The organism is Cedecea davisae, assembly GCF_044095835.1.
In the GTDB taxonomy this organism is placed as follows: Bacteria; Pseudomonadota; Gammaproteobacteria; order Enterobacterales; family Enterobacteriaceae; genus Cedecea; species Cedecea davisae.
Map to the genome: position 1 here is coordinate 1,132,964 of NZ_CP172054.1, position 57,671 is coordinate 1,190,634.

Sequence of the window (57,671 nt, forward strand, 5' to 3'; positions counted from 1 at the left end):
CGACCTTCTGTTTTCCCTCAACCGCGATTTCTCCACCACGCTGATCCTCGTCACTCACGATGAGCAGCTTGCGGCTCGCTGTGACCGCCGCCTGCGGCTGCGCGAAGGCAAGCTGTGGGAGGAAGCATGATAGCCCGCTGGTTCTGGCGCGAGTGGCGCTCTCCCTCGCTGCTGATTGTCTGGCTGGCGCTTAGCCTCGCGGTGGCGTGCGTGCTGGCGCTCGGCAGCATCAGCGACAGAATGGAAAAAGGGCTAAGCCAGCAGAGCCGCGAATATATGGCCGGTGACCGTACTCTGCGGGCCGCCCGCGCCGTACCGGCTGAGTGGCTGGAGCAGGCTAAGGCCGACGGCCTTAAGGTGGGCGAACAGCTAAGCTTTGCCACCATGACCTTTGCCGGTGACACGCCGCAACTGGCTGATGTAAAAGCGGTAGACGGCGTTTACCCGATGTACGGCGAGCTGGAAACGGACCCGCCGGGCCTGAAGCCAGAACCCGGGACGGCTTTACTTGCGCCGCGCCTGCTGGCCCTGCTTAACCTGAAGGTAGGCGACAATATTGACGTCGGCGACGCCACGCTGCGTATTGCCGGGCAGGTTATTCAGGAGCCGGACGCCGGGTTTAACCCGTTCCAGATTGCGCCCCGCCTGATGATGAACCTTGCCGACGTTGAGAAAACCGGAGCGGTTCAGCCCGGAAGCCGCATTAGCTGGCGCTACAAGTTTGGCGGAGCCGCGCAGCAGCTACAGAGTTATGAGAACTACCTGCTACCGAAGCTGAAGCCGGAACAGCGCTGGATTGGCATGGAGCAGGATGAAGGGGCGCTCGGCAAATCGCTGGAACGTTCTCAGCAGTTCCTTCTGCTTTCCGCCCTGCTGACGCTGCTGCTGGCGGTTGCCGCCGTCGCCGTGGCGATGAGCCACTACTGCCGCAGCCGCTATGACCTGGTGGCTATCCTGAAAACGCTGGGCGCGGGCAGGGCGGCGCTGCGCAAGTTAATCATCGGCCAGTGGCTGATGGTGCTGCTGCTGGCGGCCATAGCCGGAGGCGCTGCGGGGCTGGTATTTGAAGCCGCGCTGCTGCAACTGTTGAAACCGGTGCTGCCCGCCGCGCTGCCGCCTGCCAGCCTCTGGCCGTGGCTGTGGGCAATAGGCTCGATGGTAACCATCTCGCTGCTGGTAGGGCTGCGGCCTTATCGCCTGCTGCTGGCAACTCAGCCTTTGCGGGTACTGCGGCGAGATGCGGTGGCGAATGTCTGGCCGCTGAAAATTTATCTCCCGATGATTAGCTGCGTGGTGGTTGCGCTTCTCGCGCTATTGATGGGCGGAAGCTCGCTGCTGTGGGCGGTGCTGGCCGGTACGCTGGTGCTGGCGGCGCTGTGCGGCATTGTGGGATGGGGCGTACTGAAGCTGCTGAAAAAGCTCACGCTGAAAAATCTTGCCCTGCGCCTCGCGGTCAACCGCCTGCTGCGCCAGCCGTGGGCAACGCTCAGCCAGCTGGCCGCTTTCTCGCTTTCCTTTATGCTGCTTGCCCTGCTGCTGGTACTGCGCGGCGACCTGCTGGAAAGATGGCAGCAACAGCTGCCGCCGGAAAGCCCGAACTACTTCCTGGTGAACATTGCGCCCGAACAGGTTCAGCCGGTGAAAACCTTCCTCGCCGATCATCAGGTTATCCCCGAGTCGTTTTACCCCATCGTGCGGGCGCGCATGACGGCGATTAACGGCAAGACCACCGAGGGCAACCCGGATGAAGCTCTCAACCGCGAGCTGAATCTGACCTGGCAGAGCCAGAAGCCTGATCATAACCCGATCCTCGCGGGCAGCTGGCCGCCGAAGGCCGGGGAAGTGTCGATGGATGACGGGGTGGCGAAGCGGCTGAACATTAAACTCGGCGACAGCGTGACCTTTATGGGAGATACCCAGGACTTCAGCGCCAAAGTCACCAGCCTGCGTAAAGTGGACTGGGAAAGCCTGCGGCCAAACTTCTACTTTATCTTCCCACCGGGCGCGCTCGACGGGCAGCCTCAGAGCTGGCTCACGAGCTTCCGCTGGGAGGGAAGTAACGGCCTGCTGACCCAGCTTAACCGCGAATTCCCGACCGTCAGCCTGCTGGATATCGGGGCTATCCTGAAGCAGGTCGGCCAGGTGCTGGAGCAGGTAAGCCGGGCGCTGGAGGTGATGGTGGTGCTGGTGACCGCCTGCGGCCTGCTGCTGTTGCTGGCTCAGGTTCAGGTTGGTATGCGCCAGCGCCACCAGGAACTGGTGGTTTACCGCACGCTTGGCGCCGGTAAAAAGCTGCTGCGAACCACTTTGTGGTGCGAGTTTGCGGTGCTGGGGCTGGTTTCCGGCCTGGTAGCGGCCATCGGCGCGGAAACGGCGCTTGGCATGCTGCAAACCCGGGTATTCGACTTCCCGTGGCAGCCTGACTGGCGGCTGTGGGTCGTGCTGCCGCTTACCGGGGCGGTATTACTGTCGCTTTGCGGCGGCTGGCTGGGCGTTCGCCTGCTGAAAGGGAAAGCGCTGTTCCGCCAGTTTGTCGCCTGATAAGTGCCGGGCAGGGACGCCCGGCATCGTTATAAAATGATTTATATTTCGATGTTTTTTGCGTCAGAACATATTTAAGGCAAATTTATTTGTTTATTTAATATCTATTAAACAAATGCCCCCCGTTAACCGCACGAATCATTAAAAATTCCTAAGAAATCGAAATTAATAAGCGTTAGTATGCCCGCGCTTATAATAAATACGGTTACTAAGGATTCAAAATGACAGCAAAATTGCGCGCTTTACCATTACTGATTGGGGCTGGCCTGCTTGCAGGTATGGCGTCTTTCGCCGCTAACGCAGAAATCACCGTCCTGAAGCAAGATCCGCAGGCCGGTAACCCTCTTAGCCGCCTTAACTTCACCGTGGGCGGCAGTATTCGTCCGCAGTTCAACATGATGTCCGGCGACGGCGACAAAGGCTCTTACAAACGTAATGGCTTTGATGGCGGCACCCGTTTCCGCTTTGCGGCTGATTATTATCTGTTCGATGATATCAGCTGGGTAAGCTATTACGAGCTGGGCGTAAATATCCCTGCGGTATTCGAGTGGGATAACCACTATGCCGAAGGCGCAAATAACACCACCCGCCGCATGTTGTATACCGGCCTGAAAAGCAAAACCTGGGGTCAGTTGACCTACGGCCAGCAGAACAGCGTTTACTATGATGTGGTTGGCGCGAAAACCGATATCTGGGACTACGACATGATCGGCCAGGCTCCGGGTAACGGCATCAACGGCGACTACGACGGATCTTACCGTTCCCGTAACATGCTGAAGTACAAAAACACCTTCGGCGATGCGGACGTTTACGCTTCCTACCTGTTTGAAGATAACGACATCCGTGCGACCACCGGCATGCGTTACAAGCGTAAAGGCGGCGGCTCTCTGGGCGTGGATTACCACATCACCAAAGACCTGACCTGGGGTACCGCATGGAACTACACCCGTGCCGATATGCGTAACCCGAACGACGGCGATAGCAAGTCTTACAACCAGAATATCTACGGTACCGCGCTGAGCTGGAAACCGGACAACTGGACCTTCAGCTTCGGCGGCGGCTGGTATCAGAACTTCCTGACCACCAAACTGAAAGACGTAAACAACTACTTCTCCGGCGACGCGTGGGGCATCGAGTACTTTGCCGGTTACACCATCCCGGTTGGTCAGTATGCGCTTAAATCCGTGCAGCCATACTTCATGGGCGACCGTTTGCAGTACGTTACCGGCCGTAGCTACCAGCGCATCGACAACGGCGTTGGCGTAAGCTTCAAGCTGGATTACGGCTTCCAGGTGGACTACGAGCACGTATTCACCTCCAGCACCGACAACCTGGGCGACATGAACCTGGTTCGTCTGCGCTACGACTTCTAAGTCAGCGTTCTTTTAATAAGCAAAGCGGAAAATCCGCTTTGCTTTTTTGTTATTCGCAAAAGCCTCGTTTTCGCCCTCCGCGCCTTCTCCCGTGCGCAAGATGAAATATTTTCAATTACCTCTGTTAACAGAATGTGCAATCTTACTCTGTCCTGTTGGATCAATTACTTAGTGAGCGGCCCGTCAAAGAGGCTCGCCGCCAGGCATCACACATCATTCTGTTAGGGAGAATACTCATGGGAAATCGTCTCAGCTGGCGTGTTGCGACCGGCGCTTTACTTCTGGCCTGCGGCCTGAACGCTGCCCAGGCAAACAGCGACCCGCACACTATCGTCTTCGGCGTAGCGCCGGGGCCGTACGGCGACATGGTAAAACAGGCCATTGCGCCGTCGCTGAAAGAGAAAGGCTATAAAGTCGTGGTGCGCGAGTTTAGCGACTACGTGCAGCCGAACATGGCGCTGGCCAACGGCAGCATCGACGCCAACCTGTTCCAGCACTCGCTTTACTTCGATAAATTCACCGCTGACAAAAACCTCAAGCTGGCGAAGCTAATCACCGTCCCGACCGCCGGAATGGGCATCTATTCCCATAAAGTGAAGAGCCTGGACGAACTGAAAAAGGGCGATATCGTCACGCTCTCTAACGACCCGACCAACCTCGCTCGCGGCCTGCGCTTCTTGCAGTCGATGGAATTGATTACCATCAAAGAGAATATCGACCCGACTAAGGCCTCCGAGCGCGACATCGCCACCAACCCGAAAGGGCTGGTATTTAAAGCGCTGGAAGCCGCCCAGCTGCCGCGCACGCTCGACAGTGCCAGCGCAGCGCTGGTGAACGGCAATTTTGCTATTGCCGCCGGGTTGAAGCTCTCTACCGCGCTTAAGCAAGAACACCTTGATGAAAACCTCAAAAACATCATTGCGGTACGCGCCGAAGATGCCGATAAGCCTTTTGCGAAGGATATCGTCGAAACGGTGAAATCCCCGGCCTATGAAAAAGCCATCGACGACCCGCAAAATGTCTTTAACGCCTTCCAGAAGCCGGACTGGATGGTTGCCGCAGAGAAAAAGTAACTGTCTGAGCAGGGCAGGCGGGATGCCTGCTCTTTGTCGCTGATTTGAGGTTTTCATGATTGAGATAGAAAAAGTCTGCGTGGACTTTGCCACCGGGCGCAGCCAGACAAGCCGCGCGGTGAATAACGTCACGCTGCATATAGGGGCGGGCGAGGTTTTTGGCATCGTCGGCACCAGCGGCGCGGGGAAAAGCACATTACTGCGAACCCTGAACGCGCTCCAGCGCCCGAGCGAGGGCAGCGTAAAAATCGCCGGGACGGAAATCACCGCATTGCAGGGCACGGCGCTGCGTAAAGCTCGCCAGCGCATAGGCATGATCTTCCAGCACTTCAACCTGATGCATACCCGCACCGTCAGGCAAAACGTCGCTTTTAGCCTTAAGGCCGCGGGCTGGGAACGCAGTAACATTGGGCCTCGCGTGGCGGAAATTCTTGAGCTGGTGGGGCTGGCGGATAAAGCCAACCGTTACCCGGTGCAGTTGAGCGGCGGGCAGAAGCAGCGCGTCGGCATTGCTCGCGCCATTGCCAACCACCCGGACGTTTTGCTGTGCGATGAGCCGACTTCGGCGCTGGATCTCGAAACCTCAGCCACCATCCTGGCGTTGCTGAAAAAGATCAACCAGCAACTGGGGATAACCATCGTGCTTATCACCCACGAAATGAACGTGATCAAATCTATCTGCGATCGCGTGGCGGTGATGTCCGGTGGGGAAGTGGTGGAGTCCGGCGAAGTGTTCGACATCTTTGCCCATCCGCAACACGAGTTCACGCAGCAGCTGGTTTCCCATACGTTGAATTTAACGCTGCCGGTGCGTCTGCTGGACAATATGCGCGGCGCGCTGCTGAAAATCATGTTTATTGGCGACTCGGCGGAGCAGCCCGTGCTCTCCTTCGCGGCGGTAAAATACGGCGTGGCGGTGAATATCCTGCACGGCAAAATTGAATACATTAGCGATCGCGCTCTGGGCATTCTGGTGGTGGCGATCACCGCACCCGGCAATCCTGCGGCGGTAGGCGATGCTATCGACCATATCCGTAAAAATACGGCCTACGTGGAGGTACTGAATGGATGATTTAGTCGCGGACCTGACGCTCGCCTTCGGCGAAACCTTCCAGATGCTGGGTATTTCCACGCTGCTGGCAATTATCGGCGGCCTGCCGCTGGGCTTCCTGATCTTTGTGACCGACCGCAATCTGTTCTGGCAAAACCGCGGTCTCAATATCATCAGCTCGGTGGTGGTAAACATCGTGCGTTCGGTGCCGTTCGTGATCCTGCTGGTGCTTTTGCTGCCGCTCACGCAGTTCCTGCTCGGCAACACCATCGGGCCGGTTGCGGCTTCCGTGCCTTTATCCGTCGCGGCAATTGCGTTTTATGCCCGCCTGGTGGACGGCGCTTTACGGGAGGTGGATAAGGGCATTATTGAGGCCGCAGAGGCGTTCGGGGCAAGCCCGATGCGCATCATCTGCACCGTGCTGCTGCCAGAAGCCAGCGCCGGACTGCTGCGCGGGTTAACCATCACCCTGGTCAGCCTGATTGGCTACTCGGCAATGGCAGGGATTGTGGGCGGCGGCGGCGTAGGCGACCTTGCGATCCGCTTCGGCTATTACCGCTACGAAACCCAGGTCATGGTGGTCACGGTCGTGGCGCTGATTGTGCTGGTGCAGGTTGTACAGATGATTGGCGATTATCTGGCAAAACGCGCCGATAAGCGCGACAGGCATTAATTCTTTTACTGGCCGGAAATTTGTTCGGCCAGCTTTAGATTGAGTTGCCGGAGAGGTTTTGTTTCATGGCATCGGCGGATCAATCACAATAAGGGTTAGTGCTCCGGCCTTGTGGGAAGGCCGGAAATACGGTAGTTACCAGCGGAGTTCTGAAGTTGGGAGGAATGTTACTGCTTCAACCATCTCTGACATGTCGTATCGTATTTGCATTGTAATCGGCATATGAAAGTCTACGACTGTGAATCGTTCAATCCAGCCGATCTCGTGTTTCATGATGACTCTTGGCGAGATGCTTTTTTCTGGAGGGCCAAAGTTTTCATGCACCCACTTTCGAGACATTCTTTTCTGGAGTGGTGCAGGTAATATGTTCGGGAATGACCAGTTTTTTAACGTATCATGTTGAATACTCAATGTGATTTCTTTTAGTGTTCGACCGTTACGATTAAACGATAAAAAAACTCCCTCTTTCGCCATATCAAGGCTGATCGTTGGTGAACCAGATGCCCCTTTAGGCTCGCTTTTATAGGTTATCAAACCAGAGTCCACTAATTCTTTGTAGCTTTTACCCAAGCTACGAATTAGTGCTTCAACATTCACAGTCATTTGTACAATCCTTGCTCAGAGTTCAGTTTGTGCATCCTTGATCTTGCAGTTTCAAGCTGTTCCTCAGTAACACCATATTCTTTGAGTGCTGGTTTTATTGTGTCAAAGTTCATATCTAACGCACTCCTTAAGTTCTTGGCGTCCATTGATATTTGATCTGAATTATTGCGCCCACCGTAGGTTTGGCTAATTTTTTGGTGAATCTCTTTCGGAATTACATTTCTCCACTTGAAATTTGAAAATCCAAATTATCTTGAAAAAAGTATTTTCCTATAATTATCTCAATTGCTTTGACCTGCTGGCCGGTAAGATTCCATCCCCCAATCCCAGTAGTGAAATCATTATAGTATTCATCTGTCCAGGACATCATTTTTGCTATTTCTGGGAGTTTTTCTTTAGGTATGTTAACTTCAAAGACGAGTAATTCATCTACACGTTCAAAAGCATCAACAGTATAAATAATTGTCATTTCTCAACCCTTCTTGTCGGATCAGTTGTCTTAAAGCGTGGGAGTGTCGAAATATAAATGTAGCGACCTTAATAAAGGTCGCTTACTGGGGGTTACCAACGAAGTTCTGAGGTTGGTAGAAAAGTTAACTTCCTTGCATATTCACTCAGGTCATAGTCAATTTGTAATGAAACTGGGATATGAAAGTCAACTAACGAATATCTTTCCGTCCAGCCAATTTCTCTTCTCCCTCTTTTTCTTGGTGAGAGTGCCTTATCTGGTTCTCCAAATTCAATATGGATCCAGTGGCGAGTCATCTGAGAATGGAGAGGGGGGGGTAATATATTTGGAAATACCCAATTTTTCTTTTCTTGATCCTGCAATGTTAACGTAAATTCTTTGAACTGTTTTGTATCACGATGGAAGGCTAAAAACACACCCTCTTTAACCATATCTAACGTGACAACATCGGATCCAGAAAATCCCGTTGGTTTTGATTTGTATGGAATCAAATCAGCATCGACTAATTCCTTATAGGTTTTTCCAAGACTATGAATTAATGCTTCTACATTGACTGTCATTTTTTATATAACCCCATACTCTCGTTCAGTTCATGCATTTTACCTCTAACTGTTTCAAGCTTTTCCTCAGTGATACGGTTTCCTTTTAATGCAGGTTTTATAACGTCGAAGTTTCGATCAGCTGCAGCGCGAAGATTATGAGAATCACTCTCAACCTTATCAGGTTTATTACGACCACCATATGTTTCACTAACTTTTCTATGAACATCTTTTGGAATCACAATAGCTGCGACTTCGTTTGCCAACATTTCTAATTCCTTCTCATCAGCATCAGGATAAAGCCGTCGATAGTATGACCGAACAGCTGCTGCCGAGGGTATATGATCCGCCTCATACATTCCCTGGCGAGAGCGCCGAACAAAATCGCTGTACAGCTCAACCTCTAAAAACTCCACCGGTGGCTTACTCAGATAAACATAAATCGGCGGAATATTCGGCAACGGCAGGATAAGAATATAATCCGCAAAACTCTTATCTTCCGGGGCCGGGGTGGTCGTTGCCTCAATACGAGTATCTTCCGGCAGCGGATCAACCACAACCGGGTTCGGTATCCTGACCGGGTTCTGGTTGCCTGTATTCCACGGCTTATTTTCACCCGTGTTATCTGGTGTCCAGATAATCGTTATACCCGGCTCTTCTTCTGTGGTGAAGGTATACGCCTTTCGGGCGCTATCCCACTCCATTTTGCGCACCCGCACCATGTCTTTTCCCGGAGGGGTATGCCAGCCGTGAGGAACAGGATGGCCTTTATCGTCTTGCTCCCATGTATAACGCACCCGGCTTGGTGCTTCGCGCATTTGCTCCGCTCTCATACGGTCGATGAAATCCTGCTCACCGTCATTCAGCCTGCCGGGCATCATTCCCACCAGTACAGCTGCGACAGGGGCCCCGGGGCCACTGGTGGCGACCCTCCCAAGCCCGGTCGCCATTTCCCCCAGTTTTACCGCCCACGTCCCCGACGTAATCGCGCTTCCGCCAATCAGGCCAAGGACGCTGGCGCCTTCCACTGCCATTTGTGCGTTGGCGGCACTCGCGGCCGCGGCTTTTACGGCCTGATAATCCATTTCCTCATGGTTACCAAACCACCACTTATACAGAGCGCTTCGCTTTCTGGGCTCGGGAATATCGTCTACAGGTTTCTTTTTCCTGGCCGTTTGCGCATGCTGCGGGACATCATTATCGGATGCGGGATCGGCAGGAGGAATAGCTTGATAAAATGCCATCGAAGCAAAATTGGTGTGGGGTTCCCGCTCCTCTCCGGCATCATTACAGCCCTCACCACGCAGGCAGGATTTGGCAAAGACACGGTTGCTATCTCTTTCTTCCGCCAGACGTTTTTGTTCGGCTTCTTTTTCCGCTTTACGAACCAACAGCATTGCAGCATGTTTTTCCTGTGCTATTTGCACAGGAGAGGGCTCAGATCCCAGCCATTGCCCCAAAGGGGCTATTATCCGGTTGCTACCCCGCGGACAATCACACGTCACCTCACAGCGATCTACTGCAACCTGAACCCCCATAAAGGAGCGTTGGTATTGTTTGGCGCTTTCAACAACTTTTCCAACCTTCCCACACTTCGGGCAGGGGGTTGTTTTATCCCCAAGCCTGATAACACCAAACCCAAAAATACTGACCTGATTAAGGGGAAGCGATGTAATAAGGCGGGCGCCTGTAGTTGTCCTATCGCAGCTTAATGCCTGCCCCAGCCCGTCTATATCGGGACGATAGCCCATTATTTCCCCTCAACACTGCTCAGGAAATCCAATGGCATTGCAACGCCTTCCCGGCCTTTCAAAAAAGAGACATTTTGAGGTGTGCTGATTATCTCATCCCCGTTATCCAGCAAGCTGCCAACCAGCGCAATGCCCAGACCCTCAATGCTGTACTCACTTCCGGCACTGGTGATTATTTTTGCCGAACTGCCGTCCGGATAAATTACGCTGCAACCCTCAGTCAGCACACTGGCCCACTGACCATTTTCCAGACAAATTTTAAAACCTTCATTTGAAGCCGCATTATGCTCTTTGCCTGTACCGCTCCGGCGCGTTTTGCAACCCGCTACCGCTAAGCGATAAATAGAATTGACCGGATGTTTAAGACAAGAGACTTTTTGCTCTTCAATCAGAACACGCGTTCCCTCGTCCATCCCGGTCAGTTGTTCCGCAGTAAACGGGGGTTGATCCATGTTTGCCAGCAGTTCCGGGGTTATTTCATTGGTGTATTGACAGTTCATTCCATTTCCCTTGTCATTTGTATGGTTAAGAAGGCGCGATATTAGCCGATCCTTATTTTTAAATAAAATAATTTTATTATTACCTGTTCAGGTAACTATTTTTCGTTATCTATAAATTTTGGTTTTATTAGCGATGTGAATTTTATTTTTTAGCACCATTATAGACTCTTCATGATTGTTTTTATTGCTTTTAAATTCATAAGGTAAAGGATTGAATGCCATCTTCCAGATGAGCTGTATTCAGAAGTGTTAATTCTGTATTAAGGTGTATTGAGATATTTTAAAACACCATTGGTAAAGAGAAGAACCACGTATCCGTGATCAGATTTATTTGGCTGGCAGCATTGGTGGCAGCGATTTGACGATCTCCTCTTTATCATTCCCCAAAGCGTTTCCTTATTCCTGCGAGCCGCCTCGAAGTTTGCATTTTTGCCTGAAATTTAATCTATGCCACTGTGTGGCTATCCAGTATGATCGGAGGGAAGAGCAGTAGATGAATCCGGTCGAGGCCGGAAAAAGAAGCGCCCCCGAATGGTGGTGGAACACCAGACGGGGGCTAACCACAACGTAACTTCACGGAGTAACGCTATGGCTAACGCCGATAGTAACACACAGGCTCGCCCTGAAATCACCCCACATGACCCGGCATTTGCGGGCAATATCGCAACCCTGCTAGAAAAACCGCAGGGGGCAGCGATGGATCTCTTCCAGGTGCTCGATATTTGCGAGCAGTACGCAGGAGGTTTGATTGAAAACGAAAATCACACGGAAAGTATGGCGCTCTGTGGCCGCCTGCTCGCGGGGCTGGAAGTGCTGAAAAGCGTTTTAAAAGCCCCGATGCCGGGCTATCTGATAGAAAAGCTGACGATAAAAGAGAGCGAAACCGGCAGCTACGGTAACCCGATAGCAACGGACTCCGAAACGCTATGCGAATACTGCGCAGCGTTAACCATCGTTCTGCTGAACCACCAGGAATCCCCGGAGCAAAAAGAGCAGATGACCGGGCTGCTGTACGAATTGCTCGTTGCTCTGGTCGAAGATTTAAAAGCGCCGAGGTTTGTTCGTTCGGTGGACGGTGAGTTAAGAATGATTGAGGACGGGGCTTTGAATTTGGTTCATTAATGTTTTGTTGGGTTTGTAAATCCTTCTTCCCCCGATGGGGGAAGGGGGCTGCCGTGATCGAGAAGTGGAAGTTGACAATTTTCCGCGAACTCAAAAAATCACGACTGAAGTTGTAGCAATTCAACTGACTGTTTCTTTAGTCGGAGCTATGAGAAATCCCAGTTAATAACGATAGCGTTACAGTGTTTACAAATGAATTTATAAACACCCTGATCACCTCCGGGTGCATACCCAGTCATAAAGCTTTCCCAGTCTTTCCTGCTCTGGTCATATCTCTCCATCCAGGTGTGGATGGTTTTCTCATCTGCATCGATTATATCTTGAGCGGAAGCATCTCCATGAAATTCACAAGCATCATTACAATGCGTTGCCCACTCCTGGTCTTGCCAGGTAAAGAAACCTGGCGTGCGGTAACAAATCTCACTTGATACATTACCATCAACACATTCATGATCTATTTCATTAAAAAAACTGACTAAGCCGGATTCAACAGCCTTGCCAGTTTGAATGCATTGAGTACATAGCATGGCATCATTAGTAACCGAGGAATATTGGGGGCCAATATATTTTAAATCGCTAACTTTCCTACAGCAGTCACAAGTAAATGAACCCTCAGTAAATATTGTCGTTAAGTAATTGTCGCTCATATAGTTAAATCTGGACATATATAACCCTTATGTTACCAATGCACTTATTAACCTCTTTCCTCGAAAAAATAACACAAATAAAGATTTGTGACCTTCGAATGCGAAAGTATCTTCGAAATACATCTGTGCTGGCAGGTGTACGCGTATCAGTACAGGGGTGTTGTGACTCAATCTTTCCAGGGCACAGGTTCACCAATATAAGTATGTGTGCAGCAGCGGCAAGCCACCTTAACATCCTTTCCCGTAATCGAAGGATTTACCTGTTGCAGAATTCTATTCCCATCAACAAACAGTCCCGGATAAAAGCTACTTTCGCCAATGCAGATCAAATCCCTTCTCTGATGCTCATGCAGCGCAACTAACCAGAATACAGGCTCAGTGGTATCAAGGCGCCCACATACTTCGCTGAATATTTCATCCCACGGTTTTCCAATCTGTTTGATCAGAAAGTGAAATAATGGCGTATAGTCCCGGCCACGTTTTTGCCTGCCATGCATTGTCTCGCGCTTTGCCTGTAGCTCGTCTCCAACTTTTTTACGATTGCGTTCCCAGCGATACTCAGCACCTGGATTATTAGAATGATGTCGTGTAGTCGTGTTGACACTGCGATACAGTTTACGGGACTTATTTAGTTGATGAGTTCGCATAGCTTGAGCTCCTGCATCCTTTCTTTTGTGAGTCGATAACTCCTACCGGAGCCAGGACTAAATAAACAATAGCCACGTTTAAAGCGCTCTCATTCTGCAGAAATACTTTCCCACGGACAACTATCAAATGGCCTGAACTGGCTCCTCGCAGGAAAAACTATACAGAAGTAAACGTTAGGTCTTAAGCAAAGAAACCCGTAGGCGAGGCTATTCCACCTTTCTACTTTTCAACCATCCTACTCCTCACAGTTGCCCTTTCCCCAACGATTAGCTAGTATCCTTGCAGCTTCCAGTAAGTCGTAAACGTTAACGTTATCCAACGTACATATTCTCCCCGCATTCGGGGTAATTGTACTTGGGTAATATCATGGCACTGTTTACATCCCCCCTTATTGCGTACCGCAAGCCCCACATTCTGGGCTTTATCCTCTATTTCATCGTCGGCCTGGTCGACGGGGCGATTGTTCCCTTTTTCCCGCTGTGGGCGCAGCAGTCTGCCGCTATCCCGGTGGAGTTTATTGGCCTGCTTTTCGGCTGCTATGCCGGGGGCGAGCTGCTGGCCGCGCCGTTTATCGGCGGCATTGCCGACCGCGTGGGCAGAAGGCCCGTTTTGATTATTTCGGCTACCGGCGTCGGGGCGGGCTTTATTGCGCTGTTTTTTGCGCACGGCGTTTTTGCGGCAGCCGCAGTGCTGATCGTTATTGGCCTGTTTGAATCGGTGCTCCACCCGACTATCTACACCATTGTGGCCGACGCGACGCCAGCCGCAGAGCACCGCCGTCAGTTCAGCATTATGCGCGTATGCTCCGGCGCTGGCGCAATCGCCGGTCCGCTTCTGGGTACAGTGCTGGTGCAAGAGGGGCTGGGCTATGTCTTTCTGGCCGGAGGATCGCTGATGGTTGCTGGTGGCCTGATGCTGACGATTTGCCTGGCGGAAACGCGTTCATTAGCCGCTGATGAGGGCGATGAGGATGGCGATGAAGAAGGTTTTAGCGCGCTGCTGCCCGCGTTCCGGGACAGTCGTCTGGCCGTTCTGCTGATGTGGGTGCTGCTGCTGGGCGTGGCCGGGAGCTGGGTGGAGGCCGTTATGCCGCTGTACGCGAGCAATCAGATGGGAATGAGCGCCGCCAGCATCGGTTATCTGTTCGCGTTTGGCGCGGGGATTAACACGGTTGGTCAGCTCGCCTTAACGAAGCTGTTTGCCCGGCGTTCGCCGTTGTTTATCACCCTCAGCGCGGGTTCGGCGCTTATCACCGCATTTGGTCTGCTGCTGGCGTACCCGCACGTTGTTTCGTTGGTGATGGCGGTCTGCCTGTATTCATTATCCCAGATGATGACTGGCCCGCTGATCCCGACGGCGGTGAATAAGTTAGCCCCGGCGCGGTTACGAGCGACCTACATGGCGGCGCTTTCGGTAGTCAGCGATCTACAGGGATCGGTGGGGCCAGCTACCGGCACGGCATTATTCGCGCTTTCGTTTACGCTGCCGTGGGCAGTCGGCATTCCGCTGGTCCTGCTGGCGGTGACCGGGTTAGGGCTTGCGCTCACAGCAGGGGATAAACCGGCTAATCGTTAATGCTTTGCAGCCAGGATTCGACCTGCTGGTAATCTCCACGGAAGACGATTTGGTCGGCCTTCTGGCTGAGCTGATAGCGGTACATCGGGTCGTAATACTCTTTCAGCAGCGGCGACAGCCAGGCCAGATGGCCTTCGCAGGATCCGGTTTTCCTTTGGGTTATCAGCGCTTCGTCCAGCTTCGCGGTGAACTGCTGGAAGCGCTCCATGCCCAGACGGCGGCGGATGGCAAACAAGCCGTGGTGCAGGTACTCGGCGTAATTGCGCCACGCGCTTTCTTCATCGCTGACGGATAAAAATGCCTCGATCATCTGCCGGAAGTATTCGTTTTTGAGGCGCTCCAGCCGCAGTTCGAACGGATCGTCGATCGCCACAATTGGCGAGCGCAGCATCTGATCTCTGAAGGCTTCGGGGATATGACGGGAACCAATCATCCGGCCTTCATCTTCCACAACCAGCGTTGTGGGCTCGACAGGGCTGATTTTGAGCAGGGTGACGGCGAGGTTGTTTTCGAAGCTTGCCTGAGAAGGCTGCTCCACAATCGTGCGGCCAAATGACGAGCCGCGATGGTGTGCCAGGCCTTCAAGGTCGACGCCCGTCGGCAGCGAGCGGATAAGGATTGTTTTGCCGCAGCCGGTATTGCCGCTGACGATAACCATCGGCCACTGAGAACGGGTTTCTGTTACTTGCATAGCATGCTGGCGCAGGGCTTTGTAGCCGCCGGTGACCAGCGGATACTCCAGGCCGTTTTCCCGCAGCCACTGCTGCACGATATGGCTGCGCATTCCGCCGCGGGCGCAGCACAAATAGCCTTCAGGTTGCCTGCGGCAGCTTTCCAGCCAGCGTGCGATTCGGCTGGCTTTTAACTCCCCGCTGACCAGCCGGTGCCCCAGTTCGACAGCGGCCTGCTGGCCCTGCTGCTTATAGCATGTCCCGACCTGTGCACGTTCATCGTCCAGCATCAGCGGTAAATTATGCGCAGCGGGCATGGCTCCCTGAGCGAATTCTACCGGGGCGCGCACGTCGATAAGCGGGATGTCGTTGAGCAGCAGGCGGTCGTAGTCCTGCGCGTTTGGGCGTTTTTCCATGGCATAACCTTAGTCTGAAGCGGCGAAACGTTGGGGATTGTGCGCTTCTGGTCGGGCAAAGGAAAGGGCAGGGTGGGAAATTGGTCTGACCCTCCACAGAAATTAGAGGGTCAGAAGAGGTGCGGTTTTACTTCACCAGCTTGCTCTGAGCCCAGGCAATTCCGCTGGCGTACTCAGGCGGCAGCAGCGGTACTATCGCTTCGAGCGAGGCGCTCAGGCGGTCGGTGTCGCTGTCGTTCAGGTTGAGGTGGCCCACTTTACGGCCGGGGCGCACTTCTTTGTCGTACCAGTGCAGGTGCACCAGCGGCAGCTTCAGCCAGTCATAATTCAGGTCGGTGCCAATCAGGTTAACCATCACCGAAGGCGCATTGACCACCGGCTGCGGCAGCGGCAAATCAACAATGGCGCGCAGATGCAGCTCAAACTGGCTGATGGATGCGCCGTTTTGCGTCCAGTGGCCGCTGTTATGTACGCGCGGGGCAAGTTCGTTAATCAGCAGACCGGACGGAGTAATAAAGCATTCCATCGCCATCACGCCCACGTATTTCAGCTCGTGCATGATGGCGCTAAGCATGGTTTCTGCCTGGCGCTGCTGCTCCGCGTTAGCATGAGGGAAAGCAACGCTGGTGCGCAGAATGCCGTCCTGGTGCAGGTTATGGGTCAGCGGATAGAACACCGTGTTGCCGTCGTGCCCGCGTGCGCCAACCAGAGAAACTTCGCCGGAGAAGTTAATCCCCTGCTCGACGATACATTCCCCGTAGCACTCTTCCGGCAGTTGGTCGGTTTCATCCGCACGTAAGCGCCACTGGCCGCGGCCGTCATAACCGCCGACGCGGCGTTTTACGATGGCGAGTGAACCAAGCTTACCGAATACGTCGTTCCACTCGTCGCTATCTGAAAGCAACTGCCACGGCGCTGTTGCCAGCCCGAGCTTGTCGAACAGCTGTTTCTGCGTCAGGCGGTCGGCGATTATCGGGAAGACATCGCGGTTCACGAAGGCATTATGGCGAGCGAGTTCGCGGGTCAGCGCGGTCTCCGGCCAGCGTTCAATTTCTGCGGTAATAACGCTCTGCGCAAAGGGAACGGCTTCCGGTTCGGCGTCCAGCCCTACGGGGTAAACGGCGATGCCCAGCGGTTCACCTGCCTGGCGTAGCATACGGCCCAGCTGGCCGTTGCCTAATACGCAAACCTGCTTCATGCCTCACCCCGTGGGTCCGGGTTATCCAGCACTTCGTCGGTCTGGCTCTGGCGCCATATGGCCAGGCGCTGGCTCAGTTCGGCATCGTGTAAGGCAAGGATCTGGGCGGCCAGCAGGGCGGCGTTAGCGGCTCCCGCTTTGCCAATCGCCAGGGTGCCAACCGGAATACCGCGCGGCATCTGGACGATAGAGTAAAGGCTGTCCACGCCGCTCAATGCGGCGCTTTGTACCGGCACACCCAGTACTGGCACCAGAGTTTTTGCGGCCAGCATGCCCGGCAGATGCGCTGCACCACCGGCCCCGGCAATGATCACCTGGTAGCCATTGGCTTCGGCCTGCTCGGCAAAGCTGAACAGTTTATCCGGCGTGCGGTGGGCGGAGACGACTTCGACATGGTGAGGGACATTCAGGGCGGTAAGGATTTCAGCGGCGAACTGCATGGTGGCCCAGTCACTTTTGGAACCCATAACAATGGCGATACGCGCCGGGGTGTGCTCAGAAGACATGCGTCTCAAAACTCCTGTGGGTGTGCAGACATCGTCGAGCGTCGTGCGCTCGGTCAGAAGGGCTGAGAGAATAGCACGATCCTGAGGCAAGGAAAACGGTTGCGTGGTTAACAATGCGGCAAAAAAACAGTTTCAGGATCAGAACGGGAAGCGAATCAGCTCGACGTTTTCCGGCGTGACTTTCACCATCGAACCTTCCTCGTGCCACGCGCCTAATACGCAGCGAAACGCGGGTTTCCCGTTGGCGCTCAGCTCGTGAATGGCGGGGCGGTGGGTATGGCCGTGAATCAGCCACTGCACCTGTTGCCGGGTGAGGGTATCGATAACCGCCTGCGGATTAACGTCCATGATATCCATCGACTTGCTGCTGTTGGCCGCTTTGCTGCCTGCGCGCATGCGTGAGGCAATGCGTTTGCGGATAAACAACGGCAGCGCCAGAAACAGCGTTTGCAGCCAGGGTTGATGCACTTTACGACGAAATGCCTGGTAGCCTTCATCGTCGGTACAGAGCGTGTCGCCGTGCATGATTAGCACTTTGCGGCCATAAAGATCGAGCAGCTTTTCTTCCGGCAGCAGGGTCATGGCGCTGGCTTTGGCAAAACGCTTGCCGACCAGGAAGTCACGATTGCCGTGAATGAAGTAGCAGGGCACGCCTGAATCAACCAGCGCTTTAATGGCGGCGGCGATTTGCCCGTGCAGCGGTTCCGGGTCGTCATCGCCAATCCAGGCTTCGAACAGGTCGCCCAGGATGTAGAGCGAGTCGGCTTTACGCGCTTCACCGGCTAAAAAACGCAGAAAACCGGCGGTAATCGCCGGTTCTTCTGAGCAGAGGTGTAAATCTGCAATAAACAGCGTCGACATTATTCGGCTACGGTTACGCTTTCGATAATAACGTCTTCTTTCGGTACATCCTGGTGCATACCGCTGCGGCCGGTGGAAACGCCTTTGATTTTCTCAACAACGTCCATTCCTTCAACCACTTCTGCGAATACGCAGTAGCCCCAACCCTGCATGCTTTCGCCGCTGAAGTTCAGGAAGTCGTTGTCGGCAACGTTAATGAAGAACTGTGCGGTTGCAGAGTGCGGAGCCTGGGTACGAGCCATCGCCAGCGTACCGCGGGTGTTTTTCAGGCCGTTATTCGCTTCGTTCTGAATAGTGTCTTTGGTCGCTTTCTGCTTCATACCCGGTTCGAAACCGCCGCCCTGGATCATAAAGCCGTTGATCACACGGTGGAAAATGGTGTTGTTGTAGAAGCCTTCGCGGCAGTAATCCAGGAAGTTTTTAACGGTAATCGGCGCTTTATCATCAAAAGTTTTGATGACGATATCGCCGTGATTAGTGTGAAAAGTAACCATGCTTGCATCCTATGAGTGTCAGAGAGTACGACGGCAAACGGTGCTGTCGTACCAGCACGCTGTTATAGCATAACGCTACATCATAGTCAGTAATGCAAAGCAGACTGCCGCCGGGGAAAATTATCGGGTAAGATAACCGGAGTATTCTTCCACACGCTTACATGGAATCCCCTGATGTTAAAAATATTTAATACCCTGACTCGCCAAAAAGAGGAATTCAAACCTATTCATGCCGGAAAGGTAGGCATGTACGTGTGTGGTATCACCGTTTACGATTTGTGTCATATCGGCCATGGCCGTACTTTTGTCGCGTTTGACGTGGTTGCCCGCTACCTGCGTTCTCTCGGCTATGAGCTGAACTACGTGCGTAACATCACCGACATCGACGATAAAATCATCAAGCGCGCGCAGGAAAACGGCGAAGATTTTGTCGCCCTGGTTGACCGCATGGTGGTTGAAATGCACAAAGACTTTGATGCCTTGAACATTTCCCGCCCGAACAGCGAGCCGCGAGCCACCCAGCATATTCCCGAAATCATCGAAATTGTTGAACAGCTTCTGGCGCGCGATCACGCCTATGTGGCTGAGAATGGCGACGTGATGTTCTCGGTGGTTACTGACCCGAATTACGGTTTGCTGTCTCGCCAGGATCTGGATCAGCTCCAGGCCGGCGCGCGCGTTGATGTGGTTGACGTGAAGCGCAACCCGATGGACTTCGTGCTGTGGAAAATGTCCAAGCCGGGCGAGCCGAGCTGGACTTCTCCGTGGGGCGAAGGTCGCCCGGGCTGGCATATCGAATGTTCGGCAATGAACTGCAAAGAGCTGGGCAACCATTTTGATATCCACGGCGGCGGTTCCGACCTGATGTTCCCGCATCACGAAAACGAAATCGCGCAGTCTACCTGTGCCCATGACGGCGAGTACGTCAACACCTGGATGCACTCCGGGATGGTGATGGTTGACCGCGAGAAAATGTCCAAATCGCTGGGCAACTTCTTCACCGTGCGCGACGTGCTGAAATATTACGATGCGGAAACCGTGCGTTACTTCCTGATGTCCGGCCACTACCGCAGCCAGCTTAACTACAGCGAAGAGAACCTGAAACAGGCTCGCAGCGCCCTGGAGCGCCTGTATACCTCGCTGCGCGGGACCGACAGCAGCGTTGCGCCGGCAGGGGGGGAAGCCTTTGAAGCCCGCTTCCGTGAGGCGATGAATGATGACTTCAACACCCCGGAAGCCTATTCCGTGCTGTTTGATATGGCGCGTGAAGTGAACCGCCTGAAAACCGAAGACATTCATGCGGCTAACGGCCTGGCTTCGGCGCTGCGCAAGCTGTCTGCCATTCTGGGACTGCTGGAGCAGGATCCGGAGCAGTTCCTGCAAGGTGGCGCTCAGGCGGACGACGGCGAAGTGGCGGAAATCGAAGCGCTTATCAAACAGCGTAATGATGCACGTAAGTCTAAGGACTGGGCGCTGGCGGACCAGGCGCGTGACCGTCTGAATGAGATGGGCATCGTGCTGGAAGACGGCGCGGGTGGGACAACGTGGCGTCGTAAGTAAGTTTTCAAATGTGAAAAAGCGGCTCAATGAGCCGCTTTTGTTGATAACAAAGAGGGAAAAAGCGTGGTTTTTCCCTCTTTGTGGTTATCAGCCGAAAATCAATCAATTGATTTTCCTTATTTACTGAAATTAAATCCTATGACAATCATTCTGTTGTCTGGGATCTCTCGACACGATGAAGCGGCTCAATGAGCCGCTTTTTTTATGCCTGGCCGCTGTGGCGCGGCCTTATTTGCAGGTGCTTTATTCTGGCGCTGAGGTGCGAATCAGGTAATCAAACGCGCTCAGGGAGGCTTTAGCGCCTTCGCCGGTCGCGATGATTATTTGCTTATAAGGCACGGTGGTGCAGTCGCCCGCGGCGAAGACGCCCTTCACGGTGGTTTCGCATTTCGCGTCGATGATAATTTCGCCCATGCGGTTGCGCTCCACGCTGCCTTCCAGCCAGGTCGTGTTCGGCAGCAGGCCGATTTGCACGAAGATGCCGGACAGGACAACGTCGTGGACGCTTTCGGTTACGCGGTCTTTATATTGCAGACCTGTCACTTTGCTGCCGTCGCCTTTCACTTCCAGCGTTTGCGCATTCAGGATGATGTCTACGTTCTTCAGGCTGCGAACTTTATTTTGCAGAACCTGGTCAGCTTTCATTTCCGGGGCGAATTCCAGCAGGGTGACGTGTTCGACGATGCCTGCCAGGTCGATAGCCGCTTCCACGCCGGAGTTACCGCCGCCGATAACCGCTACGCGCTTGCCTTTAAACAGCGGGCCGTCGCAGTGCGGGCAGTAGGTCACGCCCTTGGTGCGGTACTGATCTTCGCCAGGCACGTTCATATTGCGCCACTTCGCGCCGGTCGCGATGATAATGCTGCGGGCCTTCAGGGTTGCGCCGGAAGCCGTTTCAATCTGGTGCAGTCCGCCTTCCGCTTCTGCCGGGATAAGCTTGCTGGCGCTTTGGGTATCAATAACGTCCACGTCGTAATCATCGACGTGGGCTTTGAGCGCCCCGGCCAGCTTCTGGCCTTCGGTTTTCGGCACCGAAATGTAGTTTTCGATATCAACGGTATCCAGCACCTGGCCGCCGAAACGTTCGCCCATCAGGCCGGTACGAATGCCTTTACGTGCCGCATACACTGCCGCCGCCGCGCCCGCAGGGCCGCTTCCGACAATCAGCACGTCGTAAGCATCACGTTTATTTAGCGCTTCTGCCGCGCGTTTTTCCGCGCCGGTGTCAATTTTGCCGACGATTTCGGCAAGCGTCATGCGGCCCTGGCCGAACTCTTTGCCGTTAAGGAATACCGCCGGAACGCCCATCACGTTGCGTTCCTGAATCTCATTCTGGTAAACGCCGCCGTCAATCGCAGTATGGCTGATGCGCGGGTTGAGCACGCTCATCAGGTTCAGCGCCTGCACAACGTCCGGGCAGTTGTGGCAGGAGAGCGAATAATAAGTTTCAAAGTGGAAGTCACCGTCTATCTCGCGGATTTGCGCCAGCAGATCCTGAGACTCTTTGGACGGGTGGCCGCCGGTCTGGAGCAGCGCCAGCACCAGAGAGGTAAATTCGTGACCCAGTGGGGAACCGGCAAAGCGCGGACCCTGATTCGAGCCTGGGTTGGTAATCAAAAATGACGGTTTGCGCACCGGCAGGTCGTTATTAATGGTGAAAGTAACTTTGTCTGATAAGTCAGCTATCTCTGCCAGCAGCTCTTTTATTTCTGATGATTTTGCGCCGTCGTCCAGCGTGGCAATCAACTCAACAGGCTTAGTTAGTTTCTCAAGGTAGGCTTTGAGTTGGGTTTTCATATTTGTGTCGAGCATGATAAGTCTCCCTGGTGGCGAGAAAAAACGGCTACCAAAAGGAGTAGCCGTAAAATAAAAGAGGGTAACGCGGGTAAAACTTAGATTTTGCCGACCAGGTCCAGAGATGGAGCCAGAGTCGCTTCGCCTTCTTTCCATTTAGCCGGGCAAACTTCACCTGGGTGAGAAGCAACATACTGAGCGGCTTTCACTTTACGCAGCAGGTCAGAAGCGTCACGGCCGATGCCTTCTGCGGTCACTTCGATAGCCTGGATGATACCCTGTGGGTCAACAACGAAGGTTGCGCGGTCTGCCAGACCTTCGTCTTCACGCATGTTTTCGAAGTTACGGGTCAGCGCTCCGGTTGGGTCGCCGATCATCGCGTATTTGATTTTAGCGATGGTTTCAGAGCTGCCGTGCCACGCTTTGTGGGTGAAATGGGTGTCGGTAGAGACGGAATAAACGTCCACGCCCAGTTTCTGCAGTTCTTCGTAATGGTCAGCCACGTCGCCCAGTTCGGTAGGGCATACAAAGGTAAAATCAGCCGGATAGAAGAAGAACACGCTCCAGCGTCCTTCGGTGTCTTTTTCCGTGACTTCTACGAATTCGCCGTTTTTAAAAGCCTGGTTTTTGAAAGGTTTAATTTTAGTATTGATTAAAGACATCTGAACTTCCTCCGTTTTGCGATGGGGCTAAGGTAACGAAGTTTTGGTTCAGGCTCTAATGGGTAGGTTTTATCGAATCAAGAGGTGTTACCTAACAAGATGATATTGTGCAGGTGGATTGACGAGGAATTCCCGAACCACTCTCCTGTACCGGCTGATACAGGAGAGTGTGATATCAAGTGTGCGGTATTAGCCCGCGGCAGAGGTTTTTTTGGTGAACAGCGCGTAAATGTCACGCACCAGAAGTGCAATGCTATCGGCATTATTGAGCATAACAGTAGCTAAATAGCCTGGATCGTTTCTGAGAAGGTAATCCAGCGCCTGGTTGTCGGCCAGCTCCTGCATTAAAGGCTTATAAACTGCGATACTTTTAAAATAATTAAGATTTAATTTCTCAAAATTAAGCCTTTCGTCTCTCTTTATCTCTCCATTTTTTATTTTATCTATCATGTGGCTGATTGATTTCGATGCTTCTAAATACTGCCCTTGATGCAACGGGTTGTAGCTTATATCCAGTGTCATGCCGCCAAAGTGCGAAGCTTCATGCACAAGGATGTTAACCAAATCAGGAGCGTGTTTGCCCTCCTCAACATAATGATAAGTTTCATGGTCCCCGTTCATGTAATACAGTTTGTCGGAGTTTATGACAAAGTTTCTGCTGCCATCGGTAGGCGTGAATGCAATCGTACCGGTTAAACAGTCTGCATAATTTAAGATCGGCGGCCCATATGGATCCTCTTTGGGTAAGAGCTGTTTAAAGGTTTTTGATGGGGTTTTATTGATGTAAGATAATATTATTTTGTCTGATTTTAAATTCTCTCTGATAAATTCAATGCGCTGGGCGAGGGCTGCGGAGAAGCTATGAACAAACAATGTGCTGTCTGTTTTGAATGTGCTGGAGATATAATCGGTTACTTTTTTGTCAGATACCTCAAGCCTGTTTATAACGAGTTCAAACACGTTGTTTTTAATATGATTAATGATGCTTGATACTTTCCATTTTGCAGCGTAAAGATATGAAAAAGAATTCTCATTTATTTCTGAGAGTGAAATTGATTGGATAATGTTCTCCATTGCTTGTGAATATCTTTTGGGATATAGCTCTGCTCTGATAATATCCGGTGAAAGAGTTATCTTGGGTGTAATACGGAGCTCTATATCGGGGATGTTATATACGCCAGATTTTAAAACAGCTTCGACAGCAGTATGAATTTTATTTGCATGGCCGAGTGAAACAAGATCTTCATTTTCGAAATAGTTATCTATCGATGCTCGAGGAACATTTACGGTGCTTGCCAGATACTCCTCAGGAAGGGTAAGAATGACCTCGGTATCTTTGTCATTTTTTTTCTCTATCAATGTCACGATGGCTAGTTTATCTTTTTTCTCAGACAGCAATGGACTTTTATAAAGCTTAAGGGCTTCTTTATTTGTTGGGTTTTTTTTATTTGAGGCAGCTATCCATTCAGCATTAAAGAAATGCCCTTCATGCAGGAAGTAATATTTTCCATTTTGCTGATTGCGATAGATGTTTGGGTACTTCTCATCAGGAAGAGGATGCATGTCTTTAGTTAATATAGTTTTGCTGCTGGTATTTCTGTTTTTGATTTCTTTTTTTAATAGTTGGTCAAGAGATGACGTCATTTTTAATTGACGGCATCTTGATTTTTGTGTGGGTGATTTCTTCTCGGCACATACAGTTAGCGGAATAGTGGAGAGGAATTCATCGTTATTCTTTTCTCTAATTAGCAGGTATTTGTCATTGTGAGGATAGAGTTTTGTTACGGACTTTTCACTCTTTTTAAGATTCTCTATTTCAACCGTGCCCTCACTATCAATGTGTAGGATGTTGAAATTATTATCACCTGTAGAAAATATCATATTAAAGTTATTATCAATGAAAACCCCTTGTCCTACATTAATTTTGGGATGGGATTGGCTGGGTTTTCCATTTTTCATCAGATATTGATATGCTTCATCCTCAATAAAATAATTCTCATTAAAGTTAGGTATTCTGGCTTTATGAAAACTATAGAAGTTAATATTTTTGCTGGTCAATGGATCGGAAAGAGGAGAAGAGAGAGCGTTCGTTTCCTTGAGTAGAATTTTTTCTGATTCTTTAAGATTTACCATTGTTAAGAGTTCATCGTCATCAGCCAGTAAAACTCGTACCCTGTTAATGAATGCGTAACCCAGGAGTTCTTCTGCCTCCAGCATTTCGCTGAGCAAACTCATGCATAATATGTTAATAGCATTATCACGCAGTTTTTTGTACTCGGATATTTTCTCCTGGTAGCTGTCGGCATTCAGAGCTCGTACAAGGTTAAAAGCAAATGAAATAAATGGTGTGACAGGGTTGGGGATCAAATTTAAATCATAGAGTAAATTTTCCCATAGTCCAGTCTGATAATGTTTTGGAGCTTGAGATATTACTGAAAGGTCTGATTTTATTTTTTTTAATATTCTATCATGATATTCATAGAAGAATTTGTTCTTATTTATTGGTTTTCCTCTTGCAATTACATTTCCGTAGTTGTTGTTTTTTTCAAAATACATTAGCCAACTGTCAATGCCATCATAAAAATTACCATCCTGGCGGATGAGTAAGCTGAAGTGTGATGCTAATTGCTCCCTTTCGTTTCTTGTTTTGCAAAAATTCATTACCCAATGCTCCATTGCTGAGTCGTTCGGTAGGCCGATAAATTTAACGATATTGTTAGGGAAGTAAAGTGTTATGCGGCCATTTTTGTGATTCTTGAATATAAAAGCATTTGAAGCTTCATAACTGTTGATGGCGAATGGTGATAGGGTAACATCTTTTCCCGGTAACTTGCCTATCCCCTCTAATACATCTTTAACAAAGTTGTTATCGATCATGCTATTTTCCAGACCGACAACAAAGTCAATGAAACGTCTTTTGATAAATGCTTCTTTGTTTTCTAATGAAGGGAGCAGCTGATTCTGGGCAAAAGATGAAATGTCAAAGTCAGAAAAAATAGTGACGACATCGGATGCCAGGATATTTAATTCGTCTTTCTTAATAAAATGTCTTTGGTTTATTTTGCTAATGTTATAGATTCCGCAATCTATATCTATACGAGATTCTTCCCAGTCAAATGGGTTGTCTTTTGAGTTAAGTAGCCAGTTGGTAAGGGTGGTGTTTATTTTGGCTGGAGCTAATTTAACGGCGTATTGATCAGCTGTTTTACCCAGGAAAGGCCTTCGCGGAAATAATTTATCCTCTACAAGTATATAGTCCCCGTTGAGGCACAGCAGGTAAGTTGTCGTTGGATCTATATTTATGTTTTTAAATTTAGGGATTGTTTTTTTTATGTGTTTTGAAACAAGATTTTTGATTCTGTTTTTTGTCGATGAGGTATCTTCATAGTATTGAGATATTTTTTTGTCCCCACTGCTGATGAAATCGTCATGAATGTCGATAATGTTTTCGGTTATATTGTCAAATAGGTCAGGTAGACTCTGCTGGGCAGCTGATGGGGTAACAGAGTCTGCGTTAGCCATCGGGAATTTTAAAATATCGTAGGGGGTAATATAATCGGTTATCTGTTGTATTCCATTGGTCATTTTATTCCATATTCCCGGAGGCCGGGAAGGGATATCCAGGATTGGTTTTTGTGGGGGGGAGTAGTTTATGGATGGTGGCGGGTTAACCTTATTTTCTGGCACCAAAAAAACCTTGTTCACTTCTGGTCGGCTTTGGGGGGGATTGGTATGACGCGTACGGTTTTCTCTCGAAATATCTTCCGCCCTCGCAGGTGTTACGGCTGGCCCGATATGATGATTTCGCACCGTACTCAGTACCGCAAGGAGATTAACCATCGCATGAGCAGTATTTTGTCTGTTGTGATTACCCGAATGTAAACCTGGCCGGCACGCCAGTTTTTTGATTCTTTCATCCTGAGACTGTTGAGTAGGCTGGTATTTATCTTGTTGTCTGGTGTGGCTTCCCGTAGCCCGGCGATGCTGTTGATAAGGGATTGATATATTTGGCATGGCTATATTCCCGAAAATAATGAAAGAGTTGCCCTGAAGATAAATTGATTTTTTATTTCAGAGGTCAGCAGATTATTTGTATGGGACGAGTCTTTCTTGCAGGAAACGCTTAATGATAACTAGCGAAGAGGTGAGGAAGAAAATGATTTCAATGAATTGTTATTTTTGGTGATTATTGGGCAATAACTTCTGGATGTTGTAATTGATAGGGCGAGATGGTTTTTTATTGGCCCCCTTCGTTGCGGGAAGGGGGCCGGCGTTGCGCGTTACAATTCCACTTTAAAAAATTATAACAGCGGTGAAATTACAGCATCTAACGGCTAAACAGGTCAATTCCCCGCTCCGTTGTAGTGGCGATGATTGTAATAGCTGGAAACTATTAAAGGGTTTTTGTCTTAAAATGCACATAAGTGGCGAGAAATCCAAAGCGATGCACAATTTGATTACGGGGGAATTGCAGCGGCGTTGCAACGACGCTAAATTGGCGGGCTCTTATCTTCCTGAGTCATGAAACCGCGCCGCACGGCGGGGTTTTTGAGGTACTGGCGTTGTCGGAATTGCTTTCTGTTGGGCTATTTATAGCGGCGATTGCCGTGTACGCGGCGAAGGCCGGGCGAAACATCTGGTGGCTGACGGCCATTCTGGTGATGCTCGGTCTGTTTATCGTGCTTAACGTTACGCTGCTGGCGAGTAACTATTTTACCGGCGAAGGCATTAACGATGCGGTGCTCTATACCCTGACCAGCAGCATGACCGGGGCAGGCGTTGGCAAATATGTTCTGCCCGGGCTTGGCATTGCCGCCGCGCTGGTGGCGATGTTTGGTGGCCTGACGTGGGTTCTGCGGCGTAAAAATCGGCCTCATCATCTCGGCTATAGCGTGCTGGCGCTGGTACTGGCTCTGCTCTCGATTAAAACCACACCGGCTTACCAGCAGGTAGTTTCGCTGATTAAATCCCAGACCCGCAGCGGGGATTCCGATTTTGTCGCGTGGTACAAAGTGCCGGAAGGCAACATCAAAAATCCGAAGCTGAACCTGGTTTATATCTACGGCGAAAGCCTTGAGCGTACTTATTTTGACGAGCAACAGTTTCCGGGGCTTGCGCCGGACCTGAACACTCTGAAAAGCGATTCACTGGATTTCAGCCATACCGGCCAGATGCCGGGCATGGATTACACCATCGCCGGGATTGTCGCTTCGCAGTGCGGGATCCCGCTGTTTGCCCCGTTTGAAGGTAACTCGTCGGCTTCAATGTCGAGCTTCTTCCCGAAGAACATCTGTCTTGGCGATATCCTGAAAGCCTCCGGCTACCAAAACTACTTTATTCAGGGGGCTGACCTGCGCTTTGCCGGTAAAGACATCTTCCTGCAATCTCACGGCTTTGAGCACATGTATGGCGCTCAGGAACTGAAGGGAATGGTGGCCGACCCGAACTATCGTAATAACTGGGGCTTTTACGATGATACCGTGCTGGAAGAGGCTTATGAAAAGTTCATCGAGCTGTCGAAGGCCGGTAAGCGTTTCTCCCTGTTTACCCTGACGGTAGACACCCATCACCCGGACGGATTTATATCGAAAACCTGTACCCGGCGCGGCTATAGCTACGAAGGCAAAGACAATCGCTCATTTGGCGCGGTGGCGTGTAGCCAGCAGCACATTGCCGCGCTGATTGAGAAAATCAAAGCCTCGCCTTATTTCCGCAATACGGTGATTGTAGTTTCTTCTGACCACCTTGCGATGAACAACACCGCTTATAAATACCTGACAAAGCAGGACAGGCAGAACCTGTTTTTTGTGATCCGCGGCGATCGGCCGCAGGCCGGGCTTAAGGCGGTGAAACGCAACACCATGGATAACGGCGCGACCGTGCTGGATATCCTCGGCGGCGGAAACTATATCGGGCTGGGCCGCAGCAGCCTGTCTGGTGAGTCGCTGTCGATGATTTTCACTAACCTTAAAGAGAAGGTTATCGAGTGGAAGCCGGACGTTATCGACCTGTGGAATTTCCCCAAAACCATCAGCCGCTACGGCATAGACCAGAAGAAAAATACCTTCAGCTATTCCGGGGCGCACTTTAAGCTGCCGCTGCTGCTAAAAATTGGTAAGGGTAAAATCGAGCCGCTGCCGGAGAGTGAATATTCTGCGCCTCTACGCTACCAGCTGGCTGATTTTAAAAGCGATGACCGGTTTATCTGGGCCGACCGCTGCTACAAAATGGCTCGCCTGTGGGCGCCGGAGCTTGCGCTTTCAAATGAGCTTTGCGTGGCGCAGGGGCAGCTCGGCGGCGAGCCGACGGTGCGGCTGGCGGGCAATCCGCTGGATGAATATAACGTGCAGTTTGCCGAACAAAAGCTCGATAACGCGCGGTTTAAACGCAACGTCTCACAGCTGAAAGCCGATGAAAAAGACATCCGTTACCAGGCCGATAGATTTATTTTCAACGTGGCCGGAGCGCCGCAAACCGTGAAGCAGTTCAGCGGAGTTTCCCGCCCGGAGGCCTGGGGGCGCTGGTCGAACGGCAATACCGCACCGCAGGTGAAAATTGACTACTTTGAACCGCTGCCAGAGAAGTTTGATCTGGTGCTGATCGCCAAAGCTTTTGGCCCGAACGTGGGTGAGCCGGTATCGATCAAAGTCGGGGAGCAGGAACAGACGATCACATTTGGGGATCAGCTTTCTACCGTCACGCTGCGTTTTGAAAACCCCGAAGGCAGCAACGTGCTAACGATTGAGCCGCCGAAGCCGCAGTTGTCGAACGAGGGAAATATTCTTGGGCATGAGCCGCGCAAGCTCGGGGTGGGGCTGGCTGAATTGAAGATTGTGCCGATAAGCGAATAACCCCGCTCCCCGGGAGGGGAACGGGCGGGCAGGTCAGAGGATTTCCAGAACCTGCTCGGGCGGGCGGCCAATGCGAGCTTTACCGTTGGCCAGCACGATAGGGCGCTCGATAAGCTTCGGGTGCTCAATCATGGCTTTTATCAGCGCGTTTTCTCCGAGGCTCTGGTCGTCAAGCTTCAGTTCTTTATAGAGCTCTTCTTTACGGCGCATCAGTTCCCGCGCGCTGGTGAAGCCTAATTTTGCCAGCAGCGACTTGACGGTTGCTGCATCCGGCGGGGTTTCCAGGTAAAGCACCACTTCCGGCTCAACGCCATTTTCCTTCAGCAGGTTCAGCGTTTCGCGGCTCTTGGAACAGCGCGGGTTGTGGTAGATTTCGACCTTCGTGGACATAGAGACTCCTGTTTACATCTTCATATAAGGTTTAAAACGCTGCTGTAGCTGGCGCAGCTGATCGATGCGGGCGTCATAACGCGCCTGTTGCAGGCTGCCCAGCTTGACCTGCGAACTGGCGCTGCTGAGCAGGGAAATAGCCTGATCGAGCCGCCCGTTTAATGCCATAACTTCCGCCCTGGCGGCCAGCTCCTGGTCGCGATTACCCAGCGCTCCCTGAGCCTGAGCCAGCAGATCCCAGCCGTTGGTATCGTCGGCATGGGCGAAGGTATAGCGGTTGAGCAGGGTTACCGCGGCGGCAGGCTGGCCGCCTTCAAGGTAAGCGTTGGACAGGTTGAGCTGTAGCACCGGGTTATTTTTCAGATCCGGCGCGTTTTTCAGGCGGTTAATGGCATCGTTGGCCTTGTGCTGGCCGAGGTCGATATCGGTAGCGAGATCGAGATACCACGGATTAGTCGGCTGGGCGCTAAGCAGCGGCTGTAGAGACTTCCTCGCCTCATCGTACTTACTGGCCTGTAGGGCCAGCAGCGCTCGACCGTACTGGGCTGCGCTTTGCTCACGCACGTTGCCTTTTGACCAGGTATCCAGCATATCGGTGGAGAGCTGGTTGCGCCCGGAGTTATACATCCCCAGCGCGCGGGCTTTTGCCATGTAGAAATTTTCTGAGGACTGCACAACAACCGGGCGCATTTGGTTGGCGCGGTTGCGGGCGTCCGCAAGGCGGCTTTCCGGCAGCGGGTGGGTCAGCAGAATTTCCGGCGGGCGAGAAGAATAACGAGCCTGGTCGAGTAATTTTTCCAGAAAGCCGGGCATCGCCTGTGGATCAAAACCAGAACGTTGAAGCACCTGGATCCCGATGCGGTCTGCTTCCTGCTCGTTTTGCTGGGTGAAACTGATCATCCCCTGCTGCGAGCCCGCCAGCGTACCGGAAAGCGCCGCCATCCCGGCCTGCGGGCTGGCCATCGCCAGCAGAATAGAGCCCAGAGCGCCAACCCAGGTCAGCGGAGCGTTTTTCTTCTGGTCTTCCATCGCGCGCGCGAGGTGGCGCTGGGTAACGTGGGAAATTTCGTGCGCCATAACCGAAGCCAGCTGGCTTTCGGTATCGGCATAGCGGAACAGCGCCGAGTGCAATACCACGTTTCCGCCGAAGAAGGCGAAGGCGTTAATCTCGTCGTTATTGATTAAAAAGAAGTGGAACGGGGTTTTTACCGAGTCGGCATGGCTAACCAGCCGCATGCCGAGGGAATTAATATATTGGGTCAGCAGGGGATCGTTAATTAACGGTGCGCTGCCGCGCAGCTGACGGACGTAGAAATCGCCCATCTGCATCTCCTGGCCGATGGACAGCGTGCTGCCTGCCGACGTCCCCATATCGGGCAGTTGATCGGTAACATCCGCCCGTGCCGGAAGCGAGCCGCCTGCCAGCAGCGCCGCCATAAGTGTTGCAATCAGGGTCTTTTTCAACTGCCTAACCATAACTACTGTCCCGTTTAGTCGTCGTCCAGATTTTGACACGATGAATACCAGTTTGTTCGCATAAAGAAGTGTACTGTAGGGCGTTGAAGCTGCGAACATTTTATTTAGTGGATAAGCAGTTTGTAATGCGCCGTAAAAAGCGAAGTCTTTGCGGTGACATTTAGATACAATTCGGCCTCGTACAAAAGTTTCACGGAAGGGATGTATGCTCGACATGTTGTTGCAGTGGTATCGCCGTCGTTTCAGCGATCCGGAGGCTATTGCCCTGCTGGTTATTCTGGTGGCGGGTTTTTGCATCCTGTTCTTCCTTCACGGCCTGCTGGCGCCTCTGCTGGTCGCCATCGTGCTGGCCTACCTGCTGGAGTGGCCGACCGTTCGCCTTGAGCGGGTGGGCTGCTCTCGCACCTGGGCAACAACTATCGTGCTGGTGCTATTTGTCGGCATTCTGCTGCTGATGGTGCTGGTGGTCGCTCCCGTAGCCTGGCAGCAGGGCATCTACCTGATTCGCGACATGCCGGGCATGCTCAATAAGCTGTCCGACTTTGCCGCCACGCTTCCTAAGCGTTACCCGGCGCTGGTGGATGCGGGCATTATTGATGCCATGGCGGAGAACATGCGTGGGCGTCTGTCCGGCATGGGTGACCAGGTGGTGAAATTCTCGCTGGCGTCGCTGGTTGGGCTGCTGACCCTCGCCATTTATTTGATCCTGGTGCCGCTGATGGTGTTCTTCCTGGTGAAGGACAAAGAGCAAATGCTGAATGCCGTGCGCCGCATTTTGCCGCGTAATCGTGGCCTCGCCGGGCAGGTCTGGCTGGAAATGAACCAGCAAATCACTAACTATATTCGCGGCAAAGTGCTGGAAATGATCGTGGTTGGCGTGGCGACCTATATCGGATTTATCGTCTTCGGGCTTAACTATTCGCTGCTGCTGGCGGTGCTTGTCGGCCTTTCGGTGCTTATTCCGTATATCGGCGCATTTGTGGTCACTATTCCGGTGGTTTGTGTGGCGCTGTTCCAGTTTGGCCTCGGCACAGAATTTTGGACGCTGTTCGGCGTGTACCTGATTATTCAGGCGCTGGACGGTAACCTGCTGGTGCCGGTGCTGTTCTCCGAGGCGGTGAACCTTCACCCGCTGGTGATTATTCTCTCGGTGGTTATCTTCGGCGGGCTGTGGGGGTTCTGGGGCGTGTTTTTCGCCATCCCGCTGGCTACGCTGATTAAGGCTGTGGTACATGCCTGGCCGGATGCGACGCTTATCGACGACGGCGTCGGAGATAAATAACAGCCACAAAAAAGCCGACGGTTAAGTCGGCTTTTTTATTTATTCTCGGGTCAGGCGTTTTCGTTCACCCAGCCCAGCACGATGTCGTGGTGGTTGCTGGTTTTGAAATCGTCAAACACCTTCTCAACCTTGCCTTCTCCGTCCAGCAGGAAGCTGATACGGTGAATGCCATCATAGGTTTTGCCCATAAAGGATTTCTCGCCCCACACGCCAAACTGGTCGCAGACCTGGTGGTCTTCATCAGAAAGCAGGGTGAAGTTAAGCAGCTCTTTCTCGGCAAAACGGGAAAGTTTTTCCGGCTTGTCGGTGCTGATTCCCAGCACTTCCACGCCGCGCTTTTTCAACTCATCCATGTTGTCGCGCAAACCACATGCCTGCACGGTGCAGCCTGGTGTCATCGCTTTAGGATAGAAATAAACCAGAACTCGCTGTCCCTGGAAGTCGGTTAAATTTACTTGTTCGCCGTCCTGATCGGGCAAGCTAAATTTCGGTGCAATATCACCGGCTTTCAGTGGGCTCATCGCTACTCTCCGTCTTTAATCGTCTTGCTGTGGGTTAACCACGCTAATAGTGCCTTCTGCTTTCAATTCTGTACATAGGGCTTTAAAAGCTTGCTCAATAATTGTTGCATCCTGGGAGCCTGGGCTGTGGGCGGTTATTTGAATATACAGCCGCGGCCCAACGTCATTTTCGGCGGGTTTGGTGCGGGAAACCAGCTCTGCAATGTTCATCTGATGGGTATCGAACAGGTGGGTAAAACGCTCAATCAGATGCGGAGAGTCGGCGACTTCAACCTGCACCCAGACGGTGGCGGGCATCGCCGGTCTTTCCTGAGCCGTTGTGCGCTTCATCACAATTAACAGATCAAGCTCCGCGCCCTTAAGCGGCAGGGTGGACTCAATCAGGGTTATCGCGTTCCAGCTGCCGGAGAGCAGCATAATGAAGGTGAACTCTTCACCCAGCATCGCGAGGCGGCTGTCTTCGATATTACAGCCGCAGCTGCTGACGTGGCGGGTAATGGTATTGACGATACCAGGGCGGTCCGCCCCCAGGGCTGTGATAACCAAATAATGACGTGATGAGGGTGCCAAGCGCGTTCTTCCTGTGAATCGGTGAGATTGACATTAGGAAAGCATAAAAAAAGTATGCTGCCAACCGCTTAGCGCCTTCTGGCGGCTTGCTTTTGCTATGGCACCAAACGTAACATTGGAGAACATGTTTGCAAAGAGGGTGGCTAATGTTTACGGGAAGTGTTGTCGCGCTAATTACGCCGATGGATGAGAAAGGTAGTGTCTGCCGGTCCAGCCTGAAAAAACTGATTGATTACCATGTCGCCAGCGGAACGTCGGCGATTGTATCGGTAGGGACTACCGGTGAATCGGCTACCTTAAGCCACGACGAGCACGTCGACGTAGTGAAGCTCACGGTGGAACTGGCTGACGGGCGTATCCCGATTATTGCCGGCACCGGTGCGAACGCCACCTCTGAAGCTATTTCCCTGACCAAACACCTCCACAACAGTGGAATTGTTGGCTGCCTGACGGTCACCCCTTATTACAATCGTCCTACCCAGGAAGGCCTGTACCAGCACTTCAAAGCGATTGCTGAAAGCACCGATCTGCCGCAGATGCTGTACAACGTGCCGTCGCGCACCGGCTGCGACATGCTGCCGGAAACCGTTGGCCGCCTGGCGAAAATTAAAAATATTATCGGTATCAAAGAAGCCACCGGGAACTTAAGTCGCGTAAACCAGATCAAAGAGCTGGTTGAAGATGACTTCATCCTGGTGAGCGGCGATGACGCCAGCGCGCTGGACTTCATTCAGCTCGGCGGCCACGGGGTAATTTCGGTTACCGCAAACGTAGCCGCGCGTGAGATGGCGGAAATGTGTAAACTGGCCACCTCAGGGCAATTTGCACAGGCTCGCGAAATTAACCAGCGTCTGATGCCGCTGCACCATAAATTATTTGTAGAACCCAACCCTATCCCGGTGAAATGGGCCGCCAGGGAGTTGGGTCTTGTGGCAACCGATACCTTACGTCTGCCGATGACGCCGCTGACCGACGAAAGTCGCCCGGTGATTATCAGCGCGCTTAAGCATGCCGGTTTGCTGTAAAGCTTAGGGAGATTTGATGGCTTACTCAGTACAGAAGTCGACGGTGGCAAAAGTTGCTGTTGTTTCGCTCGCCATGTTGTTAGCGGCGTGCAGTTCCGATCAGCGTTACAAGCGTCAGGTTAGCGGCGATGAGTCCTACCTGGATGCAACCCCACTTGCGGAAATCCACTCTCCGGCCGGAATGATCCTGCCGATACAGAATGGCGACTACAACATTCCGGTCACTAACGGCAGCGGTGCTGTAGGTAAGCAGCTGGATATTCGCCCACCGGCTCAGGCTCTGGCTCTGGTCAACGGGGCGCGTACTCAGTTTACCGGCGATACCGCGTCTCTGCTGGTTGAAGGGAATAAAGCCAGCGGCCTGTGGAACCAGGTTGTCAGCATTATTCAGTCCCAGAACTACACGATTGCGAAGCGCGACGACGCTGGCCAGACCCTGACTACCGACTGGGTACAGTGGAACCGTGCTGACGAAGACGTGCAGTATCGTGGCCGCTACCAGATTACCGTGCAGCCTCAGAACTACCAGCAGGCGGTTGTGGTTAAGTTGCTGAATCTGGAGCAGGGCGATAAGCCAATTGCCGATGCCGCATCCATGCAGCGCTACAGCGCGCAGATGCTGAACGTTATCAGTGCGGGCCTCGACAAGTCGGAAACGGCTCGCCAGAACACGCAGGACAATCGCAGCTCCGCACAGCTCGACGTGCAGAGCGCCGCGGATGATACCGGCCTGCCAATGCTGGTGGTCCGTGCGCCGTTTAACGTCGTGTGGAACCGTCTGCCGGCCGCGTTGGAAAAAGTGGGCATGAAAGCCACCGATACTACCCGTTCTCAGGGCAATATCGCGGTGACCTACAAACCGCTTTCCGACAGTGCGTGGAGCGAGCTGGGTGCAAAAGACCCGGGCCTCGTGAGCGGCGACTATAAGCTGCAGGTCGGCGACCTCGATAACCGCAGTAGCCTGCAGTTCATCGACCCGAAAGGGCACACGCTAACGCAGTCTCAGAATGATGCTCTGGTAGCCGTCTTCCAGGCAGCATTCAGCAAGTAATACTCAGGGGCCGGATAATTCCGGCCCTTGTTATTTAAGCCTATGTAGATACCCTGAATAATTCGAGCTGCAGGAAGGCGGTAAGACTGGAAATCTCCGGGAGCATAGCTAACTATGTGACCGGAGTGATCAGGCGCAACCAACGCACATGCAGCTTGAAGTATGACGGGTAAACCCCTCCGATTGCGCAAGCGATCGCTATACCTGGAGTAAGAAAGATGCAAAAGCAAGCTGAGTTGTATCGTGGCAAAGCGAAGACCGTCTACAGTACGGAGAACCCGGACCTGTTGGTACTCGAGTTCCGCAATGATACGTCAGCAGGTGACGGTGCGCGCATTGAGCAGTTCGACCGCAAAGGGATGGTAAACAACAAGTTTAACCATTTCATTATGGCCAAACTGGAAGAAGCGGGTATCCCGACCCAGATGGAAGCGCTTCTGTCCGACAACGAAGTGCTGGTTAAAAAGCTCGATATGGTGCCGGTTGAATGCGTCATTCGTAACCGTGCCGCAGGATCTCTGGTAAAACGCCTCGGCATTGAAGAAGGCATTGAGCTGAACCCGCCGCTGTTTGACCTGTTCCTGAAAAACGACGCCATGCATGACCCTATGGTCAACGAATCTTACTGCGAAACCTTTGGCTGGGTGAGCAAAGAGAATCTGGCCCGCATGCGTGAGCTGAGCTACAAGGCAAACGACGTGCTGAGCAAGCTGTTTGATGACGCCGGGCTTATCCTCGTCGACTTCAAGCTGGAGTTCGGCCTGTTCAAAGGCGAAGTGGTGCTGGGTGACGAATTCTCCCCGGACGGCAGCCGCCTGTGGGACAAACAGACGCTTGATAAGATGGATAAAGATCGTTTCCGCCAGAGCCTGGGTGGCCTGATTGAAGCGTATGAGGAAGTTGCCCACCGTCTTGGCGTTAAATTAGACTAACCACGCAATCGTTTACGTTGCGCAATGGGGTGCGTTTTTGCGCACCCTGTTTTTTCGCCGTCTGTTCTTATGGTAATCCTGCCGTTAACCACCTACGATCTAACCATTACAAGTTGTGAATGAGGTAGAAAGTATGCGTTGGCAAGGACGTCGCGAAAGCGACAATGTAGAGGACAGGCGCAGTGATTCCTCCGGCCCCGGCATGAGCATGGGCGGCGGCGGGTTCCGTATTCCACGCGGTAAGGGCGGGCTGGTGCTGCTGGTAGTGGTGATTGTTGCCAGCTACTACGGCGTCGATTTGACTTCCTTCCTGTCCGGCGGCCAGCCGGTGCCCCAGCAATCCTCTCAGCAGCGTTCCATTAGCCCGAAAGACGACGAGGCGGCAAAGTTTACCTCGGTTATTCTGGCGACCACCGAAGATACCTGGGGTGAAATCTTCCAGAAAATGGGCCGCACCTATCAGCAGCCAAAACTGGTGATGTATCGCGGCGCGACCCGCACCGGGTGCGGCACCGGCCAGTCGGTTATGGGGCCATTCTACTGCCCGGCTGACAGCACGGTATATATCGATCTCTCCTTCTACGATGACATGCAAAGCAAGCTTGGCGCGGGCGGTGATTTTGCCCAGGGCTACGTCATTGCTCATGAAGTTGGCCACCATGTGCAGAAACTGCTGGGCATTGAGCCTAAAGTTCGCCAGCTACAGCAAAATGCTTCACCGGCAGAAGCCAACCGTCTGTCGGTGAAAATGGAGCTACAGGCGGACTGTTTTGCAGGCGTCTGGGGCCACAACATGGAGAAGCAGCAGGTGCTGGATGCGGGAGATTTGCAAGAGGCGCTTAACGCCGCCGAGGCCATCGGCGACGACAGGCTTCAGCAAAAAGGGCAGGGTCGCGTGGTGCCGGACAGCTTTACCCACGGCACTTCCGAGCAGCGTTACACCTGGCTTAAGCGCGGCTTTGACAGCGGCGACCCGGCGCAGTGCAACACCTTCGGCAACTCGCTTCGTTAACCTATGAAGGCAGGGATGATAGCGCGGCTCCGGCAGGTCACGGAGAGTATGCGGTGCCAGGGTATTCGACGCCTGATGGTGCTGGCCGGAGAGAGCGGCTGGAGCAGCCAGCAGGTGCAAGCCCTGGCGGCCCATTTGCCGGGGGACTGGCTTTGGGTCGGCGGCTCGCCTGAGCTGCCGCTTAGCTGCGCCCCGACGGCGCTGCGAACTTTGCTGGGGCGAGAATTTCAGCACGCGGTTTTCGACGCACGAAGCGGGCTGGACGCCGCGGCGCTGGCTGCCCTTTCCGGGACGCTCAGGGCGGGAAGCTGGCTGCTTCTGCTGGTGCCTGACTGGGAAAGCTGGCCCGAACAACCGGATGAAGACTCCGCCCGCTGGAGCGACGCTCCGCAGCCCATTGCCACGCCGAATTTTATCTCCCATCTGCAAACCTGCCTGAGCCACGATGCCGGATCGGTGCTGTGGTGCCAGCAGCCTGGGTTAATCCTGCCTGATTTTGCTCCCCGGCCAGACTGGCTCCCTGCCAGCGGCGCGCCGGAGAAAGAGCAGGCGGAAATTCTGGCCGGGCTTTCAAAAATGGACTCCGGCGTTGCCGTGGTTACCGCCGCCAGGGGCAGAGGTAAGTCGGCCCTGGCGGGAATGCTGGTCAACAACAGTCCTGGAATGAGCCTGGTTACCGCCCCGACTAAAGCCGCAACCGACGTTCTGGCAAGCTATGCGGGTGAGCGTTTTCAGTTTATGCCCCCGGATGCGCTGGCGGCAGAAAACATGCCTGCGGGATTTAGCTGGTTGATTGTTGATGAAGCTGCCGCTATTCCGGCTCCGCTGCTGCGACAGGTAATTGCTTGTTTCCCCCGCGTGTTGCTTACCACCACGGTTCAGGGTTACGAAGGCACGGGGCGGGGCTTTTTACTGAAATTCTGCGCTTCTCTTCCGTCTTTGCGGCGGTTCACGCTTAGCGCGCCGATCCGCTGGGCACAGAACGATCCGCTGGAGCAGGCGATCGACGAGATCATGCTGTTTGACGAGCCGGAAATAGAGCGGCCTGTACAGGGTGAACCGGTACTTGCGGCCGTCGGGCAGGCAGACTGGCAGCACAATGCCGGGCAGTTAAAGCAGATGTACCGCCTGCTGTCGGGCGCGCATTACCGCACATCTCCCCTCGACTTGCGGCGCATGCTGGATGCGCCGGGCCAGCATTTTATCGCTGCAAACGCAGGCGATGAATGTGTCGGAGCTTTATGGCTGGTGGAAGAGGGCGGGCTGGACGAAACCTTAAGCCGCTGCGTGTGGGCCGGGTTCCGCCGTCCGCGCGGGAATCTTGTTGCGCAATCACTGGCCGCTCACGGCGGCAGCCCGCTGGCCGCTACGCTGAAAGGGCTGCGCGTCAGCAGGATCGCCGTACACCCCAGGCGGCAGCGGGAACATATTGGCGCCAGCATGGTTGAACGTGCGCGTGGGCTGGCCGGGGGGCAATATGACTATCTTTCGGTCAGCTTCGGCTATACCGATGAGCTGTGGCGTTTCTGGCAGCGCTGCGGGTTTGAGCTGGTGCGTGTCGGAAGCCACAAAGAGGCCAGCAGCGGCTGTTATAGCGCGATGGCGCTGCTGCCGCTAACGGTGCAAGGGCAGACGCTCGTTCGCGAAGAGCGACAAAGGCTGGCAAGAGACTGGCCGTGGCTCAGGGAATGGATTGAATTAAACCTGCCGCTGGCTTCCACGCGGCCAGCACAATTGCTGGATGAGGACTGGCTGGATTTGTCCGGTTTTGCCTTCGCCCATCGTCCGCTGGAAGCCTGCATCGGGTCGCTAAATCGCCTGCTGCTGGCCTGTGATTTGCCGCTGCCCGCGCTGCGAGGCCGCCTCCAGCGGTACGAAAGCGCTGCGGTACTTAGCCAGCAACTTGGTCTTTCCGGGAAAAAAGGGCTGTTGGCAGCGATGCGGCAGGAGGCCGCACTGGCGCTGGAAAATCTCAATCGCAGCCGCAGCGATTCCCTGCGAACGGGCGTTTTGCAATTGCAAAAATTTCGCTAAGTCGTTCAATGAAACGGCATGGTCATCCCCGGGCAGCGGCGTATAGTTAGCGCTATTAACCGAGGAGAAAACCATGAAACACGACCATTTTGTTGTCCAGAGTCCGTCGGCTCCCGCAAGCCAATTGCTGCTGCTGTTCCACGGCGTCGGCGACACCGCAAAAGCGATGGGCGAGATTGGCAGCTGGTTTGCTCCTGAGTTTCCGGATGCCCTGATAGTCAGCATTGGCGGCCCTGCGCAGAGCGGCTTCGGCGGCGGGCGTGAATGGTTCTCCGTTGCTGGCGTAACCGAAGAAAACCGCCAGCAGCGGGTTGATACCGCGATGCAGGGCTTTATTGAAACCGTGCGCTACTGGCAGCAACAAAGCGGCGTGAGCGCGGCGGCGACGGCGCTGATTGGTTTTTCTCAGGGGGCGATAATGGCGCTGGAAAGTCTTAAAGCCGAGCCGGGTCTTGTGGGGCGCGTGATTGCCTTTAGCGGCCGTTATGCCGGTCTACCGCAGCAGGCATCAACCAGCACCACCATCCACCTGATCCACGGCGATAACGACAAGGTTATCCACGCTACGCACGCGGTGGATGCGGCCGAAAAATTGCTGGAGCTTGGCGGCGACGTGACATTGGATTTAATTGATGATTTGGGGCACGCCATCGACGACCGCAGCATGAAGGCAGCGCTGGATCATCTGCGTTATACCGTGCCGAAGCACTATTTTGACGAGGCTTTAGGCGGCGGCGCGCCGAAGAATGACGATTTGATTGAGCTGCTGTAACCAGACAGGACTTCACTCCTCCCTCCGGCTGGAAGGGAGGAGTACAGCATTACTTCTTCTTCTCTGGCCAGTCGTCGTCTTTATCCCATTTATCGTTAAAATCACGATGCGGCGGAAGCTCAGGCTTGTTGGCCATATACTTCTTGGGGTCGATGCGGCTCAGGTCTTTAATCACGTTAATAAACATCCCCAGCAATAACACCAGGACGATAATCCACCAGTAATGCGATAGCCATTCCATGCTGATACCTCGTTCAGTTGACTGCCCGTCAGGCGACAAGCTGTTCCATAATGCGTTGATACATCCGGGCCAGCATCTGCAGGTCGGCGGCGTTGACGCATTCATTGATTTTATGAATGGTGGCGTTCACCGGCCCCAGTTCCACAACCTGAGCGCCCATACGGGCAATAAAGCGCCCATCGGATGTACCGCCTGTGGTTAACAGCTGCGGTTTAATCTCATTATAGTGCTCAATGGCGTTCACTACCGCATCCACCAGCTTACCGCGCGCGGTCAGGAACGGCTGGCCGGAGAGCCACCATTCAACGGTGTAGCGCAGCTGGTGCTTCTCCAGCAGGGCTATCACGCGCTGTTTAATATCTTCGTCGGTCAGCTCGGTGCTGAAGCGGAAGTTAAACTGCACAAACATATCACCGGGGATCACGTTGTTGCTGCCGGTCCCCGCCTGTACGTTGGCTACCTGCATGCTGGTGGCCGGGAAGAATTCGTTACCCCGGTCCCACTCAATACCCACCAGCTCGTTCAGCATTGGCGCGGCACGGTGTACCGGGTTATCCGCAAGGTGTGGATAGGCAACGTGGCCCTGCACGCCGTGAATGGTCAGGTTGCAGGTCAGAGAGCCACGGCGGCCGTTTTTCACCACGTCGCCGACGACTTCGGTGCTTGAAGGCTCGCCCACAAGGCAATAATCCAGGCGTTCGCGGCGCTCCATCAGAGCTTCGACGACTTTCACGGTGCCGTTTTTCGCGCTGGCTTCTTCATCGGAAGTTATCAGAAACGCCAGGCGGCCTTTATGGTTGGGATGCTGAGCGACAAAACGCTCCGCAGCGACCACCATTGCCGCCAGCGAACCTTTCATATCCGCCGCGCCGCGGCCAAACAGCATGCCGTCACGAATGGTCGGTTCGAAAGGCGGGTTGATCCAGCGGTCAGCATCGCCCGTTGGCACTACGTCGGTGTGCCCGGCGAACGCCAGCGTTTCACCCTGTCCACGCCAGGCCCAGAAGTTCTGGGTATCGCCAAAATCCATATGTTCGACGGTAAAACCAATCGCACGCAGACGCTCAATCAGCAGCGCCTGGCAACCGGCATCATCGGGGCTCAGGGAAGGACGACGAATAAGCTGTTGCGTCAGCTCAATAACCGGGCAGGACATAAGACTATACCTCGTTGATAAACTGCTGATAATTGGTTTCGGTGAAACCCAGCAGCATAGGCTTACCCGGCGCGCAGAGCAATGGGCGTTTGATGATTGCCGGCATCTCCAGCATCAATGCCGCTGCGCTTTTAGCATCGTTAATGGAGGCGCGGTGGGCTTCATCCAGCTTACGCCAGGTGGTGCCGCGGGTATTCAGCAGCGGCTCCCATCCCAGTTCGGCAATAAAACTCTCCAGCAGCGGCGCGTCCAGCCCGTCAACACGGTAATCGTGGAACTGATAATCCACGCCGTTGGCTTCCAGAAAGCGGCGGGCCTTTTTAATGGTGTCGCAGTTTTTAATGCCGTACAGGGTAATCATGGGGCGGTCACTCTTGTTTAGATGGTCTGGTCGGTCATTTTGCCGCAGCTGAGGGCAATTATCGAGCCGCGATTGCCCGCTAAATCGTTATTCTGCTAACAATATATTTGTGAGTTTGCTCAACAGTTGCCCGCTCAAAAAAGGTTCAACGGGAGAATATATCCGCGTATAATTGCGCCAACATCAAGAGAGGCGGTTATGATTGAGCACGAGTTAGGGCAGTGGAAAGACTTCATCGAAGATATGTTGCGCAAATAAGCGTTCCGGCATAAAAAGCAACGGCGCGATATTCTGGTTCTGAATACTCTGCGAACATCACTAAAAAGGCGACCTGTGAAGGCCGCCTTTTTGTTGCTTAGTGCTCCGGGTGCTCTTTCAGCGGGAACCGCCTGCGCACCAGGACGAAGAACAGCGGCACAAAGAAGATAGCCAGCACGGTGGCTGAAATCATCCCGCCCATTACGCCGGTGCCTACCGCGTGCTGGCTGCCCGAGCCTGCCCCGGTGCTGGTCGCCATCGGCAGAACCCCGAAGATAAACGCCAGAGAAGTCATCAGAATAGGGCGCAGGCGCTGGCGGCTGGCCTCGAGCGTGGCAGAAACCAGATCCTGGCCTTTGGCATTAAGATCGTTAGCGAACTCGACGATCAAAATGGCGTTTTTCGCCGAAAGGCCGATAACCGTCAGCAGGCCGACCTGGAAGTACACGTCGTTTTCCAGGCCACGCATCCAGGTGGCGAGCAGGGCGCCAATCACCCCGAGCGGTACCACCAGCATCACCGAGAACGGTACAGACCAGCTTTCATACAGCGCTGCCAGGCACAGGAATACCACCAGCAGAGAGATAGCGTAGAGCGCCGGAGCCTGCGCCCCGGAAAGGCGTTCCTGGTAGGACATGCCCGTCCACTCCAGACCGAATCCGTTCGGCAGCTTGCTGACCAGCTGCTCCATGATATCCATCGCCGTACCGGTACTTAGGCCGGGTGCAGCCTCTCCAACAATTTCCAGCGCGGAGTAGCCGTTATAGCGCTCAAGGCGCGGCGAGCCGGTTTCCCAGCGCGAAGTCGCAAACGCGGAGAACGGCACCATGCTGCCGGTTTTATTACGCACGTACCAGCTGTTGATATCGTCCGGCAACATGCGGTATTTAGCCGCGGCCTGAACATAGACCTTCTTCACGCGCCCGCGATCCATAAAGTCGTTCACATAGCTTGAGCCCCAGGCGGTTTGCAGCGTGTTATTGATATCGTCGATGGAGACGCCAAGCGCCTGCGCCTTGCGCTGGTCGATATCGATTTGCAGCTGCGGGCTGTCGTCGAGACCGTTGTGGCGTACACGCGTCAGCTGCGGGTTGCTTCCGGCCATTTCCAGAAGCTGGTCACGAGCCTGCATCAGCGCATCGTGCCCGGCACCGGCATGATCCTGTAGCTCCATATCGAAGCCTGCGGCATTGCCGAGGCCGTTAATCGCCGGAGGACTGCTGGCGATAACCCGCGCCTCTTTAATCTTGTTAAACGCTTTGGTTGCCCGCTCGATAATCGCAAACGAGCTTCCGTCCGCGCTGCGCTCTTCCCAGTCTTTCAGGCGGATAAACATACGCGCCACGTTTTGCCCGTTACCGCCGGGCCCCGCGCCGATGGTTGAAAAGACCGAGACTACGTTGTCTTTCTCTTTGCTCAGGTAATACTGCTCAACCTGCTGAACCACTTTGGTGGTTTGCTGCTGCGTGGCACCGCTTGGGAGCTGCACGGAGGTGGTAAACACACCGCGGTCTTCCTGCGGCAGGAACGAGGTTGGCAGCTTCATAAACAGGAACACCATGCCGCCGAGCAGCAGAGCGTAAATCAGCATCCAGCGTGCGCTGCGGGCGAGGATCCGGGCAACGCCGTTTTCATAGCGTTCAGCGCCGCGGTTGAAGGTGCGGTTAAACCAGCCGAAGAATCCTTTCTGGCCGTGATGCTCGCCCTTGTGCAGCGGCTTAAGAATGGTGGCGCACAGCGCCGGAGTCAGGATCATCGCCACCAGCACCGAGAGCACCATCGCGGCAACGATAGTGATTGAGAACTGGCGATAAATAGCCCCGGTGGTGCCGCCAAAAAACGCCATTGGCACGAATACCGCCGAGAGCACCATCGCGATGCCCACCAGCGCGCCCTGAATTTGCCCCATCGATTTGCGGGTGGCCTCTCTTGGGGAGAGCCCTTCCTCGCTCATAATACGTTCGACGTTTTCCACCACCACGATAGCGTCATCCACCAGCAGGCCGATGGCGAGAACGGTGGCGAACATCGTCAGGGTGTTAATGCTGTAGCCGAAGACGTAAAGTACGGCAAAGGTGCCGAGCAGAACCACCGGCACCGCAATCGTCGGGATCAGCGTTGCGCGGAAGTTTTGCAAGAACAGGTACATGACCAGGAAGACCAGCAGGATCGCTTCCAGCAGCGTCTTCACGACGTCGGTTATCGAGGCCTTGACGAAAGGCGAGGTTTCATAGGCGATTTTCGCTTCGAGGCCGTGCGGGAAAAACTGCGACAGCTCTTCTATTTTGGCGCGGGCCAGCTTGTCGGTTTCCATCTCGTTAGCGCCGGAAGCCAGCTTGATGCCAAGCCCGGAGGCGGGCTGGCCGTTATAGGTGCTGAGGAAATCATATTTTTCCGCGCCCATCTCCACCTGAGCGACGTCGCCCAGTGTCACCAGCGAACCGTCCTGATTCACCCGCAGGGTGATGTCCTTAAACTGCTGGGGGGTTTGCAGCAGCGACTGGGCGTTGATGGTGGCGTTCAGCGCCTGCTTGTCGAGCGCTGGCGTGCCGCCAAGCTGGCCGACTGCAATTTGCGCATTCTGGGATTTGATGGCGGTGAGCACATCCCCGGTGGTCATCTGGTAGTTGATGAGCTTGTTTGGGTCGAGCCAGATACGCATGGAGTATTGCGAACCGTAGGCATCCACGCCGCCGACGCCGTTCACGCGGCTCATCGGGTCCTGCACATTACTGGCAACGTAGTCGGCGATGTCCTGCTTATCCATGCTGCCGTCGGTGGAGACGAAGGCCACCATCAGGATATTGGTATCCCCGGTTTTATTGACCGTCACGCCCTGGGTTTGCACATCCTGCGGCAGCTTGCGCACCGCCGACTGCAGCTGGTTTTGTACCTGCTGAACCGCGGAGTCAGGATCGGTTCCGGCCTTAAAACTCAGGGTAATGGTGGCCTGACCGGCGCTGCTGCTCTGGGAGGACATGTACATCATATTGTCCAGCCCGGTCATGCTTTGCTCGATAACCTGGGTAACGGTGTTCTCCAGCGTTTGCGCCGAAGCCCCGGGATAGTTAGCGGTAATTCTTACGTTTGGCGGCGCGAGGTCAGGATATTGCTCGACGGGGAGCGAAAAAATAGCCAGCGCGCCGGTAAGGCAAAGCAATATTGCCAGCACCCAGGCAAAAATGGGGCGAGAAATGAAAAAATTCGCCATGCGGTCAGGACCCCTTAAAAGCTTCTAATTGTTATCAATAACCGCACCACTGTAGCTTTAACCGCTTAATCAAACGTGGAGAAATTTAGGAGATCGTGTAAATTAGCTTGGTAATTGGCAGGATTTGTAACCATACCTTTTATTGGGTCGTTTTAACCCCGACTTTCCAGAAATAGCACCGTCGCAGCCACGCGCGATCTCACCTGCAGCTTGCGCAGCAAATTGCGAATATGCACCTTTACCGTCTCTTCGGAAATATGCAGCCCGCTGGCGATTTGCTTATTAGAAAGCCCGCGCGCCACTTCCGACAGGACGTCCAGCTCTCGCTCGGTGAGAATAGCAAATGGATTGCTGTTTTGCCGCTCGCTGCCCCGGTTATGTAAATACTCACGAACCTGCTCGCTAAAGGCTTTTCCACCCGCCAGACACTGATGGATCTCCTGCAACAGCACTTCAGGATCGCTGTCTTTCAGCAGATAGCCGTCGGCTCCGGCATCTATAAGCGTGAAAATGTCGCTGCGTGCGTCGGAAACGGTAAGGATAACTACTCTGGCACTTACGCCGTCCCGGCGCAGGGCGTTTAACGTGTCCAGCCCGCTAAGGCCCTTCATATTGAGGTCGAGCAGGATAAGGTCAGGCGCAAGGCGGTTAGCCAGGCTAACCGCTTCTGCACCGCTGCTGGCTTCCCCAATGACTTCAAACGCGCGATCCAGCTCGAGAAGCTGGCGGACTCCACGCCTCATCAGCGGATGATCGTCGACGATTAACACCTGGCAAACTGCTTTCTCGGACATTGCTGACTCCTGAATCAGGCTATTTATCATTATAGTTTTGCCGGGAGCGGAGAGGTAAACACCACTTCGACCCGCGTTCCGCCTCCCAAAGGGCGGGAAATACTAAGCTCGCCGCCGAGGCGACCGGCCCGTTCATGCATAATATTCAGTCCGTAATGGCCCTCTGGCTCATCAAAGCTGGCAATCCCGCTGCCGTTATCGAATACCGATGCATAATGTTCGCCGTTCTCCTGCGAGCGGCAAATAACTTCGATACGCCCGGCCGCCGAATGCTTAATGGCGTTGAGCACCGCCTCGCGGATGATTTGCAGCAGGTGAATTTGCTGAGAGGCGTCCAGCGCCTGGCTTGGCATACTGCATTGCAGGCTGATTTCCGCCTGCGTCTGCTCGCGCAGCGGCCCGAGCATTTCCTGTAAAGCGGCCGGTAAGTCCGCCTGCTGAAGCGTCAGGCGAAAAGTTGTTAATAATTCACGTAGCTGGCGGTAAGCGTCGTTTAGCGCCTGAGAGAAGTCGCCCACAATCCGCTGAGCGGCCTGGTTTTCATCCGGTACGGCACGCTTTAGCAACGTTAACTGAATGCGCAGGTAGGAGAGTACCTGTGCCAGCGAGTCGTGCAGCTCCCTGGCAATGGTGGCCCGTTCTTCCATAAGCAGTAGCTGCTGGTAGTGCTTTTGCGCCTGGTTAAAGTACACCCCGCGCCCGAGCATGGTGGCGACGCTCGCCATCAACTGCTGAGAAGGCGCTTCGCCCGCAGGCTGCCAGCGCAGCGAGCCGTAGGCGCTGTCCTGCTGAACAAGCGGCAGGGACTGCCATTCGCCTTCCGGCTGAGGCGTGCCTTCTGCCAGACACCAGTTTTCCCCCACCCGCATTTCAAGGGCATTAACGGACTCATGCTGGTGGATAATCTTCAGGATTTGCATAAAACAGCGTTTGTCGATGGTGCTGACGTTTAGCGCCTGCGAGCAGCTATACAGCACTTCGAGCATGCGGTTGGCTTCCTGCAGGCGCAGGGTTTTCTGCTCTACCTGATGCTCCAGAGAACGGTAAAGCTTTTGCAATTCATCCGTCATGCGGATAAAGGCTTTTGCCAGTTGTCCCAGCTCATTGGGCAGCGAAGGGTTGAGATCCGGCAGAGTAAATTCTCCGCGCTCAATCGCCCGGCTTGCCTCAACCATGGTGTTTAACGGGGCAACAACCTGCTGGCGAATACGCCGCAGAGTGAAGAACACCAGGGTAAAAATCGCCATAAAACCGACCACCGAGGCCGCAACCACCTGCATCATTTTTCGCTCGGCATAATGCTGGAGCGCCAGCACAAACAGGTCTATTTGCCCGACATAAGCCGCAATATTGTGGCGATACCAGTCAAGATCGCCGCTGCGTATTTGCTGCTGCATTTGCTGCCAGTCCTGCTGTAAAGAGAGATAGCGAGATTTCACCTCTTCTGGCACCCAAAACCGATTGAGCTGCCGCAGCGTGGGGGAGTTGAGCGACCGCTGGTAGAGCCGCAGATGGTCCGGGAGAGACGCCCGATCGCCCTGTAAATCATAGCCCAGACGGTAGCTCTGCATTCTCAGGGAGCCTGCGATATTCACCGCCTCGGCATCTTTCAGGCTGCTTGCCAGCGTCAGCATCGCAATGCCCGTTGAGAGCAGCGACAGCAAAACAATCGAAAAGAAGGCGCGCGCGAGGCTACTCGAGACCGGGCGTTTTACAATCACGACGCAATAACCCCTGAAAGCGTATGGTGGGCGAAACGTACCAGAATCTGACCGGCTCGCAAACGCCTGGATACGACTTTTTCACCGCAGCGCGAAAAATGCGGCCTTATTTAACGCCTGCTCTTTGATCCGACAACGGCATTTACCCCTTTAGGGGGATGCTTTTGTAATCCCTCGTCACATACCTTAGGGTTCGGTAAAAGCCCGTAAATATTACGGGGATAAAAACAAAAAATTGACTGCCCGGTAGCGTGCCTGTCGGGAACTTTGAGCAAGGATCTGCCCAATGGCTAAACTGACCCGCCGCGGCTTATTGACCGGCGGCTGGCGCAACGCCACTCCTGCTATTCGCCCGCCCTGGAGCGGGGATGAATCTCATTTTTTGCTGGACTGCACCCGCTGCGATCTCTGTATTACCTCCTGCGGCGAACGCGTGCTGAGGCGCGGGCAGAGCGGCTACCCCGAAATCGACTTTACGCGCGGCGAGTGTACTTTTTGCTACGCCTGCGCTGAAGCCTGCCCGCAGAAGCTTTTTGCTGCTCGTGAGACGCAGCCCTGGTCACTCTCTTTGCGGCTGGCCGACACTTGCCTTGCCTGGCACCAGGTGGAATGCCGTAGCTGCGAAGACGCCTGCGAGCCTCAGGCCATCCGTTTTTTACCTTCAATGCAGGGCGTTTCTCGCCCAAAGCTTTCTCTTTCTGCCTGTAATGGCTGCGGCGCCTGCGTTGCGGGCTGCCCGGCGTCAGCCATAACCCTGAGGCCACAAGATGCACACTGACTGGCACGTTTGCGGCCTGGTGGTTCAGGCCAAACCTGAACATATTGCTGCCGTGCGCAGCGCCCTTAATCAGCTTGCGGGAAGCGAAGTGGCCGGCGATGACGCCGGGACCGGCAAGCTGGCGGTCGTGATGGAGGCAGCTGACGGCAAAACGCTGCTCGAACAAATAGAGCTGGCCCGCAATATCTCCGGCGTGCTGGCGGTGTCGCTGGTTTATCACCAGCAGAATGAACAAGGTGAGGAAGCACCATGAAACTCAGTCGTCGTAGCTTTATGAAAGCGAACGCCGTAGCCGCTGCCGCCGCGGCGGCGGGCCTCAGCGTGCCGGGCGTTGCGCGCGCGGTAGTGGGCAAGTCAGATGCCATTAAATGGGATAAAGCGCCGTGTCGCTTCTGCGGCACCGGCTGTAGCCTGCTGGTTGGGACGCAAAATGGCCGCGTTGTGGCAAGCCAGGGCGACCCTCAAGCAGCGGTTAACCGCGGGCTGCTGTGCATTAAAGGCTACTTCCTGCCAAAAATCATGTACGGCAAAGACAGGCTTACTCAGCCTCTGCTTCGCATGAAGGACGGGCAGTACCACAAAGAAGGTGAATTCCAGCCGGTCAGCTGGGAGCGGGCCTTCGACGTGATGGAAGAGAAATTCAAAACCAGCCTCAGGGAGAAGGGACCGGAGTCCGTCGGCATGTTCGGCTCCGGGCAGTGGACGGTATGGGAAGGCTACGCCGCATCAAAGCTGTTTAAAGCGGGGTTCCGTACCAATAACATCGACCCGAATGCCCGCCACTGCATGGCGTCGGCGGTTGTCGGCTTTATGCGTACCTTCGGCATGGACGAGCCGATGGGCTGCTACGACGATATCGAGCAGGCGGATGCTTTTGTGCTTTGGGGCTCCAACATGGCGGAGATGCACCCGATTTTGTGGACGCGAATCACCAATCGCCGCCTGTCCGATGAAAACGTTAACGTTTCGGTGCTTTCCACCTATCAGCACCGCAGCTTCGAGCTGGCGGATAACGGAATGGTTTTCACGCCGCAAAGTGACCTGGCTATCCTCAACTACATCGCCAACTACATCATTGAAAATAATGCGATTAATGAGAGCTTCTTTAAGCAGCATGTCAACCTGCGGCGGGGCGCGACGGATATTGGTTACGGGCTGCGCCCCACTCATCCGCTGGAAAAAGCCGCTAAAAACCCGGGGTCGGATGCCTCAGAGCCGATGAGCTTTGAAGAGTACAAAGCGTTCGTGGCCGAATACACGCTTGAGAAGACCTCAGAAATGAGCGGCGTGCCGAAGGATCAGCTGGAAGCGCTGGCGCAGCTGTATGCCGATCCGAACAAAAAAGTGGTCTCTTACTGGACGATGGGCTTTAACCAGCATACCCGTGGCGTATGGGCCAATAACCTGGTTTATAACCTGCACTTGCTGACGGGCAAAATTTCTAAGCCCGGCTGCGGGCCGTTCTCGCTTACCGGCCAGCCTTCCGCCTGCGGTACGGCTCGCGAAGTGGGAACCTTCTCGCACCGCCTGCCTGCCGATATGGTCGTCACGAATGATAAGCACCGCGATATCGCCGAAAAGATGTGGCAACTCCCGGCGGGTACGCTGCCTGCCAAAGTCGGTTTGCACGCGGTGGCGCAGGACAGGGCGCTGAAAGACGGCAAGCTGAATGTTTACTGGGTGATGTGTAACAACAACATGCAGGCGGGGCCGAATATCACCGAAGAGCGTATGCCCGGCTGGCGTGACCCGCGCAATTTCATCATCGTTTCTGACCCGTATCCGACCATCAGCGCGCTTTCGGCAGATCTTATTCTGCCAACGGCCATGTGGGTTGAAAAAGAGGGTGCCTACGGTAACGCCGAACGCCGTACCCAGTTCTGGCGGCAGCAGGTGAGCGCTCCGGGTGAAGCGAAATCTGACCTCTGGCAGCTGGTGGCGTTCGCTAAACGCTTCAAGGTTGAAGAGGTCTGGCCCGCTGAACTTGTCAACGCTAAGCCGGAGTATCGTGGCAAAACGTTGTTCGACGTGCTGTTTGCCAACTCAAACGTCAGCAAATTCCCGCTGAGCGAGCTGGCGGAAGGGCAGCTTAATGACGAATCCCACGAACTTGGGTTCTACCTGCAAAAAGGGCTGTTCGAAGAGTATGCGGCCTTCGGACGCGGGCACGGGCACGATCTTGCCCCGTTCGATGATTACCACAAAGCTCGCGGTCTGCGCTGGCCGGTGGTTGACGGGAAAGAGACGCAGTGGCGCTACAGCGAGCAGCATGACCCTTACGTCAAAGCGGGTGAAGCGTTCCGGTTTTACGGTAAGCCGGACGGAAAGGCGGTGATTTTTGCTCTGCCGTTCGAACCGGCAGCCGAGGAGCCGGATGAAGAATATGACCTGTGGCTCTCTACCGGCCGCGTGCTTGAGCACTGGCACACGGGCACCATGACGCGCCGTGTTCCCGAGCTGCACCGTGCCTTCCCGGAGGCGGTCGTGTTTATTCATCCGCTGGACGCCCAGGCACGCGGGCTGCGCCGTGGCGACAAAGTGAAGCTTATCTCTCGCCGCGGGGAAGTCATTTCTATCGTCGAAACCCGGGGCCGCAATAAGCCGCCGCGAGGGCTGGTTTATATGCCGTTCTTCGACGCCGCGCAGCTGGTAAATAACCTGACGCTGGATGCCACCGACCCGCTATCCAAAGAGGCGGACTTCAAGAAGTGTGCCGTCAAGCTGGCGAAGGTCTGATGAATAATTTGAGCAAATCCGGGAGCAAATTCATGAAAAAACAATTCCTGAAAAACGGCGTGATGCTGTGGATTGCCGGGCTGCTGCTGGCCGTGAGCGGCGTGACCTGGGCGGCTAACGGGGCGGATTTAAGTTCATCCCCGGAAGTGTCGGCGACGGAAAAGGGATCGGTCCATATGCCGAAGCAGCAGGGAAAGATGGCGCTGAACTACGTCAATCAGCCGCCGCTTATCCCGCACAGCGTGGACGGCTACCAGGTTAACAGTAACTACAACCGCTGCATGCAGTGTCACGGCGTTGAGCATTACCGCACCACCGGCGCGCCGCGCGTCAGCCCGACCCACTTTATGGACGCTGAGGGGAAAGTGCTTTCTAACGTAGCTCCCCGGCGCTACTTCTGCCTGCAATGTCACGTTCCGCAGACCGATGCCGCGCCAATCGTCGAAAATACTTTCACGCCGTCTAAAGGGTTTGGGGAATAAGCGATGGATAACTCAACCCGTAAACCTGGGCTACTAAAACGTCTCTGGCACTGGTGGCGTAGGCCGAGCCGCCTGGCGCTGGGGACGCTGCTGCTTATTGGCTTTGGCGCAGGCATTATATTTTGGGGCGGTTTTAACACCGGTATGGAAATGTCTAACCGCGAGGAGTTTTGCATCAGCTGCCACGAAATGCGTAATAACGTATACGAGGAGTACATGGGAACCGTGCATTACAACAACCGCAGCGGCGTGCGTGCGACCTGCCCGGACTGCCACGTTCCCCACGAGTGGGTGCCGAAAATGGTGCGTAAAATTCAGGCCAGCAAAGAGCTGTACGCTAAAGCTTTTGGCCTGATAGACACGCCGCAGAAGTTTGACGACCATCGTCTGGCGATGGCGCAAAACGAGTGGCGGCGCATGAAGAACAATAATTCGCAGGAGTGCCGCAACTGCCACAACTTCGATTATATGGACTTCACCGCTCAGAAAACGGTAGCGGCAAAAATGCATGACCAGGCGGTCAAGGACGGTAAAACCTGCATTGACTGCCACAAAGGGATTGCCCACAAGCTGCCGGATATGCGAGAGGTGGATACCGGGTTCTGAAGGTGACGCCTGTGAGGCGTTCACGAGTCCGGGACCTGCATAGACAGCGGGATATTGCGTGAACGGAATTACCTCCGGGTCTGCATAAACGGCTGTAAGCAGAAGAGATAACCTCTGTGAGCTCGGCTATGTTCCGTTCACCCGTAAATCTGTTTTCCCTGCACGTTCCGCGTACGGTGAACGTGTCAGGGGAAATTACGCCATTCCCCCTGACAGCCCCCGGCGCCCGGCAAACTCATCGCCGCTAAAGCGGTAAACCCCCGGCTATCACCCAAACATTTGGGGGCGTTCGCGATCCGTTCCCGACGATCGCTCTCTTTCGCTGCTCCCGGCAGCTCCACCCCGCCTGAGTTGGGTCATAGTCGGGGACGATGAGAGCCGGGGACAAGAGCATGGCTTTTGGAGTTAACGCGACGTGGAGTATCAGAATGGCTGCGGAATTGAAGCGTGGCCGTTGTTCCGGCTTAAATCGCCTCCGTTTTCTCTCCGACTGACCAGGGTCCGGACGCCGGGAGCGGCCGAAGGCTGTGAGCGTCGGGAACGCATCGCAGCCGACCCAGGGCTGGGAGATAAAACGGAGGTTAACCGCTTGCGGCGATTTATCTCGCCGGGAGTCCGGGTTCTCAGGGGAGTGACGGTGACTCCCCTGAGACGTTCACGGGTGCTGGAGTTACATAAGCTGCGGGATAGTGCGTGAACGGAACTCCCTCAAGATTGGCATAAACGGATGTAACCCGAAGAGATAACCTCTACAAGCCCGGCTATGTTCCGTTCACCCGCACAGCGGATTATCTCTGTCATTGCCGCGAACGGTGAACGTGTCAGGGGGAAATACGCCTTTCCCCCTGACCACCCCCGGCGCCCAGCAAACTCATCGCCGCTAAAGCGGTAAACCCCCGGCTATCACCCAAACATTCGGGGTCGTTCGCGATCCGTTCCCGACGATCGCTCTCTTTCGCTGCTCCCGGCAGCTCAACCCTGCCTGAATTGGGTCATAGTCGGGGACGATGAGAGCCGGGGGCAAGGGCGCAGCTTTTGATTTTAACGCGACGCTGACTTTCAGAATGGCTGCGGGATTAAAGCGTGGCACTTGTTCCGGCTTAAATCGCCTCCGTTTTCTCTCCGACTGACCAGGGTCCGGACGCCGGGAGCGGGCGGAGGCTGTGAGCGTCGGGAACGCATCTCAGCCGACCCAGGGCTGGGAGATAAAACGGAGGTTTACCGCTTGCGGCGATTTATCTCGCCGGGAGTCCGGGTTCTCAGGGGAGTGACGGTGACTCCCCTGAGACGTTCACGGGTGCCGGAGCTACATAAGCAGCGGGATATTGCGTGAACGGAATTATTTCCGGGTCTGCATAACCGGCTGTAAGCAGAAGAGATAACTTCTGTGAGCTCGGCTATGTTCCGTTCCCGACGATCGCTCTCTTTCGCTGCTCCCGGCAGCTCCACCCCGCCTGAGTTGGGTCATAGTCGGGGACGATGAGAGCCGGGGACAAGGGCATGGCAGCGGAATATTGCGTGAACGGAAAAACTACAGACTAATAGATTACCTCCAGGCTCTGTCCTATCGGCAGATAAAACATCCTTAACGTAACGCGACAACGCTCACATAACGGCATATTATTATCCGCTCCCTTACCGCATTGTGGAGACCCTATGTCGTTACGAATTGAAGTCATCAAAGATAAAGTCCTGTCAGATAACTACTTCATCCTGCGCAATATTACCTATGACCTGTCTCGTAACGGCGCTGAAAGCGTGCGCCATAAGCGTGAAGTCTACGATCGCGGCAACGGGGCCACTATCCTGCTGTATAACCGGGAAAAGAAAACCGTGGTGCTTACGCGTCAGTTTCGCGTTGCAACCTGGGTTAATGGCAATACCGACGGGCGGCTGATTGAAGCCTGCGCCGGGCTGCTGGATGCCGATGAGCCGGAAGTGTGCGCCCGCAAAGAAGCAATGGAAGAGACCGGGTTCCAGGTCGGTGAGGTCGAAAAAGTCTTTGAGCTGTATATGTCTCCGGGTGGCGTAACGGAAATCGTTTACTTCTATCTGGCCGAATACAGTGACGCCCAGCGGGAGAACGCGGGCGGCGGTGTGGAGGATGAAGATATCGAGGTGCTGGAGATGCCGTTCAGCCAGGCGCTGGAGATGATGCGCAAGGGCGAAATTCGCGACGGTAAGACGGTGATATTGTTGCAACAGTTACAGTTACGCAATGTGATGGGTTAAAGTTCTGTAAAATCATCTAATTAACATTTTTAATCCCGGCATAAATCTATCCGACAAATCCGATTGAGCAGGCTGCCTCTGGAGCCGAAGATACGTGGCATTATCGTACGTTTTTCACGCTTCGTTTCTTAGGGTCAGCCTTTAATGTCTTATCGGATCTCATTCCTGCTTTTGCTCACTTTGCTTGTGGCGAACGCTGCAATAGCCGCTCCGGCGCAAAAGCAGTTTTCCGACTGGCAGGTGACCTGCAATAACCAGAACTTCTGTAGCGCCCGTAATACCGGGCTGCATCAGGGGCTGGTAATGGCATTGTCCCGCGGCGCGGGGGCGCGCAATGATGTGAATTTGCGCATCGACTTTGGCAACCTCGAAAGCGCCGATGTCAAAGTGCCGCCCGTTGAGCCGCGGCTCAGGCTGGACGGTGCGCCTCTGGTTCTTCAGCAAAATGAGTGGAAAATCACGCCTCACCACCTTATGACCAGTAACGCGGAGGCGATTAATGCCCTGCTAAACGCTATCGCAAACGGCGATAAAATTACGCTCGCCGACGGCGCTGGGGTTATTTCGCTAAGTGGTTTGAAAGCGGCGCTGCTGTTTATCGACAGCCAGCAAAAACGTGTTGGCAGCGAAACTGCGTGGATCAAAAAAGGCGATGGGCCGCCGCTTAGCGTGCCTCCCGCTCCCGCATTAAAAGAAGTGACTCTCCCCGAGACCCTGCCAGCGCCATTCTCCCATGATGAACTTAACGACCTGCTGGATTTCGGCTCCTGGCGCATGAATAACAGCCAGTGCTCGCTCGACCCGATGCGGCGTGAAGTCAGGGTTTTCCCGCTTGCTGATGATAAAGCGCTGATGCTCACCAGCTGTGAGGCCGGGGCCTATAACGTCGTGGATTTAGCGTGGGTGGTATCAAGGCAAAAGCCGTTTGTTGCGCGGCCTGTTCGCCTGAAGCTGCCGTTTATGCCCGATAGCGGCTCTACGGATCTCGAACTGATGAACTCCGGGTTCGATGAGCATAATCGGGAGCTAACTACGCTGGCTAAGGGGCGAGGGATTGGGGATTGCGGGGTTGCAACCCGCTGGCGTTATGACGGGCAGCGCTTCCGCCTTGTGCGGTATGCCGCCGAGTCCGCCTGCGATGAGTGGCATAAAGCGGGAGCCTGGCCAACGCTCTGGGTAACTAAATAGGCTAAACCTCCCCATAAAGGAGAGGCTTAGCGTCAGGGGCTATTTCTTCCCAAGGACTTTCCTGGCCTTTGCAACCACGTTTTCAGCCGTAAAACCAAAGAACGGGAACAGCTTCCCGGCGGGTGCGGACTCACCAAACGTTGTCATCCCGACAATCGCGCCTTTAAGCCCAACGTACTTGTACCAGTAGTCGGCAATACCGGCTTCTACCGCCACGCGAGCGCTGACGTTTGAAGGGAGTACGGACTCCTGATAGGCCTCGTCCTGAGCGTCGAATACGTCCGTGGACGGAATCGAAACGACTCGCACCTTGTGGCCTTCGTCACCCAGCGTTTTCGCAGCCTCAACCGTAATCTCCATTTCCGAGCCGGTAGCAATCAGGATGATATCCGGCTTGCCGTCGCTGTCTTTCAGGATGTAGCCGCCCCGGCTCACCGCCTTCAGCTGTTCTGGGCTACGCTCCATCTGCGCAAGGTTCTGGCGCGACAGGATCAACGCCGTTGGGCCGGTCTGGCGTTCAATCGCCGCTTTCCACGCCACAGCCGCTTCTACCTGATCGCAGGGGCGCCAGGTGCTGAAGTTTGGCGTCAGCCTCAGGCTGGCAAGCTGCTCAACCGCCTGGTGAGTCGGGCCGTCTTCGCCGAGGCCGATAGAGTCATGGGTATAAACCATGATTTGCCGGGCTTTCATCAGCGCTGCCATACGCGCCGCATTGCGGGCATATTCAACAAACATCAGGAAGGTTGCCGTATAAGGCACAAAGCCGCCGTGCAGGGCTATCCCGTTGGCGATGGCGGTCATGCCGAACTCGCGCACGCCGTAATGAATGTAGTTGCCCGCGCTGTCTTCCTTAATCGACTTAGACCCTTTCCAGATTGTCAGGTTGCTCGGGGCCAGGTCGGCGGAACCGCCAAGCAGCTCGGGCAGCACCGGGCCAAAAGCGTTAAGCGAATTCTGTGAGGCTTTGCGGGTGGCTATTTTGTCCGGGTTAGCCTGGAGCTGCTCGATATAATGTTGAGCGGTTTTCTGCCAGTTTTCCGGCAACTTGCCTTCGGTGCGGCGCTTAAATTCGGCGCTGAGGGTTGGATGGGCTTTGGCGTAGGCGGCAAATTTTTCCTTCCAGCTGGCTTCCGCTTTCTCTCCTGCTTCTTTGGCATCCCAGGCTTGATAAATCTCTTTTGGGATCTCGAAAGGAGGATATTTCCAGCCGAGCTGCTTACGCGCCAGGGCCACTTCTTCTTCGCCCAGCGGTGCGCCGTGGGCT

Annotated in this window: 51 protein-coding genes (2 of these 51 running past the window's edge); 25 read left to right on the forward strand and 26 right to left on the reverse strand. The window is 54.1% G+C overall.

What is annotated here, in order from left to right; genetic code table 11:
- The 6 genes from ybbA to ACG1VR_RS05920 form a co-directional block, all read left to right on the forward strand.
- Positions 1-130: the 3' portion of a putative ABC transporter ATP-binding protein YbbA gene (ybbA, locus tag ACG1VR_RS05895; RefSeq protein WP_216374858.1), read on the forward strand. 557 nt of this gene lie to the left of the window's left edge; only the last 130 of its 687 coding nucleotides appear in the window; the start codon falls outside the window, past its left edge; the stop codon is at positions 128-130.
- A complete protein-coding gene (gene ybbP / locus ACG1VR_RS05900; protein ID WP_395490448.1) occupies positions 127-2,541 on the forward strand; it encodes a putative ABC transporter permease subunit YbbP in 2,415 nt (804 codons plus the stop codon). Before ybbA ends, ybbP begins: the two co-directional genes overlap by 4 nt.
- Before the next feature lie 221 nt (positions 2,542-2,762).
- Positions 2,763-3,914: a porin gene (locus tag ACG1VR_RS05905; protein ID WP_016537626.1), complete on the forward strand. Its 1,152-nt coding sequence runs from the start codon at positions 2,763-2,765 to the stop codon at positions 3,912-3,914.
- Positions 3,915-4,150: 236 nt separating this feature from the next.
- Entirely contained in the window at positions 4,151-4,987 is an 837-nt protein-coding gene (locus ACG1VR_RS05910; RefSeq protein ID WP_172569268.1) for a MetQ/NlpA family ABC transporter substrate-binding protein, read from the forward strand.
- Between the two features lie 55 nt (positions 4,988-5,042).
- Positions 5,043-6,059 carry a virulence-associated ABC transporter ATP-binding protein SfbB gene (gene sfbB / locus ACG1VR_RS05915; protein ID WP_395490449.1) on the forward strand — a complete coding sequence of 339 codons (1,017 nt, stop codon included), beginning with the start codon at positions 5,043-5,045 and terminating at the stop codon, positions 6,057-6,059.
- Entirely contained in the window at positions 6,052-6,711 is a 660-nt protein-coding gene (locus ACG1VR_RS05920) for a methionine ABC transporter permease (RefSeq protein ID WP_395490450.1), read from the forward strand. The genes sfbB and ACG1VR_RS05920 overlap by 8 nt, the downstream gene beginning before the upstream one ends.
- 135 nt (positions 6,712-6,846) lie before the next feature.
- On the opposite strand, the gene ACG1VR_RS05925 is transcribed toward ACG1VR_RS05920, so the two are convergent.
- From ACG1VR_RS05925 to ACG1VR_RS05945, 5 genes are all read right to left on the reverse strand, one after another.
- Positions 6,847-7,314: a DUF6392 family protein gene (locus tag ACG1VR_RS05925; protein ID WP_395490451.1), complete on the reverse strand. Its 468-nt coding sequence runs from the start codon at positions 7,312-7,314 to the stop codon at positions 6,847-6,849.
- A gap of 214 nt (positions 7,315-7,528) precedes the next feature.
- Complete coding sequence (locus ACG1VR_RS05930) at positions 7,529-7,783, reverse strand: hypothetical protein (RefSeq protein WP_395490452.1); 255 nt, start codon at positions 7,781-7,783, stop codon at positions 7,529-7,531.
- Between the two features lie 92 nt (positions 7,784-7,875).
- On the reverse strand, positions 7,876-8,343 hold the full coding sequence (locus ACG1VR_RS05935) for a DUF6392 family protein (protein ID WP_395490453.1): 468 nt from the start codon (positions 8,341-8,343) through the stop codon (positions 7,876-7,878).
- Entirely contained in the window at positions 8,340-10,073 is a 1,734-nt protein-coding gene (locus ACG1VR_RS05940) for an S-type pyocin domain-containing protein (protein ID WP_395490454.1), read from the reverse strand. Before ACG1VR_RS05940 ends, ACG1VR_RS05935 begins: the two co-directional genes overlap by 4 nt.
- Positions 10,073-10,573 carry a hypothetical protein gene (locus tag ACG1VR_RS05945; RefSeq protein WP_395490455.1) on the reverse strand — a complete coding sequence of 167 codons (501 nt, stop codon included), beginning with the start codon at positions 10,571-10,573 and terminating at the stop codon, positions 10,073-10,075. Before ACG1VR_RS05945 ends, ACG1VR_RS05940 begins: the two co-directional genes overlap by 1 nt.
- 588 nt (positions 10,574-11,161) lie before the next feature.
- Here ACG1VR_RS05945 and ACG1VR_RS05950 point away from each other — a divergent pair.
- Positions 11,162-11,695 carry a hypothetical protein gene (locus ACG1VR_RS05950; protein WP_395490456.1) on the forward strand — a complete coding sequence of 178 codons (534 nt, stop codon included), beginning with the start codon at positions 11,162-11,164 and terminating at the stop codon, positions 11,693-11,695.
- A gap of 146 nt (positions 11,696-11,841) precedes the next feature.
- On the opposite strand, the gene ACG1VR_RS05955 is transcribed toward ACG1VR_RS05950, so the two are convergent.
- Both ACG1VR_RS05955 and ACG1VR_RS05960 read right to left on the reverse strand, forming a co-directional pair.
- Positions 11,842-12,360: a CbrC family protein gene (locus tag ACG1VR_RS05955; protein WP_395490457.1), complete on the reverse strand. Its 519-nt coding sequence runs from the start codon at positions 12,358-12,360 to the stop codon at positions 11,842-11,844.
- Between the two features lie 149 nt (positions 12,361-12,509).
- The gene (locus ACG1VR_RS05960) at positions 12,510-12,989 is read right to left on the reverse strand and encodes a hypothetical protein (protein ID WP_227318777.1); all 480 of its coding nucleotides are present in this window, start codon (positions 12,987-12,989) and stop codon (positions 12,510-12,512) included.
- A 367-nt stretch (positions 12,990-13,356) separates the two neighbouring features.
- On the opposite strand from ACG1VR_RS05960, the gene ACG1VR_RS05965 reads away from it, so the two are divergent.
- Positions 13,357-14,565, forward strand: a complete 1,209-nt coding sequence (locus tag ACG1VR_RS05965; protein ID WP_395490458.1) for an MFS transporter — start codon at positions 13,357-13,359, stop codon at positions 14,563-14,565.
- On the opposite strand, the gene mnmH is transcribed toward ACG1VR_RS05965, so the two are convergent.
- From mnmH to ppiB, 5 genes are all read right to left on the reverse strand, one after another.
- Positions 14,555-15,652, reverse strand: coding sequence for a tRNA 2-selenouridine(34) synthase MnmH (gene mnmH / locus ACG1VR_RS05970; protein WP_395490459.1), 1,098 nt, complete (start codon positions 15,650-15,652; stop codon positions 14,555-14,557). The two genes, ACG1VR_RS05965 and mnmH, sit on opposite strands and share 11 nt — an antisense overlap.
- 127 nt (positions 15,653-15,779) lie before the next feature.
- Positions 15,780-16,850, reverse strand: a complete 1,071-nt coding sequence (purK, locus tag ACG1VR_RS05975) for a 5-(carboxyamino)imidazole ribonucleotide synthase (protein WP_395490460.1) — start codon at positions 16,848-16,850, stop codon at positions 15,780-15,782.
- Complete coding sequence (purE, locus tag ACG1VR_RS05980; protein WP_016537612.1) at positions 16,847-17,356, reverse strand: 5-(carboxyamino)imidazole ribonucleotide mutase; 510 nt, start codon at positions 17,354-17,356, stop codon at positions 16,847-16,849. Before purE ends, purK begins: the two co-directional genes overlap by 4 nt.
- 138 nt (positions 17,357-17,494) lie before the next feature.
- Positions 17,495-18,217, reverse strand: coding sequence for a UDP-2,3-diacylglucosamine diphosphatase (gene lpxH / locus ACG1VR_RS05985; RefSeq protein ID WP_016537611.1), 723 nt, complete (start codon positions 18,215-18,217; stop codon positions 17,495-17,497).
- Positions 18,217-18,711, reverse strand: a complete 495-nt coding sequence (gene ppiB / locus ACG1VR_RS05990) for a peptidylprolyl isomerase B (protein WP_016537610.1) — start codon at positions 18,709-18,711, stop codon at positions 18,217-18,219. The genes lpxH and ppiB overlap by 1 nt, the downstream gene beginning before the upstream one ends.
- Before the next feature lie 174 nt (positions 18,712-18,885).
- Here ppiB and cysS point away from each other — a divergent pair, with 174 nt between their 5' ends.
- On the forward strand, positions 18,886-20,271 hold the full coding sequence (gene cysS, locus ACG1VR_RS05995) for a cysteine--tRNA ligase (protein WP_216374840.1): 1,386 nt from the start codon (positions 18,886-18,888) through the stop codon (positions 20,269-20,271).
- Positions 20,272-20,514: 243 nt separating this feature from the next.
- Here the strand turns inward: cysS and ahpF are convergent, their stop codons facing one another.
- The 3 genes from ahpF to ACG1VR_RS06010 form a co-directional block, all read right to left on the reverse strand.
- Positions 20,515-22,083 carry an alkyl hydroperoxide reductase subunit F gene (gene ahpF, locus ACG1VR_RS06000; protein ID WP_395490461.1) on the reverse strand — a complete coding sequence of 523 codons (1,569 nt, stop codon included), beginning with the start codon at positions 22,081-22,083 and terminating at the stop codon, positions 20,515-20,517.
- 80 nt (positions 22,084-22,163) lie between these two features.
- The gene (gene ahpC / locus ACG1VR_RS06005; protein WP_008460202.1) at positions 22,164-22,727 is read right to left on the reverse strand and encodes an alkyl hydroperoxide reductase subunit C; all 564 of its coding nucleotides are present in this window, start codon (positions 22,725-22,727) and stop codon (positions 22,164-22,166) included.
- A 189-nt stretch (positions 22,728-22,916) separates the two neighbouring features.
- Positions 22,917-26,741: a dermonecrotic toxin domain-containing protein gene (locus ACG1VR_RS06010; RefSeq protein WP_395490462.1), complete on the reverse strand. Its 3,825-nt coding sequence runs from the start codon at positions 26,739-26,741 to the stop codon at positions 22,917-22,919.
- Positions 26,742-27,289: 548 nt separating this feature from the next.
- Here ACG1VR_RS06010 and opgB point away from each other — a divergent pair.
- Complete coding sequence (gene opgB, locus ACG1VR_RS06015) at positions 27,290-29,578, forward strand: phosphatidylglycerol--membrane-oligosaccharide glycerophosphotransferase (protein WP_395490463.1); 2,289 nt, start codon at positions 27,290-27,292, stop codon at positions 29,576-29,578.
- Positions 29,579-29,611: 33 nt separating this feature from the next.
- Here the strand turns inward: opgB and arsC are convergent, their stop codons facing one another.
- Both arsC and bepA read right to left on the reverse strand, forming a co-directional pair.
- Entirely contained in the window at positions 29,612-29,968 is a 357-nt protein-coding gene (gene arsC / locus ACG1VR_RS06020; protein ID WP_395490464.1) for an arsenate reductase (glutaredoxin), read from the reverse strand.
- A gap of 12 nt (positions 29,969-29,980) precedes the next feature.
- Positions 29,981-31,444 (reverse strand): beta-barrel assembly-enhancing protease, encoded by a 1,464-nt coding sequence (gene bepA, locus ACG1VR_RS06025; protein WP_395490465.1) that lies wholly within the window; start codon positions 31,442-31,444, stop codon positions 29,981-29,983.
- 205 nt (positions 31,445-31,649) lie between these two features.
- On the opposite strand from bepA, the gene ACG1VR_RS06030 reads away from it, so the two are divergent.
- On the forward strand, positions 31,650-32,726 hold the full coding sequence (locus ACG1VR_RS06030) for an AI-2E family transporter (protein WP_016537603.1): 1,077 nt from the start codon (positions 31,650-31,652) through the stop codon (positions 32,724-32,726).
- 50 nt (positions 32,727-32,776) lie between these two features.
- Here the strand turns inward: ACG1VR_RS06030 and bcp are convergent, their stop codons facing one another.
- Both bcp and ACG1VR_RS06040 read right to left on the reverse strand, forming a co-directional pair.
- A complete protein-coding gene (gene bcp / locus ACG1VR_RS06035; protein ID WP_016537602.1) occupies positions 32,777-33,247 on the reverse strand; it encodes a thioredoxin-dependent thiol peroxidase in 471 nt (156 codons plus the stop codon).
- 15 nt (positions 33,248-33,262) lie between these two features.
- The gene (locus ACG1VR_RS06040) at positions 33,263-33,817 is read right to left on the reverse strand and encodes a glycine cleavage system transcriptional repressor (protein ID WP_039898557.1); all 555 of its coding nucleotides are present in this window, start codon (positions 33,815-33,817) and stop codon (positions 33,263-33,265) included.
- Between the two features lie 146 nt (positions 33,818-33,963).
- Between ACG1VR_RS06040 and dapA the strand changes: the two genes are divergently transcribed.
- From dapA to ypfH, 6 genes are all read left to right on the forward strand, one after another.
- A complete protein-coding gene (dapA, locus tag ACG1VR_RS06045) occupies positions 33,964-34,842 on the forward strand; it encodes a 4-hydroxy-tetrahydrodipicolinate synthase (protein ID WP_016537600.1) in 879 nt (292 codons plus the stop codon).
- Between the two features lie 16 nt (positions 34,843-34,858).
- On the forward strand, positions 34,859-35,893 hold the full coding sequence (bamC, locus tag ACG1VR_RS06050; RefSeq protein WP_016537599.1) for an outer membrane protein assembly factor BamC: 1,035 nt from the start codon (positions 34,859-34,861) through the stop codon (positions 35,891-35,893).
- Between the two features lie 218 nt (positions 35,894-36,111).
- Positions 36,112-36,825, forward strand: a complete 714-nt coding sequence (purC, locus tag ACG1VR_RS06055; RefSeq protein ID WP_008460193.1) for a phosphoribosylaminoimidazolesuccinocarboxamide synthase — start codon at positions 36,112-36,114, stop codon at positions 36,823-36,825.
- Positions 36,826-36,958: 133 nt separating this feature from the next.
- Complete coding sequence (locus ACG1VR_RS06060) at positions 36,959-37,837, forward strand: neutral zinc metallopeptidase (RefSeq protein WP_172569293.1); 879 nt, start codon at positions 36,959-36,961, stop codon at positions 37,835-37,837.
- A 15-nt stretch (positions 37,838-37,852) separates the two neighbouring features.
- Complete coding sequence (locus ACG1VR_RS06065; protein WP_395490466.1) at positions 37,853-39,871, forward strand: tRNA(Met) cytidine acetyltransferase TmcA; 2,019 nt, start codon at positions 37,853-37,855, stop codon at positions 39,869-39,871.
- 73 nt (positions 39,872-39,944) lie between these two features.
- A complete protein-coding gene (ypfH, locus tag ACG1VR_RS06070) occupies positions 39,945-40,643 on the forward strand; it encodes an esterase (protein ID WP_395490467.1) in 699 nt (232 codons plus the stop codon).
- A gap of 49 nt (positions 40,644-40,692) precedes the next feature.
- Here the strand turns inward: ypfH and ACG1VR_RS06075 are convergent, their stop codons facing one another.
- Genes ACG1VR_RS06075 through ACG1VR_RS06085 form a run of 3 tightly spaced genes read right to left on the reverse strand, consistent with a single transcriptional unit; the run spans position 40,693 to position 42,401 of the window.
- On the reverse strand, positions 40,693-40,884 hold the full coding sequence (locus tag ACG1VR_RS06075) for a YpfN family protein (protein WP_016537595.1): 192 nt from the start codon (positions 40,882-40,884) through the stop codon (positions 40,693-40,695).
- A gap of 28 nt (positions 40,885-40,912) precedes the next feature.
- On the reverse strand, positions 40,913-42,040 hold the full coding sequence (gene dapE / locus ACG1VR_RS06080) for a succinyl-diaminopimelate desuccinylase (protein WP_016537594.1): 1,128 nt from the start codon (positions 42,038-42,040) through the stop codon (positions 40,913-40,915).
- 4 nt (positions 42,041-42,044) lie between these two features.
- On the reverse strand, positions 42,045-42,401 hold the full coding sequence (locus ACG1VR_RS06085) for an ArsC family reductase (RefSeq protein WP_265439847.1): 357 nt from the start codon (positions 42,399-42,401) through the stop codon (positions 42,045-42,047).
- A 198-nt stretch (positions 42,402-42,599) separates the two neighbouring features.
- On the opposite strand from ACG1VR_RS06085, the gene ypfM reads away from it, so the two are divergent.
- Positions 42,600-42,659, forward strand: a complete 60-nt coding sequence (ypfM, locus tag ACG1VR_RS06090; protein WP_115586383.1) for a protein YpfM — start codon at positions 42,600-42,602, stop codon at positions 42,657-42,659.
- Between the two features lie 97 nt (positions 42,660-42,756).
- On the opposite strand, the gene acrD is transcribed toward ypfM, so the two are convergent.
- The 3 genes from acrD to narQ all read right to left on the reverse strand — a co-directional run bounded on the left by acrD (position 42,757) and on the right by narQ (position 48,385).
- Positions 42,757-45,870 carry a multidrug efflux RND transporter permease AcrD gene (gene acrD, locus ACG1VR_RS06095; RefSeq protein WP_172569297.1) on the reverse strand — a complete coding sequence of 1,038 codons (3,114 nt, stop codon included), beginning with the start codon at positions 45,868-45,870 and terminating at the stop codon, positions 42,757-42,759.
- Positions 45,871-46,022: 152 nt separating this feature from the next.
- On the reverse strand, positions 46,023-46,664 hold the full coding sequence (gene narP, locus ACG1VR_RS06100) for a nitrate/nitrite response regulator protein NarP (RefSeq protein WP_172569298.1): 642 nt from the start codon (positions 46,662-46,664) through the stop codon (positions 46,023-46,025).
- Between the two features lie 29 nt (positions 46,665-46,693).
- Complete coding sequence (narQ, locus tag ACG1VR_RS06105; protein ID WP_395490468.1) at positions 46,694-48,385, reverse strand: nitrate/nitrite two-component system sensor histidine kinase NarQ; 1,692 nt, start codon at positions 48,383-48,385, stop codon at positions 46,694-46,696.
- Between the two features lie 286 nt (positions 48,386-48,671).
- Here narQ and napF point away from each other — a divergent pair, with 286 nt between their 5' ends.
- The 7 genes from napF to ACG1VR_RS06140 all read left to right on the forward strand — a co-directional run bounded on the left by napF (position 48,672) and on the right by ACG1VR_RS06140 (position 56,407).
- A complete protein-coding gene (gene napF, locus ACG1VR_RS06110) occupies positions 48,672-49,163 on the forward strand; it encodes a ferredoxin-type protein NapF (RefSeq protein WP_395490469.1) in 492 nt (163 codons plus the stop codon).
- Positions 49,153-49,416 carry a chaperone NapD gene (gene napD / locus ACG1VR_RS06115; RefSeq protein WP_172569301.1) on the forward strand — a complete coding sequence of 88 codons (264 nt, stop codon included), beginning with the start codon at positions 49,153-49,155 and terminating at the stop codon, positions 49,414-49,416. Before napF ends, napD begins: the two co-directional genes overlap by 11 nt.
- Positions 49,413-51,899 carry a nitrate reductase catalytic subunit NapA gene (napA, locus tag ACG1VR_RS06120; RefSeq protein ID WP_395490470.1) on the forward strand — a complete coding sequence of 829 codons (2,487 nt, stop codon included), beginning with the start codon at positions 49,413-49,415 and terminating at the stop codon, positions 51,897-51,899. The genes napD and napA overlap by 4 nt, the downstream gene beginning before the upstream one ends.
- A 32-nt stretch (positions 51,900-51,931) precedes the next feature.
- On the forward strand, positions 51,932-52,381 hold the full coding sequence (gene napB, locus ACG1VR_RS06125; RefSeq protein WP_395490471.1) for a nitrate reductase cytochrome c-type subunit: 450 nt from the start codon (positions 51,932-51,934) through the stop codon (positions 52,379-52,381).
- Between the two features lie 3 nt (positions 52,382-52,384).
- A complete protein-coding gene (gene napC / locus ACG1VR_RS06130) occupies positions 52,385-52,987 on the forward strand; it encodes a cytochrome c-type protein NapC (RefSeq protein ID WP_172569304.1) in 603 nt (200 codons plus the stop codon).
- 1,656 nt (positions 52,988-54,643) lie between these two features.
- A complete protein-coding gene (gene nudK, locus ACG1VR_RS06135) occupies positions 54,644-55,219 on the forward strand; it encodes a GDP-mannose pyrophosphatase NudK (RefSeq protein ID WP_016537583.1) in 576 nt (191 codons plus the stop codon).
- Between the two features lie 144 nt (positions 55,220-55,363).
- Positions 55,364-56,407, forward strand: coding sequence for a DUF1176 domain-containing protein (locus tag ACG1VR_RS06140; RefSeq protein ID WP_172569305.1), 1,044 nt, complete (start codon positions 55,364-55,366; stop codon positions 56,405-56,407).
- Between the two features lie 39 nt (positions 56,408-56,446).
- Here ACG1VR_RS06140 and tkt read toward each other — a convergent pair whose 3' ends face one another.
- A protein-coding gene (gene tkt, locus ACG1VR_RS06145) for a transketolase (RefSeq protein WP_395490472.1) crosses the window boundary here: on the reverse strand, positions 56,447-57,671 show its 3' portion. The gene runs 776 nt beyond the window's last position; only the last 1,225 of its 2,001 coding nucleotides appear in the window; its start codon lies beyond the right edge, outside the window — the gene reads right to left on this strand; its stop codon occupies positions 56,447-56,449.

Coding starts and splice junctions, on each gene's coding strand:
- ybbP (WP_395490448.1), top strand. CDS start 127: ATGATAGCCCGCTGGTTCTGGCGCGAGTGGCGCTCTCCCTCGCTGCTG.
- ACG1VR_RS05905 (WP_016537626.1), top strand. CDS start 2,763: ATGACAGCAAAATTGCGCGCTTTACCATTACTGATTGGGGCTGGCCTG.
- ACG1VR_RS05910 (WP_172569268.1), top strand. CDS start 4,151: ATGGGAAATCGTCTCAGCTGGCGTGTTGCGACCGGCGCTTTACTTCTG.
- sfbB (WP_395490449.1), top strand. CDS start 5,043: ATGATTGAGATAGAAAAAGTCTGCGTGGACTTTGCCACCGGGCGCAGC.
- ACG1VR_RS05920 (WP_395490450.1), top strand. CDS start 6,052: ATGGATGATTTAGTCGCGGACCTGACGCTCGCCTTCGGCGAAACCTTC.
- ACG1VR_RS05925 (WP_395490451.1), bottom strand. CDS start 7,314: ATGACTGTGAATGTTGAAGCACTAATTCGTAGCTTGGGTAAAAGCTAC.
- ACG1VR_RS05930 (WP_395490452.1), bottom strand. CDS start 7,783: ATGACAATTATTTATACTGTTGATGCTTTTGAACGTGTAGATGAATTA.
- ACG1VR_RS05935 (WP_395490453.1), bottom strand. CDS start 8,343: ATGACAGTCAATGTAGAAGCATTAATTCATAGTCTTGGAAAAACCTAT.
- ACG1VR_RS05940 (WP_395490454.1), bottom strand. CDS start 10,073: ATGGGCTATCGTCCCGATATAGACGGGCTGGGGCAGGCATTAAGCTGC.
- ACG1VR_RS05945 (WP_395490455.1), bottom strand. CDS start 10,573: ATGAACTGTCAATACACCAATGAAATAACCCCGGAACTGCTGGCAAAC.
- ACG1VR_RS05950 (WP_395490456.1), top strand. CDS start 11,162: ATGGCTAACGCCGATAGTAACACACAGGCTCGCCCTGAAATCACCCCA.
- ACG1VR_RS05955 (WP_395490457.1), bottom strand. CDS start 12,360: ATGTCCAGATTTAACTATATGAGCGACAATTACTTAACGACAATATTT.
- ACG1VR_RS05960 (WP_227318777.1), bottom strand. CDS start 12,989: ATGCGAACTCATCAACTAAATAAGTCCCGTAAACTGTATCGCAGTGTC.
- ACG1VR_RS05965 (WP_395490458.1), top strand. CDS start 13,357: ATGGCACTGTTTACATCCCCCCTTATTGCGTACCGCAAGCCCCACATT.
- mnmH (WP_395490459.1), bottom strand. CDS start 15,652: ATGGAAAAACGCCCAAACGCGCAGGACTACGACCGCCTGCTGCTCAAC.
- purK (WP_395490460.1), bottom strand. CDS start 16,850: ATGAAGCAGGTTTGCGTATTAGGCAACGGCCAGCTGGGCCGTATGCTA.
- purE (WP_016537612.1), bottom strand. CDS start 17,356: ATGTCTTCTGAGCACACCCCGGCGCGTATCGCCATTGTTATGGGTTCC.
- lpxH (WP_016537611.1), bottom strand. CDS start 18,217: ATGTCGACGCTGTTTATTGCAGATTTACACCTCTGCTCAGAAGAACCG.
- ppiB (WP_016537610.1), bottom strand. CDS start 18,711: ATGGTTACTTTTCACACTAATCACGGCGATATCGTCATCAAAACTTTT.
- cysS (WP_216374840.1), top strand. CDS start 18,886: ATGTTAAAAATATTTAATACCCTGACTCGCCAAAAAGAGGAATTCAAA.
- ahpF (WP_395490461.1), bottom strand. CDS start 22,083: ATGCTCGACACAAATATGAAAACCCAACTCAAAGCCTACCTTGAGAAA.
- ahpC (WP_008460202.1), bottom strand. CDS start 22,727: ATGTCTTTAATCAATACTAAAATTAAACCTTTCAAAAACCAGGCTTTT.
- ACG1VR_RS06010 (WP_395490462.1), bottom strand. CDS start 26,741: ATGCCAAATATATCAATCCCTTATCAACAGCATCGCCGGGCTACGGGA.
- arsC (WP_395490464.1), bottom strand. CDS start 29,968: ATGTCCACGAAGGTCGAAATCTACCACAACCCGCGCTGTTCCAAGAGC.
- bepA (WP_395490465.1), bottom strand. CDS start 31,444: ATGGTTAGGCAGTTGAAAAAGACCCTGATTGCAACACTTATGGCGGCG.
- ACG1VR_RS06030 (WP_016537603.1), top strand. CDS start 31,650: ATGCTCGACATGTTGTTGCAGTGGTATCGCCGTCGTTTCAGCGATCCG.
- bcp (WP_016537602.1), bottom strand. CDS start 33,247: ATGAGCCCACTGAAAGCCGGTGATATTGCACCGAAATTTAGCTTGCCC.
- dapA (WP_016537600.1), top strand. CDS start 33,964: ATGTTTACGGGAAGTGTTGTCGCGCTAATTACGCCGATGGATGAGAAA.
- bamC (WP_016537599.1), top strand. CDS start 34,859: ATGGCTTACTCAGTACAGAAGTCGACGGTGGCAAAAGTTGCTGTTGTT.
- purC (WP_008460193.1), top strand. CDS start 36,112: ATGCAAAAGCAAGCTGAGTTGTATCGTGGCAAAGCGAAGACCGTCTAC.
- ACG1VR_RS06060 (WP_172569293.1), top strand. CDS start 36,959: ATGCGTTGGCAAGGACGTCGCGAAAGCGACAATGTAGAGGACAGGCGC.
- ACG1VR_RS06065 (WP_395490466.1), top strand. CDS start 37,853: ATGATAGCGCGGCTCCGGCAGGTCACGGAGAGTATGCGGTGCCAGGGT.
- ypfH (WP_395490467.1), top strand. CDS start 39,945: ATGAAACACGACCATTTTGTTGTCCAGAGTCCGTCGGCTCCCGCAAGC.
- ACG1VR_RS06075 (WP_016537595.1), bottom strand. CDS start 40,884: ATGGAATGGCTATCGCATTACTGGTGGATTATCGTCCTGGTGTTATTG.
- dapE (WP_016537594.1), bottom strand. CDS start 42,040: ATGTCCTGCCCGGTTATTGAGCTGACGCAACAGCTTATTCGTCGTCCT.
- ACG1VR_RS06085 (WP_265439847.1), bottom strand. CDS start 42,401: ATGATTACCCTGTACGGCATTAAAAACTGCGACACCATTAAAAAGGCC.
- acrD (WP_172569297.1), bottom strand. CDS start 45,870: ATGGCGAATTTTTTCATTTCTCGCCCCATTTTTGCCTGGGTGCTGGCA.
- narP (WP_172569298.1), bottom strand. CDS start 46,664: ATGTCCGAGAAAGCAGTTTGCCAGGTGTTAATCGTCGACGATCATCCG.
- napF (WP_395490469.1), top strand. CDS start 48,672: ATGGCTAAACTGACCCGCCGCGGCTTATTGACCGGCGGCTGGCGCAAC.
- napD (WP_172569301.1), top strand. CDS start 49,153: ATGCACACTGACTGGCACGTTTGCGGCCTGGTGGTTCAGGCCAAACCT.
- napA (WP_395490470.1), top strand. CDS start 49,413: ATGAAACTCAGTCGTCGTAGCTTTATGAAAGCGAACGCCGTAGCCGCT.
- napB (WP_395490471.1), top strand. CDS start 51,932: ATGAAAAAACAATTCCTGAAAAACGGCGTGATGCTGTGGATTGCCGGG.
- napC (WP_172569304.1), top strand. CDS start 52,385: ATGGATAACTCAACCCGTAAACCTGGGCTACTAAAACGTCTCTGGCAC.
- nudK (WP_016537583.1), top strand. CDS start 54,644: ATGTCGTTACGAATTGAAGTCATCAAAGATAAAGTCCTGTCAGATAAC.
- ACG1VR_RS06140 (WP_172569305.1), top strand. CDS start 55,364: ATGTCTTATCGGATCTCATTCCTGCTTTTGCTCACTTTGCTTGTGGCG.